General features: G+C 49.0%; 58 protein-coding genes and 1 riboswitch. Of the genes, 47 read left to right on the top strand and 11 right to left on the bottom strand.

Going from position 1 to position 55,460, the window contains the following annotated elements; translation table 11 throughout:
- Positions 1–432 precede the first annotated feature (432 nt).
- From IE064_RS16400 to IE064_RS16390, 3 genes are all read left to right on the top strand, one after another.
- On the top strand, positions 433–2,004 hold the full coding sequence (locus IE064_RS16400; RefSeq protein ID WP_189618785.1) for a methyl-accepting chemotaxis protein: 1,572 nt from the start codon (positions 433–435) through the stop codon (positions 2,002–2,004).
- A gap of 131 nt (positions 2,005–2,135) precedes the next feature.
- Positions 2,136–2,495, top strand: a complete 360-nt coding sequence (gene hpf / locus IE064_RS16395) for a ribosome hibernation-promoting factor, HPF/YfiA family (protein ID WP_189618784.1) — start codon at positions 2,136–2,138, stop codon at positions 2,493–2,495.
- 162 nt (positions 2,496–2,657) lie between these two features.
- The gene (locus IE064_RS16390) at positions 2,658–4,232 is read left to right on the top strand and encodes a methyl-accepting chemotaxis protein (RefSeq protein WP_189618783.1); all 1,575 of its coding nucleotides are present in this window, start codon (positions 2,658–2,660) and stop codon (positions 4,230–4,232) included.
- Here the strand turns inward: IE064_RS16390 and IE064_RS16385 are convergent, their stop codons facing one another.
- On the bottom strand, positions 4,233–4,814 hold the full coding sequence (locus IE064_RS16385; protein WP_189618782.1) for a TetR/AcrR family transcriptional regulator: 582 nt from the start codon (positions 4,812–4,814) through the stop codon (positions 4,233–4,235).
- Positions 4,815–4,984: 170 nt separating this feature from the next.
- Here IE064_RS16385 and IE064_RS16380 point away from each other — a divergent pair, with 170 nt between their 5' ends.
- Positions 4,985–6,028, top strand: a complete 1,044-nt coding sequence (locus tag IE064_RS16380; protein WP_189618781.1) for an alkene reductase — start codon at positions 4,985–4,987, stop codon at positions 6,026–6,028.
- Here IE064_RS16380 and IE064_RS16375 read toward each other — a convergent pair.
- The 3 genes from IE064_RS16375 to IE064_RS16365 all read right to left on the bottom strand — a co-directional run bounded on the left by IE064_RS16375 (position 5,946) and on the right by IE064_RS16365 (position 9,806).
- The gene (locus IE064_RS16375; RefSeq protein WP_189618780.1) at positions 5,946–6,854 is read right to left on the bottom strand and encodes a substrate-binding periplasmic protein; all 909 of its coding nucleotides are present in this window, start codon (positions 6,852–6,854) and stop codon (positions 5,946–5,948) included. The genes IE064_RS16380 and IE064_RS16375 overlap by 83 nt on opposite strands.
- Positions 6,855–6,869: 15 nt before the next feature.
- Complete coding sequence (locus tag IE064_RS16370; RefSeq protein WP_189618779.1) at positions 6,870–9,251, bottom strand: Lon protease family protein; 2,382 nt, start codon at positions 9,249–9,251, stop codon at positions 6,870–6,872.
- A 126-nt stretch (positions 9,252–9,377) separates the two neighbouring features.
- Complete coding sequence (locus IE064_RS16365) at positions 9,378–9,806, bottom strand: winged helix-turn-helix transcriptional regulator (protein ID WP_189618778.1); 429 nt, start codon at positions 9,804–9,806, stop codon at positions 9,378–9,380.
- 119 nt (positions 9,807–9,925) lie between these two features.
- On the opposite strand from IE064_RS16365, the gene IE064_RS16360 reads away from it, so the two are divergent.
- Positions 9,926–10,774: an SDR family oxidoreductase gene (locus tag IE064_RS16360; protein WP_189618777.1), complete on the top strand. Its 849-nt coding sequence runs from the start codon at positions 9,926–9,928 to the stop codon at positions 10,772–10,774.
- A gap of 156 nt (positions 10,775–10,930) precedes the next feature.
- Here IE064_RS16360 and IE064_RS16355 read toward each other — a convergent pair whose 3' ends face one another.
- Positions 10,931–11,320 (bottom strand): helix-turn-helix domain-containing protein, encoded by a 390-nt coding sequence (locus IE064_RS16355; RefSeq protein ID WP_229800113.1) that lies wholly within the window; start codon positions 11,318–11,320, stop codon positions 10,931–10,933.
- 191 nt (positions 11,321–11,511) lie between these two features.
- Between IE064_RS16355 and IE064_RS16350 the strand changes: the two genes are divergently transcribed.
- From IE064_RS16350 to IE064_RS16340, 3 genes are all read left to right on the top strand, one after another.
- Entirely contained in the window at positions 11,512–12,723 is a 1,212-nt protein-coding gene (locus IE064_RS16350) for a sensor domain-containing protein (RefSeq protein WP_189618776.1), read from the top strand.
- Positions 12,724–12,740: 17 nt separating this feature from the next.
- Positions 12,741–14,369: a methyl-accepting chemotaxis protein gene (locus tag IE064_RS16345; protein WP_189618775.1), complete on the top strand. Its 1,629-nt coding sequence runs from the start codon at positions 12,741–12,743 to the stop codon at positions 14,367–14,369.
- A gap of 133 nt (positions 14,370–14,502) precedes the next feature.
- Positions 14,503–15,012 (top strand): TIGR00645 family protein, encoded by a 510-nt coding sequence (locus IE064_RS16340; protein ID WP_189618774.1) that lies wholly within the window; start codon positions 14,503–14,505, stop codon positions 15,010–15,012.
- A 35-nt stretch (positions 15,013–15,047) separates the two neighbouring features.
- On the opposite strand, the gene gss is transcribed toward IE064_RS16340, so the two are convergent.
- From gss to flgA, 4 genes are all read right to left on the bottom strand, one after another.
- Positions 15,048–16,928, bottom strand: coding sequence for a bifunctional glutathionylspermidine amidase/synthase (gss, locus tag IE064_RS16335; protein WP_189618773.1), 1,881 nt, complete (start codon positions 16,926–16,928; stop codon positions 15,048–15,050).
- Positions 16,929–17,034: 106 nt separating this feature from the next.
- Entirely contained in the window at positions 17,035–17,466 is a 432-nt protein-coding gene (gene flgN, locus IE064_RS16330; protein ID WP_189618772.1) for a flagellar export chaperone FlgN, read from the bottom strand.
- Positions 17,463–17,753, bottom strand: a complete 291-nt coding sequence (flgM, locus tag IE064_RS16325) for a flagellar biosynthesis anti-sigma factor FlgM (RefSeq protein ID WP_189618771.1) — start codon at positions 17,751–17,753, stop codon at positions 17,463–17,465. Before flgM ends, flgN begins: the two co-directional genes overlap by 4 nt.
- A gap of 59 nt (positions 17,754–17,812) precedes the next feature.
- A complete protein-coding gene (gene flgA / locus IE064_RS16320; protein ID WP_189618770.1) occupies positions 17,813–18,478 on the bottom strand; it encodes a flagellar basal body P-ring formation chaperone FlgA in 666 nt (221 codons plus the stop codon).
- A 175-nt stretch (positions 18,479–18,653) separates the two neighbouring features.
- On the opposite strand from flgA, the gene flgB reads away from it, so the two are divergent.
- The 37 genes from flgB to IE064_RS16135 all read left to right on the top strand — a co-directional run bounded on the left by flgB (position 18,654) and on the right by IE064_RS16135 (position 51,036).
- Positions 18,654–19,022, top strand: a complete 369-nt coding sequence (flgB, locus tag IE064_RS16315; protein ID WP_189618769.1) for a flagellar basal body rod protein FlgB — start codon at positions 18,654–18,656, stop codon at positions 19,020–19,022.
- 2 nt (positions 19,023–19,024) lie between these two features.
- The gene (gene flgC / locus IE064_RS16310) at positions 19,025–19,447 is read left to right on the top strand and encodes a flagellar basal body rod protein FlgC (RefSeq protein ID WP_189618768.1); all 423 of its coding nucleotides are present in this window, start codon (positions 19,025–19,027) and stop codon (positions 19,445–19,447) included.
- 13 nt (positions 19,448–19,460) lie between these two features.
- Entirely contained in the window at positions 19,461–20,123 is a 663-nt protein-coding gene (locus tag IE064_RS16305; protein ID WP_189618767.1) for a flagellar hook assembly protein FlgD, read from the top strand.
- An 18-nt stretch (positions 20,124–20,141) separates the two neighbouring features.
- On the top strand, positions 20,142–21,503 hold the full coding sequence (locus IE064_RS16300; RefSeq protein WP_189618766.1) for a flagellar hook-basal body complex protein: 1,362 nt from the start codon (positions 20,142–20,144) through the stop codon (positions 21,501–21,503).
- A 15-nt stretch (positions 21,504–21,518) separates the two neighbouring features.
- Complete coding sequence (locus IE064_RS16295) at positions 21,519–22,253, top strand: flagellar basal body rod protein FlgF (RefSeq protein WP_133039693.1); 735 nt, start codon at positions 21,519–21,521, stop codon at positions 22,251–22,253.
- Between the two features lie 26 nt (positions 22,254–22,279).
- Positions 22,280–23,065, top strand: coding sequence for a flagellar basal-body rod protein FlgG (gene flgG / locus IE064_RS16290; RefSeq protein ID WP_189618765.1), 786 nt, complete (start codon positions 22,280–22,282; stop codon positions 23,063–23,065).
- 5 nt (positions 23,066–23,070) lie between these two features.
- Positions 23,071–23,736 (top strand): flagellar basal body L-ring protein FlgH, encoded by a 666-nt coding sequence (locus IE064_RS16285; protein WP_229800112.1) that lies wholly within the window; start codon positions 23,071–23,073, stop codon positions 23,734–23,736.
- Positions 23,737–23,748: 12 nt separating this feature from the next.
- Positions 23,749–24,852, top strand: a complete 1,104-nt coding sequence (locus IE064_RS16280) for a flagellar basal body P-ring protein FlgI (RefSeq protein WP_189618763.1) — start codon at positions 23,749–23,751, stop codon at positions 24,850–24,852.
- An 11-nt stretch (positions 24,853–24,863) separates the two neighbouring features.
- Positions 24,864–25,295: a rod-binding protein gene (locus IE064_RS16275; protein ID WP_189618762.1), complete on the top strand. Its 432-nt coding sequence runs from the start codon at positions 24,864–24,866 to the stop codon at positions 25,293–25,295.
- A gap of 4 nt (positions 25,296–25,299) precedes the next feature.
- A complete protein-coding gene (flgK, locus tag IE064_RS16270; RefSeq protein ID WP_189618761.1) occupies positions 25,300–26,637 on the top strand; it encodes a flagellar hook-associated protein FlgK in 1,338 nt (445 codons plus the stop codon).
- A 9-nt stretch (positions 26,638–26,646) separates the two neighbouring features.
- Positions 26,647–27,546, top strand: coding sequence for a flagellar hook-associated protein FlgL (gene flgL / locus IE064_RS16265; RefSeq protein WP_189618760.1), 900 nt, complete (start codon positions 26,647–26,649; stop codon positions 27,544–27,546).
- A gap of 7 nt (positions 27,547–27,553) precedes the next feature.
- Positions 27,554–28,582 (top strand): hypothetical protein, encoded by a 1,029-nt coding sequence (locus IE064_RS16260; RefSeq protein WP_189618759.1) that lies wholly within the window; start codon positions 27,554–27,556, stop codon positions 28,580–28,582.
- Positions 28,583–28,793: 211 nt separating this feature from the next.
- The gene (locus IE064_RS16255) at positions 28,794–29,675 is read left to right on the top strand and encodes a flagellin N-terminal helical domain-containing protein (RefSeq protein WP_189618758.1); all 882 of its coding nucleotides are present in this window, start codon (positions 28,794–28,796) and stop codon (positions 29,673–29,675) included.
- A 66-nt stretch (positions 29,676–29,741) separates the two neighbouring features.
- Complete coding sequence (gene fliD / locus IE064_RS16250) at positions 29,742–31,043, top strand: flagellar filament capping protein FliD (protein ID WP_189618757.1); 1,302 nt, start codon at positions 29,742–29,744, stop codon at positions 31,041–31,043.
- 18 nt (positions 31,044–31,061) lie between these two features.
- Positions 31,062–31,448: a flagellar export chaperone FliS gene (gene fliS / locus IE064_RS16245; protein ID WP_229800110.1), complete on the top strand. Its 387-nt coding sequence runs from the start codon at positions 31,062–31,064 to the stop codon at positions 31,446–31,448.
- A 204-nt stretch (positions 31,449–31,652) separates the two neighbouring features.
- Positions 31,653–31,976, top strand: a complete 324-nt coding sequence (locus tag IE064_RS16240) for a hypothetical protein (protein ID WP_189618756.1) — start codon at positions 31,653–31,655, stop codon at positions 31,974–31,976.
- A complete protein-coding gene (locus IE064_RS16235) occupies positions 31,976–33,337 on the top strand; it encodes a flagellar hook-length control protein FliK (RefSeq protein ID WP_189618755.1) in 1,362 nt (453 codons plus the stop codon). The genes IE064_RS16240 and IE064_RS16235 overlap by 1 nt, the downstream gene beginning before the upstream one ends.
- A 24-nt stretch (positions 33,338–33,361) precedes the next feature.
- Positions 33,362–33,814 carry a flagellar basal body-associated FliL family protein gene (locus IE064_RS16230; RefSeq protein WP_189618754.1) on the top strand — a complete coding sequence of 151 codons (453 nt, stop codon included), beginning with the start codon at positions 33,362–33,364 and terminating at the stop codon, positions 33,812–33,814.
- Positions 33,815–33,827: 13 nt separating this feature from the next.
- Positions 33,828–34,541 (top strand): FliA/WhiG family RNA polymerase sigma factor, encoded by a 714-nt coding sequence (locus tag IE064_RS16225; protein WP_189618753.1) that lies wholly within the window; start codon positions 33,828–33,830, stop codon positions 34,539–34,541.
- A 19-nt stretch (positions 34,542–34,560) separates the two neighbouring features.
- Positions 34,561–35,418, top strand: a complete 858-nt coding sequence (gene motA / locus IE064_RS16220) for a flagellar motor stator protein MotA (protein WP_133039707.1) — start codon at positions 34,561–34,563, stop codon at positions 35,416–35,418.
- 2 nt (positions 35,419–35,420) lie between these two features.
- A complete protein-coding gene (locus tag IE064_RS16215) occupies positions 35,421–36,428 on the top strand; it encodes a flagellar motor protein MotB (RefSeq protein ID WP_229800108.1) in 1,008 nt (335 codons plus the stop codon).
- Positions 36,425–36,853, top strand: coding sequence for a PilZ domain-containing protein (locus IE064_RS16210; RefSeq protein WP_133039709.1), 429 nt, complete (start codon positions 36,425–36,427; stop codon positions 36,851–36,853). Before IE064_RS16215 ends, IE064_RS16210 begins: the two co-directional genes overlap by 4 nt.
- Positions 36,846–37,718 (top strand): FliM/FliN family flagellar motor switch protein, encoded by an 873-nt coding sequence (locus IE064_RS16205; RefSeq protein WP_189618752.1) that lies wholly within the window; start codon positions 36,846–36,848, stop codon positions 37,716–37,718. The genes IE064_RS16210 and IE064_RS16205 overlap by 8 nt, the downstream gene beginning before the upstream one ends.
- Positions 37,719–37,723: 5 nt before the next feature.
- On the top strand, positions 37,724–38,074 hold the full coding sequence (locus IE064_RS16200; protein WP_189618751.1) for a FliM/FliN family flagellar motor switch protein: 351 nt from the start codon (positions 37,724–37,726) through the stop codon (positions 38,072–38,074).
- Positions 38,052–38,816, top strand: coding sequence for a flagellar type III secretion system pore protein FliP (gene fliP / locus IE064_RS16195; protein WP_373295284.1), 765 nt, complete (start codon positions 38,052–38,054; stop codon positions 38,814–38,816). Before IE064_RS16200 ends, fliP begins: the two co-directional genes overlap by 23 nt.
- Complete coding sequence (locus IE064_RS16190) at positions 38,813–39,082, top strand: flagellar biosynthetic protein FliQ (RefSeq protein ID WP_133039712.1); 270 nt, start codon at positions 38,813–38,815, stop codon at positions 39,080–39,082. Before fliP ends, IE064_RS16190 begins: the two co-directional genes overlap by 4 nt.
- Positions 39,079–39,858: a flagellar biosynthetic protein FliR gene (fliR, locus tag IE064_RS16185; protein ID WP_189618750.1), complete on the top strand. Its 780-nt coding sequence runs from the start codon at positions 39,079–39,081 to the stop codon at positions 39,856–39,858. The genes IE064_RS16190 and fliR overlap by 4 nt, the downstream gene beginning before the upstream one ends.
- A 3-nt stretch (positions 39,859–39,861) precedes the next feature.
- A complete protein-coding gene (gene flhB / locus IE064_RS16180; protein WP_189618749.1) occupies positions 39,862–40,995 on the top strand; it encodes a flagellar biosynthesis protein FlhB in 1,134 nt (377 codons plus the stop codon).
- Between the two features lie 17 nt (positions 40,996–41,012).
- The gene (locus IE064_RS16175) at positions 41,013–43,085 is read left to right on the top strand and encodes a flagellar biosynthesis protein FlhA (protein ID WP_189618748.1); all 2,073 of its coding nucleotides are present in this window, start codon (positions 41,013–41,015) and stop codon (positions 43,083–43,085) included.
- A 141-nt stretch (positions 43,086–43,226) separates the two neighbouring features.
- A riboswitch (cyclic di-GMP riboswitch) is annotated at positions 43,227–43,313 on the top strand.
- Positions 43,314–43,445: 132 nt separating this feature from the next.
- Positions 43,446–44,309: an OmpA family protein gene (locus IE064_RS16170; RefSeq protein WP_189618747.1), complete on the top strand. Its 864-nt coding sequence runs from the start codon at positions 43,446–43,448 to the stop codon at positions 44,307–44,309.
- Positions 44,306–45,610: a sigma-54-dependent transcriptional regulator gene (locus IE064_RS16165; RefSeq protein WP_189618746.1), complete on the top strand. Its 1,305-nt coding sequence runs from the start codon at positions 44,306–44,308 to the stop codon at positions 45,608–45,610. The genes IE064_RS16170 and IE064_RS16165 overlap by 4 nt, the downstream gene beginning before the upstream one ends.
- 19 nt (positions 45,611–45,629) lie before the next feature.
- Positions 45,630–45,941 carry a flagellar hook-basal body complex protein FliE gene (fliE, locus tag IE064_RS18185; RefSeq protein WP_133040671.1) on the top strand — a complete coding sequence of 104 codons (312 nt, stop codon included), beginning with the start codon at positions 45,630–45,632 and terminating at the stop codon, positions 45,939–45,941.
- Positions 45,942–45,951: 10 nt separating this feature from the next.
- Positions 45,952–47,691 carry a flagellar basal-body MS-ring/collar protein FliF gene (fliF, locus tag IE064_RS16155; RefSeq protein WP_189618745.1) on the top strand — a complete coding sequence of 580 codons (1,740 nt, stop codon included), beginning with the start codon at positions 45,952–45,954 and terminating at the stop codon, positions 47,689–47,691.
- The gene (locus IE064_RS16150) at positions 47,672–48,691 is read left to right on the top strand and encodes a FliG C-terminal domain-containing protein (RefSeq protein ID WP_229800107.1); all 1,020 of its coding nucleotides are present in this window, start codon (positions 47,672–47,674) and stop codon (positions 48,689–48,691) included. Before fliF ends, IE064_RS16150 begins: the two co-directional genes overlap by 20 nt.
- A 3-nt stretch (positions 48,692–48,694) precedes the next feature.
- Positions 48,695–49,321, top strand: coding sequence for a FliH/SctL family protein (locus IE064_RS16145; RefSeq protein WP_133040669.1), 627 nt, complete (start codon positions 48,695–48,697; stop codon positions 49,319–49,321).
- Positions 49,311–50,639 carry a FliI/YscN family ATPase gene (locus tag IE064_RS16140; RefSeq protein ID WP_189618744.1) on the top strand — a complete coding sequence of 443 codons (1,329 nt, stop codon included), beginning with the start codon at positions 49,311–49,313 and terminating at the stop codon, positions 50,637–50,639. The genes IE064_RS16145 and IE064_RS16140 overlap by 11 nt, the downstream gene beginning before the upstream one ends.
- On the top strand, positions 50,626–51,036 hold the full coding sequence (locus tag IE064_RS16135; protein WP_189618743.1) for a hypothetical protein: 411 nt from the start codon (positions 50,626–50,628) through the stop codon (positions 51,034–51,036). Before IE064_RS16140 ends, IE064_RS16135 begins: the two co-directional genes overlap by 14 nt.
- A 75-nt stretch (positions 51,037–51,111) precedes the next feature.
- On the opposite strand, the gene IE064_RS16130 is transcribed toward IE064_RS16135, so the two are convergent.
- Together IE064_RS16130 and IE064_RS16125 are read right to left on the bottom strand one after the other, a co-directional pair.
- A complete protein-coding gene (locus tag IE064_RS16130) occupies positions 51,112–51,693 on the bottom strand; it encodes a YceI family protein (RefSeq protein ID WP_189618742.1) in 582 nt (193 codons plus the stop codon).
- A gap of 243 nt (positions 51,694–51,936) precedes the next feature.
- Positions 51,937–53,532: a sensor domain-containing diguanylate cyclase gene (locus IE064_RS16125; protein WP_189618741.1), complete on the bottom strand. Its 1,596-nt coding sequence runs from the start codon at positions 53,530–53,532 to the stop codon at positions 51,937–51,939.
- A 346-nt stretch (positions 53,533–53,878) separates the two neighbouring features.
- Here IE064_RS16125 and IE064_RS16120 point away from each other — a divergent pair, with 346 nt between their 5' ends.
- Together IE064_RS16120 and IE064_RS16115 are read left to right on the top strand one after the other, a co-directional pair.
- The gene (locus IE064_RS16120; RefSeq protein ID WP_133040664.1) at positions 53,879–54,799 is read left to right on the top strand and encodes a C-GCAxxG-C-C family protein; all 921 of its coding nucleotides are present in this window, start codon (positions 53,879–53,881) and stop codon (positions 54,797–54,799) included.
- A gap of 9 nt (positions 54,800–54,808) precedes the next feature.
- A complete protein-coding gene (locus IE064_RS16115; protein WP_189618740.1) occupies positions 54,809–55,294 on the top strand; it encodes a hypothetical protein in 486 nt (161 codons plus the stop codon).
- Positions 55,295–55,460: the final 166 nt, after the last annotated feature.

The raw sequence follows: 55,460 nt of genomic DNA, 5'->3' as shown, positions 1-55,460 counted from the left end.
ATTCGCAGGTATGTCCGCCATCAAGAAAGAGTCGAAAAACAAGAGCAAGCTGAGCTTGCTCTTGTATAGAAGGCCCCCTTTTAGGGGGTAATCACAAAGCCACCTTCTTCAGAAGGTGGTTTTTTACTGTCAGCCCTAAGCCACTGACCGCAGTCACCCATTACCAACGCCGTCGAAGCAAAGATTATTATCGTTCAATATTGGCAAAATTCTGCTGATAAAAAGACGTTGACTCTTGCAGAAAAAATGCGCGATTACTGCGGTACTATAAATTCTGCTACGGAAGTGGCATTTCCGCATTTTGGTGGTTGCTCCGTGTCACATAACTGGTACTGTGAGCAACTTCAAACTTGGCTAATAAAAGCTGTTGCTGTTGTAGTATCACCTAGCATACAGCTGCGATTACAAAACCGCTTCGGGAGATACCTACAGATGCGTGTAAATCAGCCCGTCAACCAAAAAGAAAAGCAGCTTTCCGAAACCAGTATTCTTCTCTCTACTACAGATCTGCAAGGCACAATTAAATATGTGAACAAGGATTTTGTAGATGTCAGTGAATTTACTGAGGACGAGTTACGTGGTCAGCCGCATAACCTTGTGCGCCACCCTGATATGCCACCTGCAGCCTTTGAAGGCCTTTGGCGTCGGGTTAAATCTGGTAAACCCTGGATGGGGATTGTCAAAAACCGGACTAAAAGCGGTGGACACTATTGGGTCAATGCCTATGTGTCGCCGGTAATGGAAAATGGCAAACTCCATGAATTTCAATCGGTACGCCACAGCGCTAGTCGAGAACAGATCGCCTCTGCCAGCAAGATCTATCAACAATTGAATCAGGGCAAAACGCCCGCTGAGTTGCGACCCGCACGTGTGGGATTTGCTCGTGGGTTACAACTGTCTGGTTTGTGCAGCGTGTTGTTAGGATTTGCCAGTGCGGGGTTGTCTCCCTGGTTAGGACTAGCGGTGGCGCTGGTGGCGTGGTTGCTGTTAAGCCAGTGGCAGTTGTCAGCGTTTTTCTCGCTGGTGAATAAATCGCGGAACATCATTGACGATCCCATGGCGCGGGCAGTGTATTGCGGTCGTCAGGATGAACTCGGGCAACTGAGCTTGGCAATGACTTATTTGGTGGCGGAAACGGGCGGCGTTATCGGACGTATGGCCGATTCTGCGCATGCCATTAGTGAAGAGAGTGTCAATTTGCAGCAGACATTGCGGGCCAATGCCGAACGCGCCGAGGGGCAGAGTGAACAGACCCGGCAAGCGGGGGCGGCAATGTCAGAAATGACCGCGAGTTTCAATGAAGTTGGCAATAATGTGCAAAATGCTACAGATGAAATGACCACCAGCATGCAGGCAACACAAACCGGTCATGACAGTTTGCAGAAGGTGATCTCAGCGATTGGCATTGTGAATCAGCGGGTACGCGAGTTTGCGGTGCTGGTAGAGTCAATTCAGAAGGATAGCGCTGCCATCAGCGAAGTGCTGGATGTGATCCATGCGATTGCCGATCAGACTAACCTGCTGGCACTGAATGCCGCTATCGAAGCGGCGCGTGCAGGCGAAGCTGGCCGTGGATTTGCGGTGGTGGCCGATGAGGTACGCCATCTGGCTAGCCGTACCAGCGAATCTACCAGCCACATTGAGAGTATTATTAAGCAGTTCCAACAAACGACCCGCAATGCCGGCAGTCAGATAAAAGCAGGCGAAACTGAAGCACAGCATTCCGTTGATCTGGCTGAAGAAGCCAACCAAGCGTTTGAAGCGCTGAAGCATTCCATTAACCGCCTGGGAGAAATGAGTGAAGCCAACGCCGCGGCCTTACAACAGCAGACGTTAGTCTCTGGCGAGATTAATCGTTCCATTGTACTGATCAGCGATCTTGCCAGTGAAAGTGCGCAGCAGACATTAGAGGCGGTGGGGCGTAGTGAACAGGTGAGTCGGTTGTCGGTCAAAACCCGTCACCTGTCAGAGCAATTCTGGCATCAGAGTGTGCGCCGTAGTTGATAAATCGACGATAATTTGTGCGAACAGTACATTCATAGAGCCCACTGGTGATTTTATTCGCCGTGGGCTCTTGTGTTTTTATGTAAAAGTCCCAATCTGTATAACTAAGTCAACGGAAAAAGGGAAAGCCTATGAAAATCCAGATTTCAGGTCACCATGTTGAAGTTACCGCCTCCGTACGTGCCCATGTGGAAGAAAAATTTTCAAAAATTATTAAACATTTCCCCGGACTTATCGGATTTGATGTGATCATTTCCAAGGAACATGGTCTACATCAGGTAGATATCCGCACCAACTATGAAGGTGTCGCGGTAGCTGCTTCCGGCACCGACGAAGTGATGTATCCGGCAATCATGGTTGCCGTTAAAAAACTGGAAACCGCACTGAAACACAGAAAAGGTCAACTCAAGGCTGATTTACATGAAAAGCCGCAGTGCACCACCCCACCGATTGCCCATGAAATTATTCAGGAAATGGATTTGTCTAAATAACACCATACTGAATACTCAGCAGAAAGGCCGCAATGCGGCCTTTCTTCGTTTGTGTTCCACCAAAGTCCAATGGGCGAAATTCGCGCAAGTCGCCAACCTGTGGTTTAAGCTGAAATATATGAAAAAAATTTGAATGCTTACACCAGATATTCAGGGGGATTCATGCCAAACACCCAACGTCGTTGGCCGGTAATTGCGGGCATCGTGAGTGGCTTATGCTTGCTGGAAGGATTGCAGTTGCTGGTCAATGGTAGCCTGTTGTGGCAGTTGCTGGGGGCGCTACTCTTATTGCCAGTACTGGCACTGGTGTATTGGTTGGTCTCCCAAGCATCAGCGACTGAAGATGCAGTGGCAGAGGATGACAACCGCCGAGAGGAATTGCAGGCACTGCATCGTATTGCCACAGATGCCAGTCGAATTGCCATCGGTGGTGCCGAAGTTTCGCATTTTGTCGATGGTCTGCAACAGAATATTCAAGGCAGCGGTGAAGCTGCCAGCCAGATAGCTGTGGCGGCAAATCAGTTATCAGCAACCACCATTTCACTCAGTGAGCATGCCGAAGCGGTGCTGCAACAGGCCGAACAATCCCGGCACTTGAGTCTCGAAGGCCGACAATATGCGGTGTCTGGGCTGGAGGCTATTCGTACCCTAAGCCAAGATGTGGACTCGGCCGCCAGCAAGGTGGATCAGTTGCAACAACAAGCGGATGCCATTGGTAAAATTACCGAGGTGATAGATGGGGTTGCGGCGCAAACTAACCTGCTAGCGCTGAATGCTGCTATTGAGGCCGCCCGCGCGGGCGAGGCGGGGCGCGGTTTTGCGGTTGTGGCGGATGAAGTGCGCACCCTGGCGGCTAAAACGGCAGATGCCACGCAAGATATTGGCCGCATGTTAAGTCAGATCCGCCAGGATACCGAGCAGACCTCACAGCTGATGGCGACCGTGGTCGGGCGTACCTCAGAAACAGTGAATGCGATCTCGGCGCTAGAACAAAGGTTCGATGGCATTGCTGGTGGTGTGCAACAATCGACCCAGGCGTTAGCTCAGATTGAGTCGGCACTGCGGGAATACCGTGATACCACCGGTGAAATCTCAGAAGCGATTGTACGGATCAGTGACTCGCTAGCAGAAACTGGACACCGCAGCGAACAGATAAGCCAGCAGGCATTTGAATTTTCCAAGACGACCGAGGGCATTTTTCTGGCGCTCCGACATTGGAACACCGGCACATTTGAACAGCAGGCGTTGGCTGAGGCACAGCAAGCGGCTGCCGCATGTGGTCAGTTGCTAGAGCTGGGATTAAAGCAGGGAAAGTTTACTGAGCAGCAACTGTTTTCCCCCCAATATCAACGTATCGGCGGGGTTGAACCCGCAAAATATGCAACTGCGTTTGACGGCTATGCTGACCAGTGCTTTCCGGCAGTGCAGGAGCCAATACTCAGTCGTCATCCGCAGATTATTTATGCCGGAGCGGTTGATCATAACGGCTATTTCCCCACACATAATCAACGTTTCAGTAAACCACTGACCGGCGACAAAGCCAAGGACACGGCAAATAACCGCACCAAGCGTTTGTTTAATGACCCTACCGGTATCCGTTGTGGTCGCCATACGGAGCCGATGTTATTACAAACCTATAAACGGGATACAGGGGAAGTGATGCACGACTTGTCCGTCCCGGTATTTGTTAATGGCCGACACTGGGGCGGATTTCGTATCGGTTTTCGTGCGGGCTAGTCAGCCAAGTAATTGTTGAGTCAACATGGCCGTCAATTGACGCAACTGCTGTTCGTGCGGATGAGTATGCGCATAGGTACGCAAACCATAAATTGCCATCATCAGAAATTGTGCCGATGCCTGGGCTCCTGGCGCAGATGGAATTTCCCCGTCAGCAATGGCGGTGGCAAATGCGGTTTCCAGCGCTTGCTGCCATTGCTGCAGATAGGCTGACACTTTAGCTGCAACATCGGCATCCTGCTCGCCAACTTCGGTTAATATCTTCACCAGCAAGCAGCTTTGAGAGACATCGCAACTGAGGCATTCTGCGACAATTTCATCCAGATAACGCTGTATTTTCTGTTTAAACGGGACATCTTCGGCAAACAGCGCCAGCAAATGACATGTGCGATCCTCGTGATATTGATCAATCGCGGCCAGCAATAGGCCTCGCTTATTTTCAAAAGCACAATAGATGGAACCGGGATGTAAGCCGGTAGCGCGAGTCAAATCCTGCATACTGGTTTTGCTGTAACCCTTGCCCATAAAAGCATACATGGCGTTACGCAATACCTGTTGGCGATCAAATTCAGCGTTTCTCATAGTTTCTCATCCAGTCAGATATCGCAAAGTGTATTCTTTTTTGAATGAATGTTCAAAAATAACTTGCGCTTGGCGGTGAGACTCTTTATCTTGAATGCCTGTTCAAGAATAACTGTCAGCGCTGAGTTAAGGTTGTGACTCTGCGGCCATTGCATTTTGAGGAAGTTTCCATGCGTGATGTTTTGTTTGAACCTTATCGTCTTAACGACACAATTACTTTGAAAAATAGAATATTGATGGCACCGCTTACCCGTTGTATGGCTGGGCCTGGCTTAGTGCCAACCGACGAAATGGCAGCTTATTATAGCCGTCGCGCTGACGCCGGATTAATCATCAGCGAGGCCACCATTATTCGTCCAGACGGACAGGGTTATCCTAATACTCCAGGATTGTTCAGTACTGAGCAGATTTTAGGTTGGCGTAAGGTCACCGATGCTGTTCACGCAAAAGGGGGACTGATCTTCGCGCAGCTATGGCATACCGGGCGAGTTGCGCACACCTTTTTCTTCGGTGGCGAGCACACGGTAGCGCCATCGGCAGTAGCGTTGAATGGTACTGTTCCGCGCATGCGTGAGCTGCAGTATGAAACCCCAAAAGCGCTGACGGTAAGTGAAATTGAACAGTTGGTTCGTGACTATGCTAAGGCTGCTGAGAATGCCATTGAAGCGGGTTTTGATGGGGTGGAGATCCATGGTGCGAATGCCTATCTGATTGACGAGTTTTTGCACCATGACAGTAACCGTCGTGATGATGATTACGGTGGTTCTCCTGAAAACATGAGCCGTTTTCCGTTGCAGGTGACAGATGCAGTTATTGCGGCCATCGGGCGTGAACGCACCGGGATACGCCTATCACCGGCGGCCTACGTGAACATGGCAACTGATGCCCGTGATCGCCAGGTATTCGACTACTTACTGCCAGCATTAGAACAGCGGCAATTGGCGTATGTGCATCTGGGGATTTTTGATGACAGTATGCAATTTGATTATCTTGGCGGCCAAGCTTCTACCTATCTACGTGAACACTATCAGCAGACGCTGGTGGGCGTAGGTGGTTACGATGCTGACAGTGCCAGCGCCGCGATTATTGCCGGTAAGTTCGATTTGATTGCCATTGGTCGGCCGTTTATCGCTAATCCTGATTATGTCGCGAGAGTACGCCAGGGTGATGCCACCAAGGCGTATTCAGATGAGATGCTGGCCACCCTGTACTGACATACATAGGTGATGGCATTATTGAGAGGTGTTGCGCGGCTGGGTTGGTTGGCCGGATAATTTCCGGCATCTGGTTGGAGTGCAACATTGCGCCATAACTCGCGAGGATCTGTTCGTAACGTCCATCATCCATGATGAGTTTCAGGCCCTGATTGAAGGCAGCGATCAGGGCCTTGCTTTTGGGATTTTGAATGCCTGCAGCGAGATATAGGCGCTTCACCGTCAACGGTGGTCCAGTAAAATGGTAATGGTCGGCGAGTTGTAATTGATAAAAACAGTAACTCGCTACGATTTCGTCTTCCAGCGTCAGATCTAGGCGTTTAGCCGCCAGCATACGCAGATTTGCCTGCAGATCTTGATGCGGTTCGCGGGTGAAGTTGTTACTGCTGGCAAACTCTCCGGTATAGCTGTAATCACGGATGACACCAATTCTTTTGCCGCTAAGTGATGCCAGATCGCGGTATTCAAACGGATCATCCGCTCGTTTAATGAAGCGCAGCCGATTTTTCAGATAGGGTTGTGAAAACAACAACGTCTGGGTCCTTGCTGGCGATTCCCAGGTTGCCAGCAATAGATCATTCTTACCATCAATCACATCCTTCATTGCTCTAGCCCAGGGCTTGATGGTGACTTGTAAGCTTACCCCTTGAGTCTGCAGTGCAGTAGTGACGATATCCAGCGCTAATCCACTATGGCCATCGGCATTAATAAAAGGCGGCCAGGCATCATTGGTGATTGACGCAATACTGGGAAGGTCGGTTTGGGCCATCGTTGGCAAGGTCAGCAGTGACAGCATCAACACAATCCCAATGGCTCTGCTATTCATCTGCGACCTCATTGATTAACTAATATTGGTATTGGCTGTACGCAGAGTGGCAAGATTGGCAGAGGCAGCCCCCAATATACTGCGCAGTGGAAACTGTCCACGTTTATCTGCCGCGCCCGCGGGCATATCACACAGGATACTCAGAGCTTCAAGAACGTGGGTAACACTCCAGATATGGAACTTCCCCTGAGCGACTGCATCCACTACGGATTTTTTCAGCATCAGGTTGTTGACATTACTGCGTGGGATGATCACACCTTGTGTATGTTTCCGTCCTTTAAGCTGACAAACATCGAAAAAACCTTCAATTTTTTCATTGACGCCGCCAATGGGCTGAGCTTCACCAAACTGATTCATCGACCCGGTGATCGCGATATCTTGGCGAATAGCAATACCGCTGATTGCTGAAAGTATGGCACAGCATTCGGCCATCGACGCGCTGTCGCCATCAACACCGGAGTAAGATTGTTCAAAGGTAAGGGAGGTGGTCAGCGGGATTGCTTGATCTTTCGCCAGCAAGCCATTGATAAATGCCGATAAAATCCAAACGCCTTTGGAATGGATTTTACCGCCAAGGCGTACTTTGTGTTCAATATCCAATACTTCGCCTTTCCCAAAACTGGTACTGGCAGTGATACGGTTGGGCATACCAAACTGGTGATCGCTGGTGGCGATAACTGATAATGCGTTGATCTGTCCAACCGCTTTACCCTTGACTTCAAGCAGGTTAGTACCCTGAGTAAAGCCCAACATCAGTTGATCGCGTAGCTTCGATACTCGCTGCTCTTGCTGCGCTAATGCCTGTTCTACATGGGTGGCACGGATGGCTCTGGCATTGGTCGATTTGGCGCAATAATGACTTTCCCGCAATAAATTAGCCACATTGGCAGAATGCAGCGACAACTGGGTTTGATCTTCCGCCTGACGAGAACTGTATTCTATGATACGGGCAATGGCGCTATGGTCACAATGCAGCAACTGATTATCATGCACGATAGAAGAGATGAAACGGGCATAAAGGCTTTCTACTTTGGCGCTACGCGGCATAGTGTCTTCAAAGTCAGCGGTGACTTTGAACAATTCGCAGAAGTCCGGATCATAGTGTTGCAGTAACTGATAGGTCTGATAGTCACCAAACAACACGATTTTCACATCCAGCGGAATGGGTTGTGGTTCCAGCGAGACCGTCCCAGATAAAGAAACTTCGCGTTCCAGCGAATTAAGATCCAGCGTCCGAGAGCGCAGTGCCCGTTTTAATCCGTCCCACACATAGGGCCGTTCCAGCACTTTTATTGCATCCATTAGCAACACGCCACCGTTGGCACGATGCAGGCTCCCTGAGCGGATCAGTGAGAAGTCGGTAAATACCGTACCGCGAAAGGTGGCATTTTCGACATAACCAAATAAACCGTGATAAGTCGGATTTTCCTCTACCACCACCGGGAAGTTTGGCTGCTCTTGAGTTACCAGCAGATTCACCTGATAACGGCGGGGCATTTTCTTTTCCAGCGAGGCATAGGCAAGTCCCAGTTGATCTTCGCTTTGCTCAAGGAAAATATCCAGATTACCCAGCATATCTTTTTGCATCGCGGTCAAAAAATTGCGGATTTCTGGTACGGCGCGGTAATCATCTTTCAACGGTTTGAAAAAATGGCTCAAAACCTCCCGGGCGACTTGTTCATCATGCTGTTGCTGCTTGGTACTGAATTCCTCTTCCCATTCAGTCAGCTGGCGGACAATGCCCCGCAGCCGTGACTCCAGATGCCGGATATTCTCTTCAAATTTATTGCGTTCTGCTTCCGGCAACGCCGCATAGCTTTCATCGGTATGCGGTTCCTCACCATTAAGCGCCATCAGTTGATAGTCACCATCGGGGCTGATGGTCAGCCGTACCTGCTTTTCCTTGGCTTCGGTAGCCAGTTCCGCTAGGGTGGCCTCTTGGCGCTGGGTCAACTGGGTCTTCAGTTTGTCGGCTCGGCGATAGTACACTTCGTTATCAAATGCTAACGGCAGGGCTTTCACCAGCCGTAATACCGTTTTTTCCACCTCTTTTTTAAACTGGGCACCGCTGCCCGCAGGCAAACGCAGCACTTGCGGGGTTCTGGGTTCATCAAAATTCGCGACATAGCACCAGTCGTTCAGCTCCTGTTCCAACTGCTGGTGGCGTTTCAGATAACGCAGCATCATAGTGCGCTTGCCCAGACCACTACGGCCGATAGCAAAAATGTTGTAGCCCTTGTCGCGGATGGACATGGCGAACTCAACTGCGCTCTGGGCGCGTTCCTGACCGATAATATCGTCCAGCGGTTCCAGTTCACGGGTTGAATTGTTGGTTCCCAGCAGGCTGAGATCTGCCGGACGGTATAGCTGTTGTGCATCGAGGGCACTAATGGCCATGAAAGCTTCCTTGTTGTTCATCATTCAGGCATGGTTTACATGACAATAAAGGGCGCTGTACGGCAAAGCAATTGCTGCTGCAGCATTAGCGCAAGTTTTGTGCTCTAGCACACTGCTTGGGCTGGATCACGATTGCCAGTGCTGCGGACCTGCAATTTGCTGCGCTTGATATTGCTCTTGTGCCTGAATGACCTGATCTATGTTTTCTTCAATCCAGTCAGCCAGTCCCACGACTTGACGGGCGATCAACACACCATTTGTTGTTAGGGCATATTCCACATGAGGCGGTACGACTGGAAAGACAGTGCGTGCTACAAAACCGTCACTCTCTAATTGCTGTAGTGTCTGCGCGAGCATTTTTTCACTGACACCGAGGATCTTGCGTTTCAATGCGCTGAAACGTTGCTGCTCGCCATTCAATAGCGCGAGTAATACCAGAACTCCCCAACGGCTGGTGACGTGTTTAAGCACTTCTCGAGAGGGGCATTTGTCAGAAAACAGATTGCCTCGTTGCATCTGTGCCGCTAATCCAGTTTCAGGGATTGGCTGTTTCATTATACTTACCTTTTTGTATGTACTTACCAAAAGTTTGTGTTGGCGCTAGTATAGCCACTAACGATGGCACGATACCAGTGACATTGACTTTATTGAGTAATTTAACAAGGAGTACGAACATGTTGGCAGTAACAGGTGCAAACGGACAACTTGGCAGATTGGTCATTGATGAACTGTTAAAAAAAGTACCTGCATCGCAGATTGTGGCGGCGGTACGTAATCCAGATAAAGCACAAGCACTAGCGGCAAAAGGTATACAAGTACGGCGGGCTGATTACGACCAGCCAAGCACGCTTGTCAGTGCTTTTGCGAATGTTGATAAATTGCTGTTGATCTCTTCCAGTGAAGTGGGGAAAAGAACCGAGCAGCACAAAGCGGTGATTGATGCGGCAAAAGCCGCTGGTGTTAGTTTGCTGGCCTATACCAGCTTGTTGCATGCCGACACATCACCTCTAATGTTAGCCACAGAACATGTTGCTACCGAAACCTATATCAAACAGAGCGGTATTCCAGCGGTCATTTTGCGCAATGGTTGGTACAGTGAAAACTATACCGGCAGTGTGGCTGCTGCCATTAACCATGGTGCGGTATTTGGTTGTGCAAGGGCGGGCAAATTGGCGACTGCCAGCCGTGCGGATTATGCCGCTGCGGCTGCGATTGCTTTAACGCAACCTGATCAAGCTGGCAAAGTGTATGAGCTGGCAGGGGACGATGCCTTTACCTTGTCGCAATTTGCTTCATACATCAGTGCTGCCAGCGGCAAAAAGGTCGAATATAACAATTTATCACAGGCTGAATATACCAAATTACTGGAACAAGTCGGTTTACCAGCAGCAGTTGCTGCAATGTTGGGTGACTCTGAAGCGGGGGCGGCAGAAGGCGCTTTGTTCGATGACAGTAAACAGTTGTCGATGCTGATTGGCCGTGCAACCACACCTATTGAACAGAGTATTAAACGCGTACTCTGATATATAGCTACATTAGATATTTGAAAATTAGGATTTGCCTAAATGGCAAATCCTACGCGAACATATATGAGATTTGCCACTTGTATCTGCGTCGCCTAATATTTCTTAGGCAATCTTACCAGAGACACTATTTAACAATGTAATAGATTGTTTATGTTAAATTTTACCATGCTGCCAGTGATGCAGTAAGCGCACCTGCTCAAGTAACAGTTTTCTATTGTCATCAGAAAGTTCGTGGAACAGCCTCAACAGTATTTGCGTTTCGGGTGCCGCAATTACGTCATTATGGTTTGAATAACCATCTGCATCAGTAACGTTCTGTACAATCCCTTTCTCACAGGCAGCGTAAAGGTTGGACGGCGTTGTACCCAGCGCATCTGCCAATTTAATCAGTAACTTCTGTGAAGGTTGGCGTAAGCCATTTTCAATGCGAGAGACGTTGCTGGTCGCTATGTCAGCATCCAGAGCGAGCTGTTCTTGTGTCAGTTTGCGTTTGATACGCAAAACCCTAATAGCGTTTCCTATATGCATGATTCGATTATCCATGGCGTATTGCCAAATAGGCAAAACCGTATAGGCAAATTGCTTGACACAATGTTCCTTATAGGCAATATTCTGGAATTGATTTGATGACACAATGATAAATGTAGACCACAGCGCTGATAACAGACGATATCCGCTGCAGCCTGGGGCTGGTTGTCAGGTGCCTTGATTAACATCAGGAAAAGGAAGTCAATGTGCTGGGTAATAGTAGTACTCTCCGGCGGGAATACGAATTGCTGGAACAACTTACTGATAGCATAGTGGTGGTGAATGCTGTCGGTAATATTCTTTTAGTTAATAAACCAGCGTTGAAGCGCTGGCGTTATCAGTCTGAACAGTTGCTCGGTGAATCCATTTTCCAATTGCTGGACGAGTCTGAAAGCCGCATATCTCTACCGTTAAGTCAGGTGGTCGGCAAGATTGTTGATGTGAAACTGCGACAGGGCAATGGCGAATATCGCAAAGTTGTTATGTCGGTCTCCAAACTGCAATGCGAGCAACAGACGCTCTACTTGCTCATCGTCAAATACAGTTATCCGTTAGCACTTCCCAGAAGCACCGTGTCACCGCAGTATTGTAAGTTACTCTCGTTTAGACCCGCTAATGCCAACTCTCAGGAACAAACAGGAGCTGTAACCAGCCATCTGTCACTGGCTGACGACTTACGCGAGGCCATTGCACAACAACAGTTACAGCTTTACTTTCAGCCGCAAATTGACATTGATGCGGGCAGTGTCTGTGGTGTAGAGGCTCTCTGCCGCTGGTTTCACTGCGAATATGGCATGATCCCGCCGGACAAATTCATCACGCTGGCAGAATCGGTGGGAATCATCACTGACCTTGATCTCTGGGTGCTAAGAGCATCCTGTCAGCAACTGTTGCAGTGGCGTTCTAAGGGATTATCTATCCCGGCTATTTCTGTCAACTTGTCATCAGTGAATTTACGCTATCCGGCGTTACCTGAATTGATCTCCCAAGTGTTGCAGGAAAGTCAGTTGACCACCGATGACGTGATCATTGAGATCACTGAAAGTGGATTTGTCGAGCACGAACCGATTGTGCAGGACGTTATTAATAAATTGCACGCTAACGGCATTCAACTGTCTGTCGATGATTTCGGCATCGGTTACTCCAATCTGAGCCGCTTGCAGACACTGCCTGTGAGCCAGTTGAAGCTAGATCGGAGCCTGATAGAGCATATTGAGACCAGTGGCATTGCTCGGTCAATTAGTGAGGCGGCACTGCAGATTGGCAAGAGCATGAAGCTACAAGTGGTCGCAGAAGGGGTTGAATCAGAAAAACAATATCAGATCTTGAAGGCGTTGGGCTTTCATGTTGCGCAGGGCTATCTGTTTTCCGCCCCGCTGAATGTTTCCCAGTTCGAGCTCTGGGTCCTTTCCCATTAAGAATACGGAGTTGTGAGATGTCGATGATTCGCGCGGTCGGGATTGCTAAACGTTCATTTTTCTCTTTTGGTTTGCTGGGTGCCGTGACATTGCTGCTGGGGTTGTTTGCGGTAATGCAACTGAGCATCTTGAAAGACGATATTGATGTCATCAGCCAGCAATGGTTACCTGCAGTGGCCAAGACGGGCGAGATGCAGCGGGATTTTCTCAGCTTACGGATAAGTGCCAGCGATATTTTTAATCGCAATGATAACGACAGTATCGCGAGAATATCGGCCGATATAAGCCAGTGGTCTGAAAAACTACGTGCTGCGGAACAGCAGTTGCAACACTTTATGGTGACCGACGACGCCAAGCGACTATTTACATCAGTTATTGAGTTAAGAGAGAACTATATTGCTGCTGTACATCAGATAGTTACGCTGATACAACAGGGGAGCGTAGACGATGCGATTCAGTTGCGCAGCCAAGATGTTCAGCCGATTTCAGCGCGTCTGGTTACGGCATTGAATGAGCTGTCAGCGCATCAGATAGCGCAGGCGTCCGCCGCTTCATCACAGGCACTCAATGTGTTCGCTAAAGCTCGAACCGCTTTAGTCGTCGGGGCTGGGGTGGCACTGGCGATTGTATTGGTACTGGCGTGGTTGTTCAGCCGCAGCCTGATCACGCCTTTGCGCGAAGCGGTTGACGTTGCGCGGACCATCTCTTCGGGAAATCTAACGCTGGAATTTAGCGACGATGGTCATGATGAAGCCGCGGACATGATTGCCGCACTCAAACAAATGCAGCATAAGTTGCGCGATGCCATGCACACCATAGGCGATTCTTCCAGCCAATTGGCCACGACTTCTGAAGAACTAAGTGTGGTGACAGGCCAGTCGACACAAATCACTACCGAACAGAGTGACCAGTTGCAGCAGGCGGCATCGGCGGTAAATGAACTAACCGTTGCCATTGATGATGTTGCCAGAAGCGCTGCCACAACCTCTGACAATTCCAATCTCGTCAATGAAAAAACCGCCCAAGGGCAGCACAAAGTCAACCTGACCATTCAGACAATAGAGGCTTTAGTTGAGGGCATCAAACAATCTTCCACCGGGATCAGCCAGTTGGCGCAGCGGGTGAAGGATATTGGTTCGGTGATGGATGTTATTCGCGGTGTGGCAGAACAAACCAATTTACTGGCGCTGAATGCGGCTATTGAGGCGGCACGAGCCGGAGAACAGGGGCGGGGTTTTGCGGTGGTAGCCGATGAAGTGCGGGCGCTGGCCTATCGGACACAGGAGTCTACCTCCGAAATTGAGACCATGATTAAGTCCGTTGAAACCGAAACCGCCAATGCCGTAAATAATATGTCACAGAGTAACCTTCGTGCGGTGGAAACACTGACGGTTGCCAACGAAGCTGGGCAGGCGCTGACAGAGATTGCTTCGCTGATCAACGATATCAGTCAGCAGAACTTGACGATTGCGGCAGCAGCAGAAGAGCAGGCCACGGTTGCCCGGACCGTAGATAGTAGTCTGGTGTCTATCCGGGATCTGTCGGTGCAGACGGCGGCCGGTTCACAACAAACAAGTGCCTCAAGTGCTGAACTTGCTAGGCTGGCAGAAAAGTTAAATGAGTTGATATCGCACTTCAAATATTAGATGTCGGTATCACTTGACCACACTGCGCTTAAAGCGGTCGCAGAGAGCACCAGGTAGCTTGCTGAAAGTAAACAAATCAGTAATATTGCCTCGGTGTTTCCTTGAATCTCTTTATGTCAAAGGTGTGATAATTATGTCTAAACTCGAAATTGCTCTCGAGCAGCTGTTGTTCCGTTCGCGCTGGTTACTGGCGCCGTTCTTTTTCGGGTTGATGCTGGCGGTACTAGCGTTGCTGGTGAAGTTTGTTAAAGAGCTGTTTCATCTGCTAGCGGGGATCCTCAGTGGCACGCCGGAAGAGTCAATCGTTAGTATTCTGACCTTGGTGGATAGTGCCTTGTTGGCGAGCCTGTTATTGATTATTGCCTTCAGCGGTTACGAGAACTTCGTGTCAAAAATGTCGGTCGATGATCACGAAGATCGTCCGGCATGGATGGGCAAAGTTGGTTTTGCTGATCTCAAATTGAAACTGATTGGTGCCATTGTAGCTATTTCGGCGGTTGAATTGCTCAAGGCCTTTGTGGCTGCTGGCGAACTCAGCAGCGATGTATTGGGCTGGAAGGTCGGCATTCATCTGACATTTGTGGTTTCCGGCGTGTTATTTGCCGTCACAGATGCTATCGCCGACCGCGAGAAAAAACACTGACGGTCAGCGAGCATTTAGCGACTTAAATGTTCTTGTTATAACTGATCATCAGGCACTACCCGCAGCGGCAACAGGTCGCTGTCGGTGGTGATGATCAGCGAATCATCGACCCGCACACAACTGCCACCGTAACTCCCCGCTACCGCAAAGGTGCAAACTTGCACTCGGTAGCCGTCAATTTTCGGCAGCCGCCATAACTCCTGATAAACCTGTTGCTGGTGGGCAAAGCGGCCTTCAGTCTGTCCCAGCTGTTGCTCATGTTTGTCCACCAGACTGATGTTGTCGCCACAGCGCCCGGCAATCGGTTTAATCACATAACCATGCTGCTTAAGCTCGTCTGTTAGTTCAAAGGCGCAGTCCAGCAGATAACGATGTTGCGGGAACAAACTCCATAGCACTGGCAGAATCGCCTTATTACTGGGGATCAATGTCCACAATGGTTCAAAAACCTGTACTGTGGGGCGCAACAACACATCGACCAGTCGTACCGGGGTGTTGGGCGCTCCGGTCTGGATCGGCGGCGCGCGGTCATCGTCTTCACATTCGGCGCGAATTTGCTCCAGTGCCGTTTCCCAAGCCCAAGTTTTCCAGACGCAGTTGATGGTTTCACCGGCTTCGTCGACCACTTCTCCGGCATCATTCCAATGCAGTCGCTGCAATCCCCGTACAATCTTGCTGCTGATCCCGGCTTTAGTCATCGCCCGCTGCATAAACAGTGCGTGATAGTTTTCTTCTTTATCGTCATCCTGAAGAATGTGCACCATGCCGCTGGCATCGCTGTGGCGCCAGGCTTCAACTAAGGTTGATAGCAGTCCTTCGGCGGCATCTTCGCCGTCCACAGCGCCAGCCTGTTTGGCCCATAATCCTTGGATCAGCCCCGCCTCTGTATGGCAGGAGGCGGAGTCCGCATTGTATTCGTAGACCTTAAGCCCTTTGTGGGACAGGCAGAAGTCAAACCGACCATTGATCATCTGGTGGCGCCGAGTTTGCCAAGAGCGCTTTAAGCGTGGCCACAACACTTTAGGAATGTTGAAGTTTGTCAGTAGTTCGTCATCGCGCAGTACCTGCTCCGTGGCATGCAGATACATCAAGTGTAGCTCGTTGGTAGCGCGGATAAGCTCTCGTTCCGCGGTTTCCGACATGCGGAAATAGCGAAATTGCTCTGTGGCTTTGTCGGTGAGGAAATGTCCCCCCATGGCATGCACAAACGCCAGTTGCAGGGGGTCTTGTTGATCCAGCCAAGGGGTATTGAATTGTCCTCTATCAGCGACTTTGCGGCTGTTTAAGTCGAACAGCTTGGGGTCGGTCCGATGTGCAGGTTCGGCATAAGTCGTGTCATCGGTCTGGATCATCCAGCCAAGAATACGGGTGTCACAAAAACCTTCGACGATGCGATAGCCATTATTATCTGTGCGTTCGAGCTGTAACTCGCGACACCATTGCTGTCCGGGGGGTAATTTGCAATGCTCCAGATTCTGCTCGGCAACCCGTACGCGGTCCGGTAGCACTTCAGTAATCACCGCAACATGGCCGGTAACATCGAATTCTCCACCAGCCGCCCAGATCAATAGCGCACCAGCTTCTGGCATTTTCTGGCTGCCGTTAGCAAAAGCCTGCAGTGGTAGCAGTCCGTCATCTTCGACCCGGCGCAGGTGTCTTAAGGCATAAATATCGTAGGCCATAGGCACATCGGTAAATACCAGCCCACGGTTGAGGTACAACCAACGCCTAGCAAATTCCACACATTGCCATTTGTGTCCCATGTATTCGTTACCGATATAACTACGGTAGGCGCTATGATCACGAAACTGCACCGGATCGGCGCTGTGGTAGTCACTGGAGTATATGGCAACGCCTCCGGGCGCGTGTCCGAGCACTGTTCCGAACGGTTCCGGCGGAAACTGTAACTTATGCAAACCTGTATTCCTTTGGCTTGAATGTCTTTGGCCGCAGCATAGCGCTGTTACAATAGCGGGGGAATAGCTGGAGATAAATGTTTGTGCGGTGCTGACGGCACAACCGTCAGACGCGAAAATCGGGATATGCCTGTTGATCCTGCAGACCAAAGAAGCGGGTCATAAAGCGGCGTTGGGTGGCCAGCAGTTTGCCTGCACGCTCATTCATCATGTGGCAGGTTTGAGTTTTCAGATTTAATTCTTGTATTAACTCCCCCACTTTTTCGCGAGTGGGGGAAGGTAACTTTTCCTGAAGTAACGTTAACCCCGCTCGATTTGCTGGCAAACCTAACTGCTGTAGAAACTGCTCACGTTCGAGATTTGACTGACGCAAATCCTGAATAAGTGTAATGATCTGCTGGTTGAGCCAGTTCAGTTCTTCGGCACGCCGGCTGCTAAGTAATTCATATTGGTTATCCATATGGCCGATAAGCCGATTCAGCTGTGCCACATCTTGTCCCATGCTGTCAAAAAACGCTTTGAGATTGTTGATGGTCATAGCCGATGCATATCCATGATGGCGTTGACTAAAGCCTCTTCATCCAGTGGCAGTTCACCATTTTCAATGGCATTGCGCATCGCCATTACTTTGTCCATATCCACTTCATCCCGTTCTGACAAGCCAGCATAAACATCGCTCGCAGAACGACTCAGGGCGCTTAACTGCGCAGTATTAGCATTGTTTCTGGACACCTCACCACTACCCGGCTGTGATCCTTTACCTGTGTTAGGGGTATCTGCTTTCAGGTTGTCCAGCGGGATAATGCCCTGATTGCTTATCTTCATAAGGTTAATCTCCTGGGGGTCTATGAGTAACAGGCGACCATATTTATCACAAACTTAAATTATTTTGCTGTGAAGTCGATTTCCACTAAACCACTGCCCTCTGCTACCCCTTGTAGCACTTTACCGGAGCTGTTGTTCTGTACTTTTAGGCGCTCACCTTTGCGGGCATCCTCTAGCGCTGTGCCTTTGGTGACAGCGGCAAAGCCGTTAATTGTGATGCGCATGGTCACCAGATCGCCACGACTGATAACATACGGATTTTCCAGTAAGAATGGTGATACCACTGCGCCGCGGTTGAGTCGGCGTTTGGTGACTTGGCCGATAGCATCGTTGAGGTGAAACAGCGGTGTTCTGCTTAAGCTTCCCAGCTCCTGTAGCTGTAGCTTCAATACCGATTGACTTAGCTGCGTATCCTTTGCCACCGGGGCGGCGGCCACCACCACCTTAGCCCAATATTTCACTTCTGCTGTAGCTCTTCCGGTCCAAGTGACCGGGGCCAGACATTCTATGCGATAACTCAAACGCCCCAGCGGCGGTTCGGTTGCTTGTGGTCGCTCAAAACGCCATTGACTGCAGGATTGTTGTTCTGCACCACCGGAAAAATGCAGCTCAATCTGTTGCTTCTGACTGCGGATCCCTAGCCGCTGGCCATATTGTGTAAGCTCTTTTTCTACATGTTGTTGTAATGCGGCAGCAAGCGCTGAAGTCGCCTGCGCAGGTGGCACTAGCAGTAGCGGAAACAGTAGCCAGTATCGCTTCCGTAGCGGAAAAAATGTTTCCTTATGATACTGATTTCTTCCAAATTTAAATTTTATCATGTTGATATTTAAAGGTTTTAATTTATGGCATAAAGCTTGTTTTATAGAAGGCAAGATTCATACCTGAACAGGGTTCAACACAGTGGGACCATTTGATAACGCATTCGGTGTACATCCCTACTCAATGCAACTGCGTTTAGAGCGAGCCGAAATTATTGCAGGCAATCTCGCCAATGTAGATACCCCGGGCTTCAAAGCCAGGGATATTGATTACAACAGTGTGATGCAGGATGTGCAACAGCAGGTACAAATGACCTCAGATGCGCGACTGAATATGAACGAACATCCGCTCATGTATCGCATTCCCTATCAGCCATCAGCGGATGGCAACAGTGTTGAGTTAAACGTTGAGCAGGCCAATTTTGCCAAAAACACCATGGATTTTCAGACCAGCCTGACGTTTCTCAATATGAAGATTAACGGGCTGTACAGTGCCATTAAAGGAAAATAGTCATGTCTTTCAACCATATCTATGACATCAGTGGCAGTGCCATGAATGCACAGGTAATGCGCCTGGATACTATCGCCTCTAACTTAGCGAACGCTGACACTGCCGCACCTAGTGCCGATACCGCCTATCATGCTCTGAAACCAGTGTTTTCGGCACTTTATCAGGCAGGGAATGGTGAGGATAACAGCAGTGTTGCTGCCAGTGTGCGTATGTTGGGGGTCGTTTCGTCAGACCGACCAGTTGAACAACGTTATGAACCGAATAATCCACTGGCGGATCAGGATGGCTATGTTTTTTACTCCAATGTGAATTCTTTGGAAGAAATGGCTGACATGATGTCGGCGTCCCGTAGTTACCAGACTTCTGTGGAAGTCATGGGCAAGGTCACCAGTATGCAGCAAAGCATTTTAAAACTGGGCCAGTGAGCAGGAGCTGAAAATGAGTGTTGATAGTGTAACCGGGGCCGCATCTTCCTCTGCGACTAGCAATAGCAATCCAATGATTGCCAGTAATGGCGAAGATCTATCCAACATGTTCCTCAATTTGTTGGTCGCACAGATAAGTCATCAGAATCCGCTGAATCCACAAGATGGCACCCAGTTTGTTAGCCAGTTGGCACAGTTCAGCAGTTTAGAGTCGTTGCAAAGCATCAAACAGAACACGGCGGCCAATCAAACATCGCTGAATAGTCTGCAAGTGTTGGAAGCAACCAAATTGGTAGGTACGGATGTAAACGTTCAGACCAATACTCAGGTGCTCGAACAACCTGGAAATATTAAAGGACAGGTGAATTTGTCCGCGGCGGTAGATTCGGTCACCGCGCAACTCTATAACGCTGATGGTGAACTTATCGAACAACAGCAGTTGCCATACAGCGGCGAGGGAACCCTCAACTTCCAATTTGAGGATCAGGATGCAGGTGTCTATACCGTCAAGGTTTATGCAGAGTCCAATGGCCTGACCGCTAACCTACAACCCTGGCTGAGTGGGCAGGTTGAGCGCGTATCAGTCGGTAATTCTGCGGCAGATATTTTGTTGCAAGTAAATGGTTTGGGTAATTTTAATTTGTCTGATATCAATCAGTTAGTCACTCAGAGCTAACCACTAAGGACGCTAATTATGTCGATGTTTCAAATTGGCCTGAGTGGCCTGAAAAGCACTCAGACGGCACTGGAAGTCACCAGTAACAACATCTCTAACTCGTCGACTTCCGGTTTTAAAGCTGGCAGTACCGAATTTGCAGCAGTGTACAATGGTGGTCAACGCGGTGGCGTTAAAGTTGCTGATATCAAAGAAGATTTTACTGCCACCGGTGATTTGGTGAAAACGGATAAAGATCTGGATCTGGCCATTACCGGGAAAGGCTTTTTTGTGCTGTCCGCTAACGGCCGCGAAGCTTACACCCAGGCCGGCCAGTTTGGGCTCAATGATCAGTTGTATATCACTAATGCCAGTGGTGCCAAGCTGCAGGGGTACGGTGTCGACGACGCTACGGATCCGAACATTGTGCCGGGGGTTCTCACCGACCTTAAGATTGAAGGCAGCAACATTCCCGCGCAGGCATCCGACTTAGTCACCTTTTCTGGCAATTTCAGCTCTGCCAGCGATGTCATTCCTTACCCGACGGCACCGGACACTTTTGATCCCACCGATGGCTCGGCTTATAACTTTTCCCAGTCGACTGAAGTGTTCGATTCTCTCGGTAATAGTCATGTGCTGACTCAGTATTACAACCATACCGGTTCTAACGAATGGCAGACCATGTACTTTGTGGATGGTCAACCTCTGACTGCCACGCAGCTCGGTCTGCCCGGCGGTGCAACAGTCGGTTCGCAGAATGTGACTGTGGATGGCGCGACCACAGCGGCAGGGGCTGTGACTATCACCTTTGGTACTGATGGTCAGATGCTGCCCCTCGATGGCAGCTTTACTCCAGGCACAGTTCCTGACAGTAATAGCACTGACCCCTACAGTATGCGTCAAGTTCAGCTGACCTTTAGCCCGTTGGACAAGGACGGCAATCCGAACGGTGCTGGTGATGTCAGCCTGACAATCGATATGAAACAAAGCACCCAGTTCGGTAGTGGCTTTGCGATGTACAACAACGATGCCAATGGTTACACCTCTGGTGAATTTAACGGGGTGACCGTGGACGCTGATGGTAAGTTGTACGCCACCTTTACCAATGGTGAGTCCAAACTGCAGGGGCAACTGGTGTTAGCGACCTTTGCTAACGTGAATGGACTTGAACAAGGTGATAATACCGTATGGTATAACACCGCCGAATCAGGCAATCCGCTTTATACCACTGCTGATAACGGTACTGTTGGACAGTTGCTGTCTGGGCAGTACATGGGCTCGAACGTCGATATTAGTGATCAATTGGTCGACCTCATCTCTTTCCAGCAAAACTATCAAGCTAACGCGAAAACCATCAGCACGGCTAACGACATGATGCAAGTGCTGTTTAATGCGACCTAGAGGAACTAACCCTGAATGGAACGCTTGATATATACCGCGGTTTCCGGTGCAGAGTTAAATAACAAAGCACTACAGGTGGTGGCAAACAACCTGGCGAATGTGAATACGGCTGGTTTCCGCGCTGACTTGGAGCAAGCGCAGTCAATGATGGTGGGTGGCGATGGCTTTCGCACCCGTTATCAGGCACAGCTGACACCTGCCGTCACCAGTTTGGCGCAAGGACCGATGATGGACACCGGTCGCAAACTGGATGTGGCCTTGAGTGAGTCCGGCTATTTGGCCGTGCTTGATGGCAACGGTAATGAAGCCTATACCCGTGCCGGTAATCTGCAGGTCGATGGTGATGGCTTTTTACGGGTAAATGGCTTGCAGGTGCTAGGGGAAGGCGGTGGCCCCATCCAGTTGCCGCAATTTGGCGATATTGATATCAGCCCCGACGGCACTATCAATCTCACCCCTGTGGGTGGCGGACTGATAGCGCAGGAAGCCCAGATCAAGTTGGTCAGTGCCAACAATAATCTGGTGAAAGGCCGCGATGGTTTGCTGCGTGACAGCAATGGTCAGCAACTCAATCGCGATGAAGCGGTGACGCTGGTTAGCGGCAAACTGGAAGGATCTAACGTTAATGCGGTTGAACAGATGGTTAAGACCATGAATATCAGCCGTCAGTTTGAGATGAATATCAAAATGATGAAGGTTGCCGAAGATCTGGCCAGTTCCGGTGACCGATTAATTCGCGGCGAAGCATAAGCGCGAGCAACAAGGAGCTTTACCACATGAATTCAGCACTGTGGGTCAGTAAAACGGGTCTGGAAGCACAGGATCTGCGAATGACCACCATATCCAACAACCTGGCAAACGTCAGTACCGTTGGCTTTAAGAAAGACCGGGCGATGTTTCAGGATCTGTTTTATCAGGTGCAGCGCCAGCCGGGAACCCAGGCCGATGCGTTGAATGAAATTCCCGCCGGGTTGCAATTGGGCACCGGGGTTCGTGTGAATGGTACCCAGAAGCAGTTTACTGAAGGCCCCTCTGAAACCACTAGTAATCCACTGGATATTGCCATCACTGGGCAAGGCTTTTTCCAGATAGACAGTCCAGATGGCGAAACGCTGTATACCCGTAACGGCCAGTTCCAGCTGAACTCGGACTCGGTAATGGTGAACAGTGATGGTTTACCGCTGTCGCAGAATATTACCGTTCCGGCCAATACCACTAAGGTGACCATTGGCAAAGATGGCACGGTGACCGCTGTGGTGGCGGGTGACAATCAACCGCAGGAACTGGGGCAAATTCTTACCGTGAACTTTGTTAATCCGGCTGGCTTAGAAGCGTTAGGTGGTAACCTTTATCGTGCGACTGCGGCCTCTGGTGAAGCGACTGAAGGGGTGCCAGGTGAAGATGCGTTAGGGCAATTGCAGCAGTTTACGGTAGAAGGTTCCAACGTCAGTGTGGTTGATGAAATGGTGGATATGATCGCCGTGCAACGGGCCTACGAAATGAATGCCAAAGTGGTTTCTGCCGCAGATGAAATGCTGCGATTTGTTAACCAGAGCATGTGATGCTTATGCGCTATCTATTGCTGTTGGTCTTATTACTGCTAAGTGCCTGTAGTAGTTCCCCGTCCGGCGCTGGCCGTCAAGCAGCTGCCGCTGATGACGATGCCTCAACTCAGGATAATGGGCAGCTAGTCAACCACCAGGAAGGCGGATTATACAGTGACTATTACATGTTCACGCTGTTTGCAGACAAGCGAGCCTACTCCGTTGGTGACATATTAACGGTGGTGTTGGCCGAACGTACTATGTCCAGTAAAAGTGCTGATTCATCGTTAGGCAAAGACAGCAGTTGGGATGTGGGCGTACCGCTATTGGGAACGCTCAATACCAACGACATGGCGCTGCAAACCAACTCCGCCACCAGTTTCAAAGGCCAGAGTACAGCCAATCAACAGAACTCTCTCAGTGGCTATATCTCCGTGAGAGTGGTCGATGTGTTGCCAAACGGCGCTTTGCGCATTAAAGGCCGTAAACAGATCCGGCTGAATCAAGGTGACGAATACTTGGAACTTTCTGGGGTCGTCCGTCCAGAAGATATTGATGTGACTAATCAGATTTCCTCGCAGCGGATTGCCGAGGCCTCCATCAGTTATGAAGGTAGCGGTACTTTGGCAGATGCATCTGAACCAGGGTGGTTGACCAAGCTATTCACCCGTTATCTCAATCCGTTTTAAGGCAAAGAGGCAATGGCAAGAAAACTTCTCCTAGGTGTGTTATTGGCGCTGCTATCTAGCGGGGTGTCAGCTTCGAGCCGGGCACTACTGGATCTGGTCGATGTGCAGGGCGTTCGTGACAATCAACTGGTGGGCTATGGATTAGTAGTTGGTCTGGCGGGGTCCGGTGATAAATCGCAGATTAAGTTTGCTGGTCAGTCGCTGAATAACATGCTGAAGCAGTTCGGCGTCAAGATGGATGACAGTAATTTACCCCGTACCAAAAATATTGCAGCGGTACTGGTGCAGGCAACGTTGCCACCTGACAGCAGCCCTGGGCAACTGATTGACGTCACCGTAAATTCGTTGGGCGATGCCAAAAGCCTGTTAGGTGGCAGTTTGGTATTGACGCCACTGCGGGGCATAGATGGCAAGGTATACGCCCTGGCTCAAGGTAATCTGGTGGTTGGCGGTGTTAATGCCTCTGGTAACACCGGTTCATCGGTTACCGTAAACGTTCCGACCTCGGGCATTATTCCAAACGGTGCTACGGTTGAGCGTGCTGTTCTTGGCAGGAACCGGGATTCTGGTGAAGTGGTACTGAATCTCAAAGAACCCAATTACAAGACGGCCAGAAATATCGTCAGTGCTATCAATAAGGAGTTTGGTCCCGGCGTCGCCAAAGCGGAGAACTGGGGCAAGTTGATGATAAGCGCACCGCGCGATCCCAACAATTTCAACACTTTCATGTCAATGCTGCAGGATATTCAGGTGGAACTGGGCAGCCAGCGGCCTAAAGTGATTTTTAACAGTCGTACCGGCACTGTGGTCATCAACGATATGGTGCGCGTGCGCAAGGCCGCCGTTACGCATGGCAGTCTGACCATTACCATTACTGAGCGGCAGGGCGCTATTCAGCCAGCACCGTTTTCCAACGGCACCACGGTGCCGGTTAATGCCAGCGACGTCAATGTGGATCAGCAACGTCACAACATGATGTTATTCCCAGAGGGGACTTCGTTGGAGACTATTGTCCAGGCGGTTAATGCGTTGGGCGCAACGCCTGCCGAACTGATGTCCATTTTGATGGGGCTCGATAAAGCTGGGGCACTGGAAGCGGAACTGGTGGTGATTTAGTAGGAATCGTGATGATGAGTAACCCAATTTCACCTGCATTTAATCAGTCGCTGGCCATTGACCCGACACAGGTTAATCAGATTTATAGCAACCTTTCGGAAGCGGATGGATTGCAGCAAGCTTCTGAGCAGTTTGAGGCGATATTTCTGCAGCTGGTGCTGAAAAATATGCACAGTGCCACGGAAGCAATCAGTGGCGACGATGGTATGTTTGCCAGCCGTGAACAGAAAATGTATCAGGATATCTACAACGCTCAGATTGCGCAGTCTATGGCCGCATCCGGTCAGATAGGGCTGGCAGAAAAAATGGTGGCACAGATAGGGGGACAACTGCATTCCTTGGAAAATAAATTTAAGGAATCGGAAAAAACCGTCGCTCCTACATTAGAAGGAAACGCGTTTTCTCAGCCTTTGCATGCCAGAGGCATCAACTCGGGGAGTTAGTGAGATGTCAGGACTGCTGTCCAATGCCTTATCCGGACTGAATGCAGCCAATACTGCACTGTCTGTCAGCGGCAACAATGTTGCCAACTCGGCCACCGAAGGATACAGCCGTCAGGCGATCCAATTTGCCACTGCGCAAGGGAGCCTGAACGGTGTAAAGGTCAGCAATGTCGATCGTGTCGTTAATAGTTTCTATAACGATGATATCTGGCGTACCAGTTCTGATTGGGCTTATTACAATGGCTTGCAGAGTTATCTGGGGTATACCGAAGAGCTGATGGGAACCACCTCACTTAACTTCAACGATGCCATTAGTCAGGTTACCGCGGCGCTTAATTCCTCGCTGGCGGAACCAGAATCACAAGCTTACCGGCAAGAAGTGTTGTCCAGCGCCGATGCCTTGGTCAACAAGATGTCGCAGATAAATGGTGCTTTGACAGATCAGCGGGAGCAGCTCAGTAAAGAGATGACCCAAACGGCTTCCAGCATCAGTTATACCTTGCGCAAATTGGCTGATTACAATGATCGCATCGCCATCGCCGTTGCCAAAGGGGACCCAACGGCTGAGTTAGAGGATAATCGAGAATTGCTGGTGACCCAATTGTCATCCTACATGGGGATTACTACCACCAGCCACGATGATGGCACTTTGGATATCTCCACCGTTAATGGTGCGCCATTATTGATCGGCACCAAAGCGGCCGAATTGGTGATAAATGGTACTGAGGTATCGCTGACATTAGGCAAACAGGTATTTCGTCTGACTGACCGCATTGGCGGGCAGATGGGGGGCTTGATTGCGGCAGATACTGGCGTGTTGCAACCTACGGTAGAAAGTCTCAATACCATGCTGAGTCAGTTGAGTGATGAGGTAAATGGGGTATTGGCACAGGGCTTTGATTTAAATGGTAATCCAGGGGCCCCGCTCTTCAGCTATGATGCCAATGATCCGTTAGGCACCTTTGCTGTAAGCGATAGTATCACGATTGATTCACTGGCGTTTATCGGCGGTAAAGACGATGGCAGTGGCAACTGGGTGGCCGCAGGCGGTGTGGGTGATAACGGTAACATCGCTAATCTTATCAAAGTGTTTGGCAATCAGTCTGATGATTATTCACTGTTGATCGGGCGCCTTGCTTCAAAAAGTAACGAAAACCAGAGCAATGTTAAGACTGCCCAGGCGTTAAATGATAATGCGATCAAGACCCGGGACAATCTCAGTGGTGTCAATCTCGATGAAGAGGCTTCTAACATCCTTTATTACCAACAGATGTATCAAGCTAATGCCAAAGTGATTTCGGTGGCTGATGAAACCTTCAAAACCCTGTTGAACATGTTTTAAGGAACCGCTATGAGAATCAGTTCCAACGAATATCATCTGAATATCATCCGCGCCATCAACCAGGGGACTGCTGACTATAACCGTCTATCAGTGCAACTGGCCAACAATCAGCGTATATCGAGACCCTCAGATGACCCACTTGGCTCGGTAATGTTACTGACACTGGACGGTGAACTCAGCTCTATCAAGCAGTATCAGTCCAATATGAATGATGTGGAATATACGCTGGGACAGCAGGAAACACAGCTTTCCAGTGTGGTGAATATCCTTGATAGTATGCAGCAGATGACCACCACGGCAGCCGATGGCTCTATGGGGGAAACAGAAATTGCCGCGTTGGCTCAGCAGATGGATGTCCTATTCCCCGCCATTGTGGACTTACTCAACGCCAAAGACGGTGATGGCCGCTATTACTTTTCCGGTAGCTTGACTAATGTGATGCCTTTCCAGCAGGACCTTGCTGGGCAATATCAGTATATGGGCGACAGCAATATTCGGCAGGTGGCAGTGTCGTCAGATTCTGATGTCCGTAGTAATGTGATCGGCAGCGACATTGACCCCAGTGCGACATTTTTGAATCAGATGCAGAGCTACCTGAACTTGCTGACGACAGATCCGGCAAATGCTAGCGTCGGCGATGAATCTAGAGCCATGATGGATGGCATTAACAGCTTTTTACAGCGTGTCACTGACCAATTGACCCAAGTGGGGGCGACGCGTGCCTCGCTGGAATCCATCAAGCAGGGGAATGACGATATTGCCGTTTACACCCAGGGACTCAGGGACGATATCAGTCAGGTCAATTATGCGGAAACATACGTAAAGCTGAACGAATCGGTTGCTTCCTATGAGTCGACACTGAAGGTTTATAACCGCGTCAGCCAACTGTCACTCTTTTCGTTGATCTGATAACACCATGTTAGTCACTCACCCGTCAGCCATCAAAGATACCCCGCGACTTCAGGAAAGCCGCGTCAGTGCTGCAGCGGTTGCTGAAGCCGACACGCAAACACCGACCAGCAATAAGTCCACCTCAGTAACTGCGGAAAAGGGCAGTCAACACCAAGTGCTGTCGCGCTGGGTGGCCTTGGCAACCGTGACAAAATCCATGGGCAATAGCGAGCAGTCTGCTCGAACGCTGAGGCAGCTGTCATACCAATTGAAGACGCTCAGTGCCCGAATTAATCAGCAGACATCTCCTAACGACGTTAATCCAAAACAGATAGCCAGTGCTGTCAGTAAGATGAAGACGCAACTACAGCAAGGCGGCGTTAACGGCAAGTTACGCAGCATTGACCCTGCAGCCCAGTCTGTTACCCGGGAGCTAACCAACAAAGTTGACTTGTTGTCGCCCAAAGCGCTGGATGAACAGGTGAGCATTGTGATGGGGCGCAGTGGAAAAGCGGTTTCGTTTTCGTTACCTGCTTACGCCGATAAGTCAGCAAATCTTGAAACAGTGCAACAGGCTTTTTCCAGTCAAGAGATTGCGGTGACGGTGTCAGCGCGGGATACGTTACTGTTTACTGCATCCAAAGATGCATCTTCTGCACTGAAAGAACCTTGGATGATGATGGGCAAGGGCGTCAGGATCGCCGCCGGCAATCCGGTGTCTGTCTCTCTCAGTGAAGAACCGCACGCGTTGGATGCTTTACAGCAGTTAGCACAGAGCAACAATACTGCTAGCGATGTGTATCAGCAGCAGATAGCGCAGTTGCAACGATCAATCCGTGCTTCATTGCAGAATATTGAACTGCAGCGACAGCAGATATTACAACGTTTGCAACAGATCCAACGTTCACCTGCTGGTGCTGAAGAGTTGCAGGAACTGACACAACAGGTGCAGCAGATCCTTAATCAGCCAGATCAAAATGCGGTATCCATCTTGGTCTCTCAGGCCAACATCACCCGAAATCTGGTGTCATTTAGTTTGTCTGCCAGTCGTTAAGTTTGTGCAGAAGGCAGTTGTCAATCAATCCTCTTCCTGAGCGACAATTTGCCTTCTGCTTTCTGGGGAATTAAAGAACTAAAATGGTTGAATTTTTCGTTGTTTTTAAAAGATTTTTTAGAATTATAAAAATATCTAAAAAATAAATTTTAGTTCTGTCGCGAGCGGGTCGCTTATTTCTAGAGAACATCGATTCTAAAGGAGAACAGTGATGTCATTATCTATTCAATCTAATGCAGCTTCCCTTTCCATCCAGAACCAGCTGAACCGCACCAACAGCGCCCTGAGTACAGCGCTGGAACGTTTGGGCAGCGGCTATCGTATCAACTCCGCTAAAGATGATGCCGCTGGTCTGCAGATTGCTAACCGTTTGAATGCCCAGGCTACTGGTCAGAAAGCCGCTATCTACAACGCCAACAATGCCCAGTCTATGATGCAGACTGCTGAAGGCGCGTTTGATGAAATGACCAACATTGCCAACCGTATGAAAGAGCTTGCAACTCAGGCTGCCAACGGTACCAATAGTTCATCAGAATACACAGCAATGGATGCTGAATATCAGGCTCTGGGTAAAGAAATGCAGAGCATTATCGCTAACACTTCTTTTGGTGCTGGTACTAAATTGCTAGATACCACAACTGGCAAATTTGGCTCTGGCGCTGTTACTTTCCAGATTGGCGCATCTACCAGTGAAACTTTGGCAGTGGATGTAAGTACTCAAATTGGCGCTATTGACACTGCCATTGGTACTGGTGGCACATATGCTGGTCAAGCTTTAGCTTGGGATACAGATGCTGCCACAACTCAGACTAATGCCCAGACAGCAATGACTGAAATTGATACCTTAATCGACAACATTGGTTCCGCCCGTTCTGCGCTGGGGGCCAGCATGAATCGTATGGATCACAGCATCAATAACGTGACCAACATGAAAGAAAACACTGAAGCCGCAGCATCTAACCTGATGGATGCTGACTATGCTGCAGAAACTTCTGCCATGACTAAGCAACAGTTGCTGATGAACTCTGGTGTATCTGTACTGAGTGTTTCTAACAGTACTACCAGCATGATCGCTTCTCTGCTGCGCGGTTAATCAATACTACAGGGCAGCACAATAGTGAGTATCGTGCTGCCCTGATGTTTTATTCAGGACGGAAACATGGCAACTTCTACTAGCTCAGCAACCAGTCTGGACCCGGCCTACTTGGCTCAGCAATATACCGCCATCGACCGGGCTGCAAAAGACACCCTGTTACAGAATCAATACAACAGTTACAACACCTCATTAAAAGCGTTCCAATCACTGCAGTCATCATTAACTGATTTTGTCAGTCATTTGAAAGACTTTAGTGCTGATGGCTTATTGGCCAGTTCCGCTAAAGTTTCCAGCAGCAACACCATGAACGTCACGGTTGATGGTTCAGCGGCACCTGGTTCTTATCAGATTTATGTACAACAGTTGGCCCAGGCTCACCAGCTGGCAATGAGTTTTGACCCAACACAAGCACTGCCAACAGATGGCGACCTCGGTATTACCGTGGGTAGCAATGAATTTGTGGTGGATTTATCGTCCCTACCAGCCTCAGCTACCTTGTCGGATGTGGCGACTGCTATTAATAACAGCGCCGATAACAGCGGTGTTAACGCAACGGTAATGCAAAGTGGCAGTGAGACATTTTTGCTGCTGACCAGTGACGAAACGGGCGCCGCTAATCAAATATCTTTGAATTTTAATGCGGGTACCGATCCTAACGGTGCGGCTTTTGCGTCGGCTGTTGCTGGCGCACAGCAGCTGACCGCGGCGCAGGATGCTATTGTGCAGCTCGGTTCCAGCTCAGCGATTACTATCACGTCTGCGACCAATATCTTAGATAACGTCATCGATGGGGTGAAGATTGACTTGCTGCAGGCGCAAGCTAGCGGTGATACCCCAGTAAAAATTGACGTTGCCAAAGACTCAGAAAAAACGCAGGAAAATCTGCAGGACATCGTGGACGAATATAACAATTTGATGTCGAAACTGACCGATGACGGTATCAAAAATGACAGCATGTCTAGAAGTCTGCAAAGCTTGATGCGTAGTAGCTTCCAAGGGCTGTTTGACAGTAAAACCTTGTATTCCATCGGCCTGGAGTTTGACCGCACCGGTAAACTGACCATTAACAGTGACCGTCTCGATACCGCATTGAACACCGATCCTCAGCAAGTCGCAAACATGCTTACCGGTGATAACGGCTTGGTCAATAAATTGCAGACTTCATTGGCACCTTACTCCGACCGATACGGCTTCTTAAAAACCAAAGTTGATAATCTGCAATCCAGTCTGGATGCGGTTTCCAAGAAACAGGATGACTTTGATACCAAAATGCAGTTGGTGTATCAGCGTTATTTGAATCAGTTTACCCAGATGCAGATTACAATTTCACAGCTTGAATCCAGTATGTCTTCATTCTCAAGTTAATTTTGCTTCTCGGAGGTAATGATGTTGGATATGGGATATGCGGCGTATCAACAGACCGCAGTAGAAGGGAAAGCCGCCGGTGCCGATGTGCATAAACTGGTGCTGATGCTATTCGATGGTTTTCTGGATGAGCTGGAACGCGCTGTTGGGCATATCAATGCCAAGAAATTTGATCGCAAAGCGCAAAGCGTTGACAGACTGCTACGGATCCTCGGGGGGCTTGAAGCGTCGCTAGATCGCGAACATGGTGGCGAGCTGGCAGAAAACATGGCACAGCTTTATCAGCATTGTGGCCAATCGTTGGTGCAGGCCAGCTTTCGTAACGATATCAGCTATCTCGATTCAGTGAAAACGGTAATGACCAATCTGCAGCAAGGCTGGAAAGGATTGGGTTCTCTGAATTAACCCTTTTTGCCGTGATCAGCCACCACCGCGGTGGCTTTTTTAGCGATCATGACTTTTCCCGGTACTTCCTGGTGCGGAAATGATGTTTCCGTACACCATGTTTAAAGAGTTAAAAATCATTAATAATCATACAATTAAAAGTGGCCTGATATTTGTATTGCGGGTGTAAGGGTTCAACTTAGCGCAATAAAACGGAGAGATTAAGTGCAGCATGCAGAGGACGCCAGACAGTTGCGACAACAGATATCGACACTGTTAAAAGAGATGGAACTGGCAGTGGCTAACGGCCAATGGCAACGCATTCGGGCACTTGATAAACGTATGGTTAAGTTACTCAACGTGTGCAACACACCAGAACTTCAAGGATTGCAGCAACAGCTACAGCCCATCATTGCCAGACAATATCGGCAACTGCTGGGCAAGATTGATACTGCCAAGAGCGAACTGGAATCCAAGATGCGACAGCATGTCTCCGATAAGGAAGGCCTAGAGGCATACCAAGCGTCGGTGGATGGCCGGCTATGGTGATGGCAATACCCGTTATGCTGGGTGGTAACAGCACAGCCAATACCAGTGTTAGCAAGAATTTGGTCACTACCACGATGGCATCTAGCGATATTGTGGAACAGCAAAGCGAAAGTTTTGTGTTACCTACACTGTCATTGCCAGCACAAAGTGACGCTGACACAGAAAGTGAACAGCAGGCATTGCCACAACTTCCTGTTGATAGTGAGTCATCCAACCTGCCAAGCAGTATGGTGGGCAGTTTGTTGTTGCTGCCACAAGCGCTAACCAATGGTGATGACAATTCCGGTGAGCAAACTGCTGTCTCTGAACAAACGCTAACCGCTGTACCGTCAATGCCGACGGCTCCAGAGTCAACGTTATCACCGATGGCTTTAGCATCTGGTGATAACGTTGAGGATAACTCATCCGACACCACGGCACACGATGCTGACGCAAGTGCGGAGGCTGGGCCAATGGCACCACACATCTTACCGGATAACGCTTTATTGTCAGCAACTGCGGCAATATGGCCACCGCAGCTTGCGCCGATAGTTTCAACACCGCCTAACGTCGCAACGGAAAGTACAACTGTGACTTTGGCGCCACCGTCATCAACTGACGCAACTGAGTTCTATGCCATAGCGGGCGTTAGCGAAACGGTCGCTGTAACACCAATGCCCCAGCAATCAGTGCATGTGACTTCAGTCGTCGGTGTTAGCACCGAACAAACTGCTAATGCAGCGGGCAATAATCAGAGTGCATCGTTAGCCGAAGCTCGGGGATGGTCTTTAACTGGATTGATGCAGGCAGCCAGCGCCACTGCCACCGCATCGATAAGTTCGCCGACAACGGGCCCGGCCGACTTGGTGACGGGCAGCAATAATAGTAGTAGCAACGGATTAATGCCTGCGACAGCGTTGCTAACGACTGCTGGCAGCGAGCAAGTTAATGCAACAGCTATAGAGCTGCGGGCATCCACCACTGCGGCCGTTGGGCAGCAGTTAGTCAATCTGCTCAGCGAAAAAGTGCAATTGCAATATGACAGTAAAATCCATAACGCCCAGATCCGCCTCGACCCACCAAGACTTGGCAGCATAGACATTCGCATCAGCGTTGACGGTGACAGAACCATCGTACACATCAATGCCAGCCATGCGGCCGTTAAAGATGCCGTATTGCAAACTGCAGAGCAACTAAGAACATCACTAGCCCACAAACTGGGTGGCGAAGTGTTGGTGCAGACAGGAGACGGCAACCGCCAGCAACAGCAAGCACCACAGCCTGGTTGGCAGGACGATATTTTGGTCAACCATTTACAAATAACCGAAGAAGCCAACCAGCCACTGTCGATGGTGGATGGTTGGTTAGATAGAAAAGCTTAAATATTGGTTTTTAGGAGAGAGTAGATGAAGTCACTGTTAGGCGTTGTTCTTGCTGTAGTGCTGTTGGCGGTAGGGGTCGGGGCTGGCATCTATTATGGCAAAAGTGCTAATGGTGCAGCGCAGTCAGACTCGGATAAGGCTGCAGTCGATCAAGCCCATCAGTTGCTGTTTTATCCAATGGCGCGGTTTGTCGCCAGTGTCAGTGATGAGAACTATTCACGTTACTTAGTGTTAGAACTCAGCCTTTCCACTCATAGCCAAACTTTTCTGACACAACTCGATCAACAAGCCCCCGTTCTGCGCAATGTCTTGGTGAAGTATTTTGCCAATATCTCCAGAGAACAGGCGAAACAGACGTTTGAAGATGTGAATAAAGTGCAACAGGCATTGCTGCAGAAATTTAATGAAGCCCTCAAGCAGCAGGGAATTGACAGCAAGCTGGAGCAGGTGCTGGTGACTAACGTCTATCTACAGTAAGTAAAGGTTAATTATGTCTGCACTGTGTGATTGGCAAAGCGCCGGAGAGCAGTTAGACACTGCGCCTGTGCCTCAGGAAACTGAAGCGCTGCAGCGCTATGCCTACTTGGTGCGGCGTGTCGTGGCCCATATGCGTACGCAAATCGGAGTGGTTGCTGATCGCGATGACTTGCAGCAGATAGGCTTGATGGCATTGCTGAAAGCCATCCGCCGTTATGGCCGAGAACAGGACGAACAGTTTGAATCTTACGCCTTCAAACATATTCGTGGTGCCATGCTGGATGAATTCCGTCGACTTGACTGGCGTTCCCGTCAGTCACGTCAGGAGGCACATCGTTTTCGCGATGGCGTGAGGCAGCTGCGCAGCCAATTGGGGCGAGAGCCGAGCGAACCGGAAATATGTGCCGCATTAAATATCTCCACCAAACAGTTGATGGAGTTTCATTATCTCGAACAAGCAGAAGTCGTTGACAGTTTTGAACAGCTGTTGGAGCAGCAAGGGCCTATGGCGTCTGAAGATCGCGATATTGCGCGCATGGAACAACGGCGACTGCTAGCGCAGACGATGCAGCAACTACCAGCGCGAAACAAGCTGCTGTTGCAACTGTATTACACCCATGAACTTAACATGAAAGAAATTGCTTTGACTTTGGGATTAACAGAATCCCGCGTATGCCAATTACATAAACAGTCATTGCAATTGTTAACAGAAAAATTGACAGGCTAGAGCTAAGGGCACAAAAGCTATGCAGAAATTTGTTGGATTAGTCATAGTGTTAGGCACAGTTGTGGGTGGCTTCATGTTTGCCGGTGGCAATGTGGCATCGCTGTGGCAACCGGCGGAAATGATCATTATTTTTGGGGCAGCATTGGGCGCATTGATCGTTGGAAACTCCAAGCATGTTCTCAAGGAGATGATGTCTCAGCTTAAATACCAATTTAAGGCGCCTAAAGACCAGAGCAAATTATATCAGGACTTATTGATGCTGATGTATGCGCTGTTGGATCTCGCCAGAACCCGCGGTCTGAAGGATCTGGACGAGCATGTAGAGAATCCTGAAACCAGCTCGATTTTTTTGGCTTATCCATCGGTGAGTGAATATCCCAACTTGGTGACATTCATCTGCGACAATCTTCGGCTGTTCAGCATGGGCAAAGTTTCCTCCCATGACTTTGACAATATGTTGGATCAGGAAATTGCTTATCTAGAAGAGCAGAAGCTTAAACCTTCTCAGTCGTTGGCTGCCGTCGCTGAGGCCATGCCGGGATTTGGGATTCTGGCGGCGGTAGGCGGCATCATCATTACCATGCAGCATCTGGACGGCCCCATGGGCAACATTGGCTTGCACGTGGCTGCTGCGTTGGTGGGGACTTTTTTAGGTATTTTTGGCTGCTACTGCTTGATGGCGCCTTTGGCTTCATCAATGGAACAATATGTCAAAAAGCGTATTGCGATTTTTGAATGTGTTAGAGCGATGTTGGTGGCTCACGCCAAGGGCCATGTTGCCATTGTAGCCACAGATGCTGGACGAAAATTAATCAATGAAGAGGTTAAGCCCACGTTCAACATGATGGAAGAATGGATTAACAACAGGGCTGCTTAATCATGAATAATAGCGATACTCAGATAGTCGTGCGTCGGCAGCGTCGCGGCGATAAAAACGCTAAACATGCGGGGGCATGGAAGGTTGCTTTCGCTGATTTTACGTTAGCGATGATGGCGTTCTTTATGGTGATGTGGCTGATGCAGGTCTCCAGTAAACAGGAGCGTTCGCAGCTGGCGCATTATATGCGCACCCATTCTGTTTTCGATGGTAGTCCTAACTTCTTTGAACCACAAAACAGTCCTTATCCGGTTGATTTGGGTGGCTCACCGTCCATCATCGATAATGAAGCAGCCAATCGGCTGCCACCGGATAACCCCTTGCCGGGGATGTCAGAGTATCTGAGTATCCCTAAAGGTGAGCGAGATCCTGCCGCTGGACAGGGCAAGCAGCTTAATTCGGTCATTGATGGCACCTTCGCAACGGCCGAAGAATTAAGTTTGTTATTGCAGAATTTCCAAGAAATTGCGCAGACAAAGCACGCACAAACCAACTTATTAGTTGAAGTCATTCCTTCGGGCTTACGAGTGATTATCAAAGATGATCGTCATCATCAGATGTTTCCTCGCGGTGAAGTGGAAATGACGCCGTTTTTTGAAGATCTGTTATTTAGTCTCGGTCCGGTATTCAAAAAAGTCCGTAATCAAGTGATCATCTCCGGCCATACCGACATTACCTCATATAACAGCAGCGCATACAGTAACTGGGAACTATCCGCCGCCAGAGCGTTGCAGGCCCGACGGTTACTGGAAGCTGGAGGCATGCCCTCTGAACGGGTCGAACAAGTTAACGCCTTTGCTTCAACTCGGTTACTGAATACCGAGGATAAAACCGGTAGTGAGAATCGCCGGGTAGAACTGCTGATCCTCACGCCCAAAGCGGAGAAGCAACTCAATGCATTATTTTCATCCATCGCACCGGAAAGTAAACCAGCTCCTGCCGTTGTCGATGCCGCAGATAAAGCCGAAGCTAATCAGCCTGTAACCAGAATGAGTGAAATGCAGCAATGACGCGAACGAGTAATGACCGTGTTTTCAAACGTCATGATCTGACTAAAGAACAAACTCCAGCGGATGAGCAACATGACGGCATTGCCGTACAGCTGTATTGGCCGTTGGTGATCGAATGGTATGTGTGTAATGCCATTATGAAAGATGTGGGGCTTGGCGGCGCCGGGTTGTTGGTGCCACAAGATAAGAAGGTCCCCAGCCGATTGATTGTGGAGATCGCCAGTACTATCCGCATTAAAGGCCGCGTAGTTTACCGCCGACCGGTAAGCGAAAGACTGCAGTTCATCGGTATTGACTGGCGCCGAGAAGCTGATAGCAAGCGACGCCAAGTGCTAAGAGTGGCGAGCATGCTGATGAAGGATAAAGTCAGATCAAAACGCAGCAAAGTCAAAATGTCTGAACTGGAGGACAGCGAGCTTGATTAAGAAAAAGAAACCAAGGGAGCTTATCCGTGGTGAAAATGCCGCCATGTTGCAGATATTTCCACTGACGCGTGACCAGCGCTGTCAGCAACAGGCGGTCAAGATATTCAGTGAGTCCAAAACAGAATTCAGAGAGGTGTTACACACCACTTTGTCGCAGTTGATCAGTGGCCTGAACTTTGAGGTAGAACTGGCACTGTGTCAGGGCTGGGGAACCGATTTTCTCAGCACTGAAGCCGATAAATTAATGATGAGTTGCGAGTTACCAGCAGCCAACAATGCCAAAGCGTACATGGCGATTGAGCACATGGCGGTGCGACATCTGGCAGACCTGTGCCTTGGAGGCAGGATCAGTCATCAGGAAGTGTCGCGTAACGAATTGACCGTTACCGAATTGCGTATTGCCACTCGCACGTTCAATCGTTTACTGGGGGGATTGCAGGAACTGATCAGTGGTCACAAAAGCTTGCCGATGGCACAGCCATTGAAGCAGCTTCAGGCACTCAAACCCTTTTCCTATGTGATTTTTAAGGTGCGTATGCTGTTGGATGAGGAAATCATCAGCTGGTTTCTGAATTTGCCGGTGGGGCTGTTTCCTCAGGTAGCCGATAGCCCGACGTTATCTGAATCCCAACAATTACCGCTATTACAAACACAATGGCAGCAGTTCCCCGTACGCGGCCGCGTGGTGATGGCGGAAAAAAAGGTCAACGTCAGGCAGTTGCAACAGCTGTTGCAGGGGGAATTTATGCCGGTATCACTGCAGGACATTGCCAGCTTCAGGCTCGGTGGTAAGCAACTGTTTTCAGGCAAAGTGGCGCAGGAAGATGGCCAGTTAGCATTTCAGGTAACACAAACACAAGAGTGACAGACATGACAGATAATTTGGATGCCGCATTGGCGGAACTGGATGCATTGGATATTGATGAGTTTGCAGAGCATGAGGCTGCCAAGACTAAAAATCCTGCTGCCGATATGACTTTTTTCCGCGACGTGCCGTTGACAATTACCTTGGAAGTTGCCAGTACGGAGCTGACATTGGGCGAACTGAGCAAAGTTCGCGATGGTGATGTGTTGCCGCTAGATAAGGTCGCAGGAGAACCTCTGGATGTGATGGTAAACGGTGTGGCCTTTGCCAAGGCGGAAGTGGTCATGGTTGATGGCCATTACGGTATCCGTTTTTTACCTCAGCAACTCAGCGATGAAACCGTTACAGATGCGTAATTTGGTGGTGAGTCGGCTGTTGTTACTGGTAGGACTGACATTGTCATTTAGTGTCAGCGCTCAGGATGTCACGTTGTTTTCGCTGCATAACACCGCTGACGGACAGGACTATAACGTTAAATTACAGATCCTGTTGCTGATGTCATTGTTGACACTGTTGCCGGGGATTTTAATGGCTGCCACATCCTTTACCCGCATAGTGATTGTGCTGGCTATCTTGCGACAGGCATTGGGGTTACAGCAAAGCCCGCCCAACCGGGTGTTGATTGGCATTGCCTTGATGTTGACCATGCTGATTATGCGACCCGTGTGGCAGGACATTTATCAAAACGCTTATAAACCGCTGCAAAGTGAACAAATTACGACCGAACAGGCGCTCGAGCGAGCGGTTGTTCCCGTTCGTAAATTTATGCTGGCTCAAACCCGCGAAAACGAGATGCAGCAAGTATTGAGAATTGCCGGTGAGCCCAGCAATTTGAAACCCGAAGACGTGCCGCTCGATGTGTTAGTACCTGCTTTCTTATTAAGTGAGCTGACAACGGCATTCCAGATAGGATTTATGCTGTTTATTCCGTTCTTGATTATCGATTTAGTGGTCGCCAGTGTCCTGATGTCAATGGGGATGATGATGCTGTCACCGCTGATTATCAGTTTGCCCTTTAAACTGATGGTGTTTGTGCTGGCAGATGGCTGGTCCATGGTCGCTGGCACATTGGCGGCAACCTTTGGAGCTAACTGGTGAGTCCAGAACTGGCGGTACAACTTATTGGTGATGCGGTGATCACCATCATCAAGATTTTACTGGTGCTGATTGTCCCAGGATTGCTCGTTGGGGTGGTGGTGGCCATTATCCAGACGGCAACATCCGTGCAGGAGCAAACACTCACATTCTTGCCAAGAATGTTGATAACACTGCTGATGCTGATCTTTGCTGGTCACTGGATTATCGAAAGCCTGACTGACTGGTTTGCGCGTTTGTCACAACTGATACCAGGTGTGTTTGGATGACATCGCTTATCTCGGTCACTGGTAGCGATATAGTGCATCTTTTAGGCTCCGTTTGGTGGCCGTTTGTGCGGTTGTCGGCTTTTTTCTGGGCTATGCCGGTAATGGATAACCCCGCTCTGCCTGTGAGAACCAGGATCTTATTGGCGTTTTTTTTATCTTTTGCACTGGTGGGACAGATCCCTCCCGCGCCGGATGTTGACCCTTTTTCGCTGACAATGGTGGCATTAGCAACTGAACAGATCCTCTTCGGACTGATGATGGGGCTGGTGATGCGTATGCTGTTTGAAGTGTTTACGCAGGCAGGGCTTATTTTGTCCATGCAGATGGGCTTGTCGATGGCCATTGTGATGGATCCTGGTTCAGGTAACCAAGTATCGTTGCTCGGCAATCTACTGTGGTTGATGGTTGTGTTGCTGTTTTTTGCACTGAACGGTCATTTGCTAGGGTTGCAGATGCTGGTGGACAGCTTTCAGCTTTGGCCTGTAGGGCATAGTCTCTATGAGCTGAATTTTGCCTCAGTCATCAACATGTTCGGTTGGATCTTTGCGTCTGCACTGGTGGTGGCCTTGCCCGCAGTCATCGCCATGTTATTGGTGAATATGACGTTTGGTATTGCCAGCCGTTCGGCGCCTTCGCTAAACCTGTTTACGTTTGGCTTTCCGGTAACACTACTGATGGGGTTTATCGTGGTTTACCTGACGTTTGCTCAGGCGGGCAGTGTGTTCTCCAATCTGTTATTTGATGCGCTTGACGTGATGCGTCAGTTGATGGAGTAACGTATGGCAGACACTAATAGTTCGCAGGAACGTACCGAAGCACCCAGTGAGCGGCGTCTCAAAGAGGCCCGTAAGGAAGGGAAGGTCGCCAGATCCCGGGAGTTAAATACTGCGGTGTTGATGATGATCGGTATTGCCGCGTTTTTATGGTTTGCAGATGGTTTGATGCAGATGTTGTTAATTGTGATGCGGCAAACCATGCAGTTAGATCAATCACTGCTGCACGATACCCGGCAAATGGGACTGGCATTATCGACAGCGCTGATTGAGATGCTCAAAACACTGGTGCCCATGTTAACCGCGATTTTTGTCGCGATGTGGATAGCCGCATCATTGCCGGGAGGCGTCATATTTTCATGGAGTCTGTTGGCGTTTAAGGGTAGCAGGTTGAGCCCGCTGCAAGGTCTCTCCAAGATTTTGGGAAAAAGCAGTCTACTGGAGTTGTTAAAGTCCGTCATCAAAATCGCTTTATTGATGGGCAGCATGGCGGCTTTTTTGGTGCAGTTGGCTAAACGTTTGGTGGCCTTGCAGAGTCAGCCTTTACCACTGTCTTTACATGAAGGGTTGCAACTGCTGTTTCTCACGCTATTGCTCATGGCAACGTTACTACTGCTGGTAGCGGCGATTGATATTCCGTTTCAATACAAAAGCGTGATGGATAAGATCAAAATGACGCGTCAAGAAGTGAAAGAGGAGCGCAAAACCTCTGACGGCGACCCGTTGATCAAGAGCCGTATTCGCCAGATCCAATATCAGTTTGCGCGCCGTCGTATTGAAGAGCGAGTGCCGAAGGCTGATGTGATCATCACTAACCCCACCCATTTTGCAGTGGCATTACGTTATTCAGAAAAAGACGCTAAGGCACCTTATGTGGTGGCTAAAGGTGTTGATGAAATGGCATTGCGTATTCGCGCTATAGGCACGCAGCATCAAAAAGAAATTCTGGAAATCCCAGCGTTAGCTCGGGCCATTTACTGGTCAACTCGGGTTGACCAGGAAGTCCCTTCAGCCCTGTATGCCGCCGTGGCCTATGTATTGACTTATGTGGTGCAACTGAAGGCCTATAAGGCCGGGCGCGGCAGTAAACCAGCGCCGCTCCCTGAACTAAAAATTCCAAAGAATTTAGCTAAAAATTAATATGTTGGAGAAGACAATTGAACTGGCGTAACCTCACCAGACCCTATACTGCAATTCCGATCCTGTTGCTGGCAATTCTAGCAATGGTGATCTTGCCGTTACCAGCGTGGGTGCTGGACACGCTGTTTACCTTCAACATAGTGCTATCCATCATGGTGTTGCTGGTGGCAGTTTCCAGCCGTAAACCATTGGATTTTTCAGCGTTCCCTACCATTTTGCTGGTGGCAACCCTAATGCGGTTGACGTTAAATGTGGCGTCAACGCGTGTGGTATTACTCCATGGCCATGAAGGGGCCGATGTTGCTGGACGGGTGATCCAGTCGTTTGGCGAAGTGGTTATCGGCGGTAACTATGTTGTGGGTATCGTGGTCTTTGCCATTTTGATGGTGATGAACTTTGTGGTGATCACCAAAGGTGGCGAACGTATTTCCGAGGTTGCCGCCCGCTTTACTCTGGACGCGATGCCGGGTAAGCAGATGGCGATCGATGCGGATCTCAATTCCGGCCTTCTCGGCCCCGAGCAGGCGAAAGCCCGCCGCATTGAAGTCTCGCGTGAAGCAGATTTTTATGGCTCGATGGATGGTGCCTCCAAGTATGTCCGTGGTGACGCAATTGCCGGTTTGATTATTCTGGTGATTAACCTGTTGGGTGGCGTCAGCATTGGGGTGTTCCAGCACGATTTGAGTATGGGCGAAGCCTTTCAGCGCTTTGCCTTGCTCACCATAGGTGATGGTCTGGTCGCACAGATCCCATCTTTGCTGCTGGCGGTGGCATCTGCCATCATCGTCACGCGGATGAACGATGACGAAGATATGTCAGAGGCGGTCGGGGGACAACTGCTGGCATCTCCTAAAGTGGTCGCTACCGCAGCAGGGATCATGATTGTGCTGGGGATCGTTCCCGGTATGCCGATCCTGGCTTTTGGCAGTTTTGGTCTGGTGCTGTTTTACGTCGCCTGGCGCTTGTACAAACGGGTGCCTGCTGATGATTTGGCGCAGGTTGAAAAGCTCACTGAAACCATTGCTGAAAGTCAGCAATCACTTACTTGGCAAGACATTCCTCATGTCGATAGAATTTCTGTTGAACTAGGGTTCATGCTGGTGTACCTGGCCGAAAAAGACAAAGGTGAGGAGCTGATAAGCACCTTGCGTGGTATCCGTAAAACCTTATGTGAACAGCTGGGCTTTCTATTACCGGAAGTGCGGATCCGCGATAATTTAAAGCTCAATCCGCAACAATACCGTATTTTGTTGTCTGGGGTCCCGGTGGCAGAGGGAACGTTGAAACCACAACAACTGCTGGCACTTGATACCGGTGAGGTCTACGGGCAGCTGGATGGTGAGCTCACTCGCGATCCAGCCTACGGCCTCAATGCGGTGTGGATTAAGGCGGAAGATAAATCCCGGGCGTTGAACATGGGCTATTCCGTGGTTGACCTGGCCACTATTGTGGCAACTCATGCCGGTAAGGTGATCAAAGGCGCGCTGGATGAGCTGTTTTTGTTTGAAGATGTCAAACATTTCAATAAGCGGGTAAGAGAAATTGCACCAGATTTGGCAACTGCTTTAGAAAAATCTCTATCAGAGAGTATTCAGTTGAAAGTTTTCCGCTACTTGTTGCGGGAATTAGTCTCTATCAAGGATGCGGTCACTGTCGCTAGTACCTTAGTCGATAGCGCCGATATCACCAAAGATCCGCTATTGCTTGCGGCCGATGTTCGCTGTGCGTTGCAACGAGCAATTACCCGGCAACTGATGGGCGAACGCGATGAACTGGCGGCCTATAGCCTAGACAGCAAGCTAGAGCAGACACTGCAAAGCTCCCTTAATCAAGCGATGCAAGCAGGCAAAGTGGCACTGGATAGTTTTCCAGTTGCGCCCAATCTACTGCAGCAGTTCCAACGCATGATGCCTGTAGTGCAACAAGAGATGCAGAAACAGGGTATGACGCCGGTATTAGTCGTTATTCCACAACTGCGACCATTGTTGGCTCGATATGCGAAAACCTTCACCCATAATGCACTTGTAGTACTTTCTTACAATGAAGTACCTGACAATGTTAGGGTGAATGTGATTGGGGCGCTAGGATAAGTGAATAATTTGTCTTTTTTTCAAAAATGGCAAAAAAAGTGTAAAAATTCCATGAAAGAATATTGATTAATCGAAAGGGTTATAATACTTTAGCCCAACAAGTGCAGCGTTCTGTAAATTTTTTACAGAACCATTGCTAAGACAATTAAATAGCAAACCAGATGAAAGTCTGGGACGCAAAGCCTCCGGTCTACGTTTGTAAACAAATATGATAGCGGGGTTGCATTAACTTAGCGGCAGATCCTATCTGGCGTAATGCCTGTCTTTCTTCCGCTCGTTTTTAAAATTACTGACTAAATATTGTTCTTGGTCAGAAAGTGCTATGGAATCGAGATGTCTTTTTCGTACTGGAGAGTTATTGTGCCAGCATTCATGATGCTGCCATCAATAACGATGACGAACGTTTTTGCTAAGGATAGCTGGCAACAGACTTATGAAAATGGAATTTGGAATATAAAGTCAACAAAATTTAAGTGCGCCTTATCACAAAAAATAGAAGGTGTCGCGGAAGTTGCTATTGTCAGAACGCCGGAATATAAAACTCGATTAATTCTTGACCTGCAATTCCCAGAAATCAAGATTTCATCAGCAACGGTCAAAATTAAGCCGGCTGATTGGAAAAATATCTCAAACATATCTATTAATCAGCCTATTTATAATGGATATGTTAATGAATTATCTGTCATTTATGATGACGTAGGCCGTGAGGTTTTAGATGCTATTGCTGCTGGTGATTGGCTCGATTTTGAAGTGAATCCAGACAATAACAGTAAAGAGATAGTATTTACCAATACCCGAGGATTTTCTGCCGTTACGGCTTTTCGCAACTGTTTATCAGATATGGCACCGATATCATGGGAAAGTGCTAGAGATAATGATTTTTTCTTTGAAAAAGGCAAAAAAAATATTTCTTCTGTCCGTGACATTAAAAAACTTCAAGATTTAGTACGTTATATAAAGTTAGATGGTCACATCAATAAAGTGTTAGTCGATGGATATAGCGATAGTGTCGGAAATAGCATCGCTAACCGACAGCTTTCGCAGCAACGAGCCGATGATGTTGCCTCAAGATTAGTCGAGTTTGGCTTAAAACCCGCACAATTGGAGGTGAGGGCTCATGGAAGTCGTTATCCTTTAGTAAATAATAACGACAAGGATCAGGGATTAAACCGAAGGGTATCAGTAAGACTTATCCGCAAGGATAATGGAGTAGTAAAACAATGAAAGATAATTGTGTCTTGTGGCTATCAGGGAAAAAGCCAAAAGCTAATGAAATAGCCTGTTTTAGCGATGAATCATTATATCTGAAACACGCAAAAGACCTTTATCTTGACGGGGTGACTGAACAGCCAGAAATTATATTTATTGATTTTGTCAATTATCCAAATATTGTGCAGGACTGGGTTAGAAATATACATCATCGTTTCCCATCTACGCCGATTGTGGTGATTGTTGAATCCTCTCAAAGCCAGCTGGCATCCGATGCGCTATCTTGTGGGGCAGTTGATTATTTGCTGCGTCCTTTTAGCTGCACTCAACTACTCACGTCGGTGCGTAACGCTCGTTTCATGCTGAAAAACATGAAAGATATGGTGGCTGTATCACAAGCAAGCCAGAAGGTTTTACGTCTCGCCAATCGGGCGGCGCAAACCAACAACACCACGGTATTGATCCAGGGTGAGTCGGGGACCGGTAAGGAAAAACTGGCGCAATTTATTCACCAGATGTCTGCGCGACGCGAAAAGCCTTTTGTTGCCGTCAACTGCGCGGCAATTCCTGAGAACATGCTGGAAGCCATGTTGTTCGGTTACACCAAAGGTGCCTATACCGGTGCTGTCAATTCTGCGGCAGGTAAGTTTGAGCTGGCCAATGGCGGTACATTGTTGTTAGACGAAATTTCTGAGTTGCCGCTAGAGTTGCAGGGAAAGTTGCTGCGCGTATTGCAGGAACGGGAAGTGGAGCGCCTTGGTAGTCACAGCAAAGTCACTCTAGATGTTAGGGTCATAGCCTCGTGTAACAAAGATTTACGTGACTTAGTCAGCCAGGGGGCATTTCGTGAGGATCTTTATTACCGTTTAGACGTATTGCCACTGTGCTGGCCGGCATTAAGGCAGCGTATGGAAGATGTGATCCCCTTGGCTCAGTATTTCATTCGTAAGTATGGTGAAGATCGTTATTACCTGAGTGGATCTGCTCGTGAAGTGCTGATGAGTTATAACTGGCCGGGCAATGTGCGTGAGTTGGAAAATGTCATTCAGCGTGCCTTAGTGATGGCCAGAGGCATGGAATTGCAAGCCGAAGATTTAGGTCTGCCATTGCATCAACTCTGTTTTGATGAAGCCCCAGGTAAACGGCTGCAACACACCCGTAAACAAGCAGAGTTCGAATATATCTATGATTTACTTCAACGTTTTAATGGACATCGAAGCCGCACTGCCGAAGCGCTGGGCATGACGACACGAGCGCTCAGATACAAGCTGGCAGCAATGAGAGAAAACGGCATCGATATCGACGCTATAGCATAAATAAACAGGTACGTTAAATATGGAACCAATAGCAACTCAGAGCCTTTTACTCAATCGCATGGATCAAATGGAATTGATGGCTGAAAGTGGCGCAATCGCGCCTGCCAATAATGGCGGTATCCAGCAGGATTTTTTGCAGGTAGTAAGAGATGTTAACGCCCAGCAGAATCTCGCATCAGAGATGATGCAGGCGGTCGATACCGGTGCTTCTCAGGATGTGGTTGGCGCGATGGTGACCAGTCAGAAGGCGAGCCTGAGTTTCAATATGTTGATGGAAGTACGCAATAAAGTTCTCGATGGTATCGATGACGTTATGCGTATGTCACTGTAGGTGGTGATTGATGAAGGGTGTAGTGGCAACCAAAGACGAACATCTTGCCGGTAATGGCGGCTTAAAAGAAAAAGTGGTTAATCTGTCTGGCAAATTTGGTTGGCCGCAGAGTGGCGACAGAAGCCTTGCTTCCATTGCATTGCTGGCAACGTTGGTGGCTGCGGCGATTGTGATTATTTTGTGGACCTCGGCCAAAAACTATGTACCGCTTTATGGCAATCAAGAGCATTACGATAAGGCCAGTATTCTAGAGATCCTCGACAAAGAGAAGTTCCCATTCCGCATTGATACCGATACCGGCAACATTATGGTGCCGCAGGATAAACTGGCTGACGCCCGCATCACGCTGGCGGCCCGGGGTATCAAGGCGGCTTTACCTGATGGTATCAGCAGCATTAACAGTAAGGTGCAGATGGGCACCAGTCAGTTTATGGAAACGAAACAGTACCAGCATGCGCTGGAAGGCGAACTGGCTCGTACCATCATGAACATGGCTGGCATTCAAAGTGCTCGGGTGCACCTAGCGATTCCTAAGCGCAGTTTGTTTATCGGTCGTAAAGAGGAACAGCCAGGGGCATCTGTGATGATTGACTTAGCTCCTGGCTACGAACTGAAGCAACAGCAGGTGGAGGCTATCGTCAGTTTGGTCGTGGGCAGCATTCCAGGGCTCGATCGGCGGGCGGTGTCTGTGGTGGATCAAAAGGGCGAACTGTTGACCGCCGAGCTGTTCGATGATTCGCCAGTGGGTAAAGACTCCAGCAAGAAACTGCAGTTTATTAATAAGCTCGAACAGGATATTGAACAACGGGCAGCCATCATGTTGTTGCCCATTGTCGGTGAGGGTAATTATCGGATCCAAGTTTCTGCGGATGTGGATTTCAGCGTAGTTGAAGAGACCAAAGAAACACTCGATCCCAACACAATTGTGAAGTCTGAGAATACTAAAACCGGTTCTTCTCAAGATGATCTGGCGATGGGGATTCCTGGCTCTTTGGCGAATAATCCACCGATTGCCAACCCTAACGGCCAACAACCTAAAGCAGATGTTAACGGCCGAACCAGTCAGAAGCAGGAAGCACAACGGACATTTGATAGTGGCCGTTCGGTTACGCACACACGCTACGAAGTGGGCCGACTCAAAGCGATGAGTGTTTCGGTGTTGGTGAATGATGCCGCCGCAGGTAAAACCGGCTGGACTGAGGCAAGATTGGCATCGCTTGGGGATATGGTACGAACAGCAACGGGCTTCAATGCTGAGCGTGGTGACAAGTTCAATATCTCTAGTTTCCAGTTTGTTGAAACCGATATTGCAGGTTCCACAGATACAACGCCTTGGTGGCAGTTACCCATTATGCGGGAATATGCGCGTTATTTATTTGGCACCCTGATTGCGCTGGCGTTGATCTTCTTTGGTGTTCGACCACTGGTGAGCCATTTGGTTAAGGGCAAACGCCACAACAGCGAACTGAGTCCACAACTGCTGGCCCAACAACAGGGCAGCGACGGCAAACTGGATGACTTTGATGCATTGGCCTCAGATAAGACAGCCGTAACCGAGAGCGCTAATTCCATAGACAAAAAAGTGGCTGAGGATGAAATGCCTACCATGGCATTACCAAAGGCTGGGGCGCTGTTTGAAGAGCAGGTCGCGCACATGCAGTATTTGGCACATAAAGAATCTGACCGTGTCACTGCCGTCATTAAAACGTGGGTAGAACGAGGAATAGAAATTGAATCCAGCAAGTCCTGAATTCGTCAGCGAATTATCTGAACTCGATCAAGCCGCTATTCTGTTGTTGAGTATGGGCGAGGATAACGCTGCTAACGTTATTCGGCGGCTCGGCAAAGGTGAGGTGAAGGCCTTGTCTGAGCGGATGGCGAAAATTGCGCATATTACCCAAGAGGATATGAGTCAGACGCTGCAACATTTCTTTGACAGTTACCGCAACGAAAGTGGTGTCAGTGGTGCATCGCGCCGTTATTTAGAAAAAGCATTGGATAAAGCCGTGGGGCGCAAGCTGGCGCGGGGCATGCTCGATGATATTTATGGCGTTACTTTGATTGAAGAGTTACGCTGTCTCGAATGGGTACCATCTGAACTGATCGCCCGGTTCCTGGAACAGGAACATGCGCAGATGCAGGCGCTGATCCTGGCATTTTTGCCACCGGAGCAAAGCTCGGCGGTGCTGGCATTATTACCGCAGGAGCGCCACGAAGATCTGCTGTTCCGCATTGCCGGAATGCGGGAAGTCAGTGAGCATATTATCGATGATTTACGTTTTGCACTGGAGCGCTGTATCGAATTTGTCGGGCAGCAAACCGGTGCCAGAGTGGATGGCGTCGAAAAAGTGGCCGAGATTGTCAACCGCTATAACGGCAACAAAGCAGAAATTATCGCCTTGCTACGACAGCACGACAAGCAGACGGCCATTGCTATTGAAGAACGGATGTTCGACTTTGATACCATTGCCCTACAGACCGAAGAAGTACGTGCACAACTGATGAACGAGATTTCCGATGAGTTGTGGATTGTGGCACTCAAAGGGGCAAAAGCAGAATTTATCCAGTCTATTTTACAAGCCTTGCCCAAACGCTTAGCACAAGTGTATCAACAGCAGCTTGATGGCTTGGCCCCCCAGCCCGTGCGAAAAGTGGAAACGGCACGCGCGGAGATTATGAAAATCATTCGGCAGATGATGAGCGATGGCACCATCGATTATCGGCTTTATCAGGAAGATGTGTTGGGGTAAGCCATGTCAGAACTGTTTCAATTCCCTTCAGTTGTCCGTCAGGCGTCGCAGCTAACGTTGCAACAGCGGCTTGACGAGGCCTACCAACAAGGTGTCAACGATGGTCAATTGACGGGCGAGCAGCGTGGGCGGCAGTGGGCAGCTGATGAATTAAGAGCGGAAATAGAAGCACAATGGCAACAAAAGTTGCAGCAGCAAAAAACCGCAACCGAAGCTGATAACCGTCAGCATCTGGCACAACTGATGAATGGTATTAAGTCTCAGCTTCACATCAGTGCGGCACAGTTAAGCGAAGATCTCTATACACTGATCCGCGAGCTGGCGCAGACCGTTATTGAAAGTGAGTTGTCGGCGCAGCCACAGTCTTATCTAAAGGCGATAGAGCGCACGCTGGAAGCCCTGCAAGGGCGTGACATCGTTACCGCTATCAGTGTTTCCGTTAGCGACAACCAATGGCTTAAAAGTCAGGGAATTAGCGATATCGATGGTATTCCTTTTCGGGTGGATGAATCCTTGCCTGTTGGGCAGGTGCAGTTTGAAGGGGAAGCGCAACTGCATCAATTGTCATTTCGGCAGCGTCTCTCTGAGGTGCTGCAACAGATAAAGCCGATACTCACCGATGCAGACTGAATGGCAACAGCGTCTGCAGCTCGCTACTGCAGCCATCCGTCCAGCGCATCAATTCAACAGTTACGGGCGCTTACTGAGTATTAATGGCCTGACCTTGACCGTTAAAGGCGGGCGTTTATCGCTTGGACAGCGTTGTCAGGTGGAAGGCCAACAGCAGTGGTTTGATGCTGAAGTGATAGGTTTTGATCAGGAACAGGCCTTTCTGATGCCTTTGGCTGCGGTTTCCGGGCTGTACGCTGGCGCGAAAGTGCGGGTGATCGAAAATTCCGCTCTCTTGCCAGTAGGCGATTCCTTGATGGGGCGTGTTGTCGACGGTCTGATGCGACCGATTGACGACCTTGGCGAAATCGACGCACCACGACAAACATTATATGCACCACATCTAAGCCCCCTGCAGCGGCGCGGGGTAGAGCAACCTTTGGACGTCGGCATTCGGGCGCTTAATGGCCTGTTTACCGTGGGTAAAGGTCAGCGTATTGGCTTGTTTGCCGGTTCCGGTGTCGGTAAGAGTAAATTGTTAGGCATGATGACCCGCTATACTGCGGCCGACGTGGTAATTGTCGGATTGATTGGTGAACGTGGTTGGGAAGTCCGTGATTTTATTGAGCATGCCTTAGGGCCTGAGGGACGCAAGAAAGCCATTGTGGTGGCCGCTCCCGCGGATCAGTCGCCATTGCTGCGGTTGCGAGCAGCGGAGCTGAGCCATAAGCTTGCCGCCCATTTTCGAGATCAAGGGAAAAACGTACTACTGTTGATGGATTCTCTGACTCGCTATGCTCAGGCACAGCGGGAAATCGGCTTGTCTCTCGGTGAACCCCCAGCAACTAAAGGTTATCCGCCTTCCGTATTCAGCAAGTTGACCGGACTCGTCGAAAGCTCCGGTAATAGCAATAGTTCTCGTGGCAGCATGACCGCCATTTATACCGTACTGGCGGAAGGTGATGACCCGCAAGATCCCATCGTCGACAGCACGCGGGCTATCCTCGATGGGCATATAGTGCTGCGGCGTTCTTTGGCAGAGCAAGGGCATTTCCCAGCAATCGATATTGGGGCCTCAATCAGCCGGGTGATGCCTCAGATAGTGAGTGAAGCCCATCTGCAGGCCTGTTACCGATTGAAGCGCTTGTACAGCCGTTATCAGCAGATCCAGGAGTTAATTCCGCTGGGGGCTTATCAACGAGGTGAAGATGCGGAACTAGATGCTGTGGTTAAACGTTTCCCAGCCATCGAAGCTTTTCTGTGTCAGGGCCTTAACGAACAATCAATATATGCCGACAGTCGTAAGCAACTAATGGAGTTGGTCAATGAGTTCGCTTAATCAGTATATGGCGTTGCAACGGCAAAAATTTGAACGTATGCAAAGTCGTCGGCAGCAGCTGTTACAGAGTCAGCAATTGGAGCAGAGTCGCTTTGAACAATTGCATGAGCATATGGCAGCGCTGTCGGTTAACCACGGAGGTTCTGCGCTTTATTTACAGAACATGGGCAGCATTAAACAGCAGATGCATCAGTTATGTGAGCAGCAACAGCGGCGAGTCATGGAGGCTTCACAGGAATACCGTCTGCAGCAACGGGCTTGCCTGCAACAGGCAAGTTTCAATCTGGGGCTACAACATATGCTGGAACGGCGAGCGGAAACCGCGAGAAAACAGCAACAATTACAGGAACAAAAACAGTTGGATGAACTGGTCTGTGGTTATCATGCTAGAAGCTGAAACGTGAACACCATAAAAATGAAAACCGCCTGCAGGGACGAAACAGGCGGCTTTCTTAACGCGGGTTTACAACGCTTATAGGGTGCTGGCTTCGGTAGTGATGTGAATGGTCACTTCATCGCTGACATAAGGCACATATTGACCCATACCAAACTCAGAACGTTTAATTTCAGTAGTGGCGTCAAAACCAACAGTTGGTTTTTTCTTCATTGGGTGCTCGCCCTCTTTATTCAGCTTGGCATGCAATACCACTTCTTTAGTGATCCCTTTGATAGTCAGTTTACCGGTAACGTCATATTCATTGGCGGCAGTCTTCACCACTTTAGTGCTATCAAAGGTTGCTTGCGGGTGACCTTCGGCGTCAAAGTAGTCTTTAGCCAGAAACTCTTTAGTTAACGCTGGCACTCGAGTGTCGACGGTTTTCACTGGAATTTTTACACTGACTTTTGATTTAGTTGCATCCGCGTCATCAAAGTTTAGCGTGCCGGTGACATCGCTGAAGCTGGCGGTTGGGTTAGAAAAACCAAAATGATTCCATGACACAACCACACTTGTGTGGGTCGGATCCAATTGAAATGTTTCGGCCATAGCACTAGCACTGAGGCTGGCGAAACCTGCAAACGCAACACTCAATGTAACTTTTTTCAACAGATGCATATATTCCCTCTCTGATAATTGTTAGCTGGCGAGTATCTTCGTCCAGCGTTAATGGGTTGAGATCCCGGCATCCAGAATATTTGTTGCCGAGGATTTCCTGCTGCAACTCATACTACGTTCTAAAAAATTTAGATCAACGGCGAAAATTCGCATAAACAATTCGAATAATTGCAATTATTCAGTGATATTTGTTATGGGACTTTGGTCAAGACATAGGTCTAGCTTCACAATAATGAAAATGATTTACGCAACTTCATAGCGATTGCGACCATTGTCTTTAGCGATATAGAGTGCCGCATCAGCCCAGGCAAACAGGGTTTCATATTCAATAATGGCATCAGCAGGTTTTACCGCCAGACCAACAGAGATAGTGACCACCTTGCTGGCGGCAGAAGTTTGATGGGGGATCCCCAGCTTTTCTACTGCTTGGCAGAGATTGCCCGCCACCACCATGGCTTCTTCTTTGCTGGTGTTTTCCAGCACCAGCACAAATTCTTCGCCACCATAGCGACATATCAGATCAGTGGCACGGTGAGTGCTTTCCTGAAGGGCAATTGCTACTTGTTGTAGCACTTTGTCTCCCATGGCATGACCGTAAAAGTCGTTGTAACGCTTGAAAAAATCCACATCAACCACCAGCATGGCTATGGGTTGCTTGCGGTTAATGACCGAATTGCGCAAGGTTGCGAGATATTCATCCAAATAACGACGATTGGCCAAACCGGTTAATGCATCGGTATTACTCAGATCCTGTAACTGGCGATTTTTCATCGTGAGCTTTTGTTGCTGCTGTGCTACTAATTCGAACATCAGGTCAATCAGACGACCGAGTTTGTGTATCTCGTTATGACCTCTCAGGTTAGCTCTAGCGGAATAGTCATTACTGAAATTGACGTAGCTAATCGTTTTCAGCAAATGACGAACGGGTTCGACTAATTTGCGGCTGATATAAAGATAAAACAGCAACAGCGTCAGGAAAGACACGGCTATGCCGGCTGAGAGGGCAGGATTAAACAGTGCCTCATCGTATATTCTCGGACTTTGTGGGATAGCAAACACCAATAACAGCTGGTTATCTAACCCTAGGACTCCAAGATATAAACTATTTTTCCAGAGCTTAATTTGTATGTCATCAGCTTGCAGCATAGTGCTGATGTGCTGTCCGATGTCGCTTTCTTGGGCAGGATCGATGATACGGATATCATCATTGGCTAATGGCATCAACTCCCCGATAAAACGGCCATCTAAATAGTGCCACAGCAACAAGGTACCAGCACTGACACCCTGTTCCAGCGAAGGCGCTATGCTTTGACTGATAACTACCGCAGGCTTGTCGTTGACCTTAATAAAACTGGTCTTTGACACCGGCATTAGCTGATTTTGCTGAACTTCTTCTGTACTGATCAGGAGTTTCGTCGGTATGTCTTGCGGGGCAGAAAACATGGTGACGGTGATAGGTTGCAGGTTGTTATCAACACTCATACCCGCCAGGAGTTGCTGTTCATTGTCGTAAAAATACAGTCCGTTGATAGACAGATGCTGAAAAGAAGGCCCGATCATAAAGTTGTCTTTAAACCACTGTTGATCTCGGGCAAGCGCTTTTGTGTAAGAGCCGTCCCAGACAGCGTTATCATAGGCAATATTTTGTAACCGCTTCAGTTGTAGTTGCAAAACACTCTTGAAACGCTTGATTTCCAGTTTGTCATTATAGAGTGCCAGATGCGAGAACTGCGGCAGTGTCCACATGTAACGTATCATCACCTGGGTCGATAGAATGGCGCAGCATGCCAGTGCGACAGCAAGCAGTAACTGTGACCTTAAGCTGGATCTTCTCAGCATGCATTCAGCCCCCAGGTATTTAACATCCTGTTGAGTAATCATTCCCTGTCGAGCAAAGTATAGAAGTTAATTGGTCATTTTTGAGATACGTGAGCCTTTCCCTAAAGTATTTCTCCTACATCTGAGCTTGTACCGGCGAAAACCAGCTTCCTATTTACCTCATTCATGAATAAAAACTCCTAAAGATTTTTTTCATGAATTATCGATAAGTCGTAATCGATCACATTTAATGCGTAGCAAAGAATTTAATCTAGCATATGCCACTAAGTAGTTGATTTAATTGATTTTAACTATCTGCAATTCGCATTTTTGCAAATTGCAAAATAACAAATGTGGGGTGATGAACATGAACGTAAATCGACGTCAGGCAATGGGACAAATTATCGGTTTGGTAAGTGTTGCTGCGGGTGGGGGCATCATGGCAACAGCTATGGCCGCAGACACTTGTCCAGGCGATATATCTATTGGTATCGGCAGTGAAGGCACCAGTGATTTGGCGGCTAATCTTCTGACTTATGTGAAAGTCGAGCCGCTCGCGGTAGCAAAACGCGCATACGAAGACTATGGCAAAGGTGGTTGTATGTATGGTGTCTTTGATGCCATCGTCAAAGAGTTGGCCGCGCAAGGGCACGAAGATGCCTGTAAATTTGCGGCAATTCCCACCAATATAACCGTTTATGGTGCCGGTGGTATTGCTGGCTGGGGCACCTTGTGCGGTTGCCTAAACGCAGCAGCGATGGCTGTCAACATGCTGGCGGGCGTCGATCGCAACAAGGTTATCCGCTCTGTATATCATTATTATGAAAGTACGGCGATGCCACGTGGAGATAGCGAGTTCTTGAGTGCCATTGGTGCACCAACCCGTAAGACCGATGCCGGAGAATTGCTAACAGCGGATAAGATTGGGCAGTCTGTAGCAAAATCAATTCTTTGTCATACTTCTGTGACGCTTTGGTCAAAGCAAAGTAAGTTTGGCACCAGTCATCCGGCAAAACTGGAGCGTTGTGCCCAGGTTACAGCAGAAATCGCCTATACGACTGTCGATTTCCTCAATAAAGCGTTGGATAACACGCTGGATGTTGCTACCGCTGCCGAGGGGAATAGTGACTGTGCTGGCTGCCACAGCAGTACCAAGCGGGAGCCCGATACCTATTTTGCCACAGATGTTAACGCCCAGATGGAGTGCCAAACCTGTCATAGCGAGCACGATGTCACTGCTGGTTTGACCGGGGCACATGAAGGTTTCACCTGCAGCGACTGTCACTAGGAGGCTGTGATGAAATATCAAAGTCTGATAATAATTTCGGCATTATTGGCGCTCGGTGGCTGCGGTTCGGATGATGACGAAAACGTAACCCCTGAACCGAGCTATGTGTCTATCAACGATGCTACCAGCCTCAAAATTGTGGTTGATAGCATTGACAGCGCTACCAAAGCGGTAACATTTTCACTCACGACTAATGAGGGAGAACCGGTTACTGGTGCGGGTGCCAATTATACGGTCATGTACCTGAATATTCCCGGCGAACAGGTTTCAGCATTTTCAATCCCTTGGCATAAGGGCGTCCGCTTTGCGTGCAGTGACAGCAGCGATGTCTGCAGTGGCACTCTAAGTGCAACGGATACCGCTGGAAAATACCAATTCACTCCGGGGAGCCTAGAAAAATTGGGAACTACCGTTGGACAGCTGAAATTGGCCATCAATATTAATGGCACTTTGGCACAAACTAAAACGGATCTATTAGATATTCCTTCTGCGTAACCTTTAATTAGCTATTGAAGTATTTGCCCGGCAATCGCCGGGCTTAATGTGATGGTCCGCCTCCCTTCTCAGCAACTATGCTGAGATTAGGCTAGACAGGAGGTAGACCATCATGTTTATTCAAGTACTCGGTATCGATTTAGGCAAGTCAAACTTTCATCTTATT

Origin of the sequence: Shewanella fodinae (assembly GCF_014651955.1) — a bacterium.
GTDB lineage: Bacteria > Pseudomonadota > Gammaproteobacteria > Enterobacterales > Shewanellaceae > Shewanella > Shewanella fodinae.
The sequence above is the reverse complement of the archived record's forward strand: the minus strand, read 5'-3'. Positions and strand labels throughout refer to the sequence as shown.

What these genes read in the sequence shown, in the direction of transcription:
- IE064_RS16400 (WP_189618785.1), top strand. Translation starts at nt 433, where the DNA reads ATGCGTGTAAATCAGCCCGTCAACCAAAAAGAAAAGCAGCTTTCCGAA.
- hpf (WP_189618784.1), top strand. Translation starts at nt 2,136, where the DNA reads ATGAAAATCCAGATTTCAGGTCACCATGTTGAAGTTACCGCCTCCGTA.
- IE064_RS16390 (WP_189618783.1), top strand. Translation starts at nt 2,658, where the DNA reads ATGCCAAACACCCAACGTCGTTGGCCGGTAATTGCGGGCATCGTGAGT.
- IE064_RS16385 (WP_189618782.1), bottom strand. Translation starts at nt 4,814, where the DNA reads ATGAGAAACGCTGAATTTGATCGCCAACAGGTATTGCGTAACGCCATG.
- IE064_RS16380 (WP_189618781.1), top strand. Translation starts at nt 4,985, where the DNA reads ATGCGTGATGTTTTGTTTGAACCTTATCGTCTTAACGACACAATTACT.
- IE064_RS16375 (WP_189618780.1), bottom strand. Translation starts at nt 6,854, where the DNA reads ATGAATAGCAGAGCCATTGGGATTGTGTTGATGCTGTCACTGCTGACC.
- IE064_RS16370 (WP_189618779.1), bottom strand. Translation starts at nt 9,251, where the DNA reads ATGGCCATTAGTGCCCTCGATGCACAACAGCTATACCGTCCGGCAGAT.
- IE064_RS16365 (WP_189618778.1), bottom strand. Translation starts at nt 9,806, where the DNA reads ATGAAACAGCCAATCCCTGAAACTGGATTAGCGGCACAGATGCAACGA.
- IE064_RS16360 (WP_189618777.1), top strand. Translation starts at nt 9,926, where the DNA reads ATGTTGGCAGTAACAGGTGCAAACGGACAACTTGGCAGATTGGTCATT.
- IE064_RS16355 (WP_229800113.1), bottom strand. Translation starts at nt 11,320, where the DNA reads ATGGATAATCGAATCATGCATATAGGAAACGCTATTAGGGTTTTGCGT.
- IE064_RS16345 (WP_189618775.1), top strand. Translation starts at nt 12,741, where the DNA reads ATGTCGATGATTCGCGCGGTCGGGATTGCTAAACGTTCATTTTTCTCT.
- IE064_RS16340 (WP_189618774.1), top strand. Translation starts at nt 14,503, where the DNA reads ATGTCTAAACTCGAAATTGCTCTCGAGCAGCTGTTGTTCCGTTCGCGC.
- flgN (WP_189618772.1), bottom strand. Translation starts at nt 17,466, where the DNA reads ATGACCATCAACAATCTCAAAGCGTTTTTTGACAGCATGGGACAAGAT.
- flgM (WP_189618771.1), bottom strand. Translation starts at nt 17,753, where the DNA reads ATGAAGATAAGCAATCAGGGCATTATCCCGCTGGACAACCTGAAAGCA.
- flgC (WP_189618768.1), top strand. Translation starts at nt 19,025, where the DNA reads ATGTCTTTCAACCATATCTATGACATCAGTGGCAGTGCCATGAATGCA.
- IE064_RS16305 (WP_189618767.1), top strand. Translation starts at nt 19,461, where the DNA reads ATGAGTGTTGATAGTGTAACCGGGGCCGCATCTTCCTCTGCGACTAGC.
- IE064_RS16300 (WP_189618766.1), top strand. Translation starts at nt 20,142, where the DNA reads ATGTCGATGTTTCAAATTGGCCTGAGTGGCCTGAAAAGCACTCAGACG.
- IE064_RS16295 (WP_133039693.1), top strand. Translation starts at nt 21,519, where the DNA reads ATGGAACGCTTGATATATACCGCGGTTTCCGGTGCAGAGTTAAATAAC.
- flgG (WP_189618765.1), top strand. Translation starts at nt 22,280, where the DNA reads ATGAATTCAGCACTGTGGGTCAGTAAAACGGGTCTGGAAGCACAGGAT.
- IE064_RS16285 (WP_229800112.1), top strand. Translation starts at nt 23,071, where the DNA reads ATGCGCTATCTATTGCTGTTGGTCTTATTACTGCTAAGTGCCTGTAGT.
- IE064_RS16280 (WP_189618763.1), top strand. Translation starts at nt 23,749, where the DNA reads ATGGCAAGAAAACTTCTCCTAGGTGTGTTATTGGCGCTGCTATCTAGC.
- IE064_RS16275 (WP_189618762.1), top strand. Translation starts at nt 24,864, where the DNA reads ATGATGAGTAACCCAATTTCACCTGCATTTAATCAGTCGCTGGCCATT.
- flgK (WP_189618761.1), top strand. Translation starts at nt 25,300, where the DNA reads ATGTCAGGACTGCTGTCCAATGCCTTATCCGGACTGAATGCAGCCAAT.
- flgL (WP_189618760.1), top strand. Translation starts at nt 26,647, where the DNA reads ATGAGAATCAGTTCCAACGAATATCATCTGAATATCATCCGCGCCATC.
- IE064_RS16260 (WP_189618759.1), top strand. Translation starts at nt 27,554, where the DNA reads ATGTTAGTCACTCACCCGTCAGCCATCAAAGATACCCCGCGACTTCAG.
- IE064_RS16255 (WP_189618758.1), top strand. Translation starts at nt 28,794, where the DNA reads ATGTCATTATCTATTCAATCTAATGCAGCTTCCCTTTCCATCCAGAAC.
- fliD (WP_189618757.1), top strand. Translation starts at nt 29,742, where the DNA reads ATGGCAACTTCTACTAGCTCAGCAACCAGTCTGGACCCGGCCTACTTG.
- fliS (WP_229800110.1), top strand. Translation starts at nt 31,062, where the DNA reads ATGATGTTGGATATGGGATATGCGGCGTATCAACAGACCGCAGTAGAA.
- IE064_RS16235 (WP_189618755.1), top strand. Translation starts at nt 31,976, where the DNA reads ATGGCAATACCCGTTATGCTGGGTGGTAACAGCACAGCCAATACCAGT.
- IE064_RS16230 (WP_189618754.1), top strand. Translation starts at nt 33,362, where the DNA reads ATGAAGTCACTGTTAGGCGTTGTTCTTGCTGTAGTGCTGTTGGCGGTA.
- IE064_RS16225 (WP_189618753.1), top strand. Translation starts at nt 33,828, where the DNA reads ATGTCTGCACTGTGTGATTGGCAAAGCGCCGGAGAGCAGTTAGACACT.
- motA (WP_133039707.1), top strand. Translation starts at nt 34,561, where the DNA reads ATGCAGAAATTTGTTGGATTAGTCATAGTGTTAGGCACAGTTGTGGGT.
- IE064_RS16215 (WP_229800108.1), top strand. Translation starts at nt 35,421, where the DNA reads ATGAATAATAGCGATACTCAGATAGTCGTGCGTCGGCAGCGTCGCGGC.
- IE064_RS16210 (WP_133039709.1), top strand. Translation starts at nt 36,425, where the DNA reads ATGACGCGAACGAGTAATGACCGTGTTTTCAAACGTCATGATCTGACT.
- IE064_RS16200 (WP_189618751.1), top strand. Translation starts at nt 37,724, where the DNA reads ATGACAGATAATTTGGATGCCGCATTGGCGGAACTGGATGCATTGGAT.
- fliP (WP_373295284.1), top strand. Translation starts at nt 38,052, where the DNA reads ATGAAACCGTTACAGATGCGTAATTTGGTGGTGAGTCGGCTGTTGTTA.
- fliR (WP_189618750.1), top strand. Translation starts at nt 39,079, where the DNA reads ATGACATCGCTTATCTCGGTCACTGGTAGCGATATAGTGCATCTTTTA.
- flhB (WP_189618749.1), top strand. Translation starts at nt 39,862, where the DNA reads ATGGCAGACACTAATAGTTCGCAGGAACGTACCGAAGCACCCAGTGAG.
- IE064_RS16165 (WP_189618746.1), top strand. Translation starts at nt 44,306, where the DNA reads ATGAAAGATAATTGTGTCTTGTGGCTATCAGGGAAAAAGCCAAAAGCT.
- fliE (WP_133040671.1), top strand. Translation starts at nt 45,630, where the DNA reads ATGGAACCAATAGCAACTCAGAGCCTTTTACTCAATCGCATGGATCAA.
- fliF (WP_189618745.1), top strand. Translation starts at nt 45,952, where the DNA reads ATGAAGGGTGTAGTGGCAACCAAAGACGAACATCTTGCCGGTAATGGC.
- IE064_RS16145 (WP_133040669.1), top strand. Translation starts at nt 48,695, where the DNA reads ATGTCAGAACTGTTTCAATTCCCTTCAGTTGTCCGTCAGGCGTCGCAG.
- IE064_RS16140 (WP_189618744.1), top strand. Translation starts at nt 49,311, where the DNA reads ATGCAGACTGAATGGCAACAGCGTCTGCAGCTCGCTACTGCAGCCATC.
- IE064_RS16135 (WP_189618743.1), top strand. Translation starts at nt 50,626, where the DNA reads ATGAGTTCGCTTAATCAGTATATGGCGTTGCAACGGCAAAAATTTGAA.
- IE064_RS16130 (WP_189618742.1), bottom strand. Translation starts at nt 51,693, where the DNA reads ATGCATCTGTTGAAAAAAGTTACATTGAGTGTTGCGTTTGCAGGTTTC.
- IE064_RS16125 (WP_189618741.1), bottom strand. Translation starts at nt 53,532, where the DNA reads ATGCTGAGAAGATCCAGCTTAAGGTCACAGTTACTGCTTGCTGTCGCA.
- IE064_RS16120 (WP_133040664.1), top strand. Translation starts at nt 53,879, where the DNA reads ATGAACGTAAATCGACGTCAGGCAATGGGACAAATTATCGGTTTGGTA.
- IE064_RS16115 (WP_189618740.1), top strand. Translation starts at nt 54,809, where the DNA reads ATGAAATATCAAAGTCTGATAATAATTTCGGCATTATTGGCGCTCGGT.